This is a genomic window from Arthrobacter sp. 92, from assembly GCF_050260325.1.
Lineage (GTDB): Bacteria > Actinomycetota > Actinomycetes > Actinomycetales > Micrococcaceae > Arthrobacter.
This window is the reverse complement of sequence record NZ_CP189863.1, coordinates 2,621,696-2,677,529: the sequence shown is the minus strand read 5'-3', so window position 1 is coordinate 2,677,529 and position 55,834 is coordinate 2,621,696. Positions and strand designations below refer to the sequence as shown.

Below are 55,834 nucleotides of genomic sequence, written 5' to 3'. Positions count from 1 at the left end.
TTATCCCGTTCACCGTACGCGCCACTGTCCGCGAAGACCACAAGCGCTCCTTTCGCATGGACATAGAACGCCTCACCTCCAGCCATCGGGCCTGGGCTCCGCTGGACGTGGTCAAGTCGACCAACACGCAAGCTCTGCTGCGCGGAGCGGTCGCTCATGGCGTTCACACCGCCACTGACGCGAGCCTGGCCCGCTACCTCCAGGGCCGTTTCGTTTGCGACAATGACATTCACCTGGATCTCACTGTCAGCATCGAGCGATAACAGGCGCCCACTCAAGCCCCGGTCCATTCTGGTCCGGGGCTTTTCCGTGCGATTGCCGCCCGGGGGACGAAGAAATGCGACTACAACATTTCCTAACGGGATGATCCCGCCGGGGATATCCCTGGCAGGCCATCCCTCGCGGCGTGCACCTCGGACGCATGCCGGTAGAACCATTCGATGTGTTCGCGCAACCGGTTGGCGGCGAGCTCTCCGTCGTGCGCCTGGAAGGCCTCAAAGATGCCGTGGTGCTGGGTCCGCAACACGGACACGACCTCTGGCCAGGACGTCATGGCTTCGACGGCCTCCGAGACATAGCCGACGATGGAGCCACTCAAGGATTCCATGATCGTGGCCACCACCGTGTTCCCGGCGAGCGAGCTCAGGGCAACGTGGAACCGGGCGTCCAGCTCGTGGAAGGCCGCGCGCTCCAGTCGGGGGTCGTCCATCGCGTGCAGCAACTGGGCCGCCTGCTCCAGCTCGTCGTCTCCTCCTGGGCGCCCCGCTCCCGTCAGGGCCGTCCAGGTTTCGAGCAGGATCCGGGTCTGGACAATGTCCGCGACCGGCAGCCGGCTGCTGGCCACGTGCAGGCGCAGCGCCGACGACAGTCCCGCGGAGGGTTCGGAAATGACAATCGCACCCGAGGTGGGACCGGATCCCACCGAACTGCGCAGCACCCCCATGGCGTCAAGGATCCGAATGGCCTCCCGCACTGACGCCCTAGAGATACCGTAGGTCTCTGCCAGGGCGCGTTCCCCTGGAAGCCGGTCCCCGACTTTGATCTTGCCTGAGCGAAGATCCGCCTCGATGTCCTGCAGCAGCGCGTCATGAGTGCGACGGCGTGGTGTTGCTCCTGCTGCAGCGGTTGTCACGGGTGTTCTTCCTTCGGGGCGGGGGAGTGCGGGCCGGGACGCAGCCCGATACTCCTTGGTGCGGGAGGTCCGGAGGCTAAGGCAGCATCCAGCCCAGCATGGGAGTGGATTGCAGGTACACCAAGGTGCAAAGCACCAGCAGCAAGGCCACGCTCCACCCGACTACCTTACGCAAGAGAACCGATTCCTGCCCGTCAAGGTTGACGGCGGTGGCTGCGATTGCGAGGTTTTGTGGGCTGATGAGCTTGCCGACGACGCCGCCCGCCGTATTGCCTGCAACCAGCAGGTTGGGGTCGATGCCGGCCTTCAGTCCAGCCGTCTGCTGCAGCTTGGCAAAGAGGGCGTTCGCCGACGTATCTGAGCCAGTCACGGCTGTGCCGAGCCAGCCGAGCACCGGGGAGAGGAACGCGAAGAAGGTGCCGGTGCCGGCCAGCCACGTACCGATCGATACCGTCTGTCCCGAGTTGTTCATGACATAGGCAAGGGACAGCACCGTGATAATGGTCAGTCCCGCCCGGCGCATCTTGAAGATGGTGCGACCGATCTCGACGACGGCGTCACCCACAGTGATGGGGAAGCGGCCGCCGTCGTCGTACTTGGAGTAAACACACGCAACGATCAGGCCCGTGATCAGCAGTAGGGTGCCGGGGCTGGAGAGCCACTGGAAAACATAAACCGTGGAGGAAACCGGCTTGCCATCCGCCGCGACCAGGGCATCATGGAGGATGGGCCACGGGATCTTGATGTCCGTGGCGGCCAGGAGCGTCGGCACGTCAGCGCCGAGCTTCCACAGTTTGGCAATGCCGAAGACCACAATCACCAGGAAATAGGGGAAAAGTGCGAGCCACGCGCGCGACGGCGTGAGCGCACCCGCCGTTGACGGCACTGCGGTGATCACGGAACCCGCATCCCCGGTCCCGGAATCCACGTCCGTGGAGCCGCTGCCGATTGTTGCCGTGGAAGCCAGTCGCCGCGTGGTCCGTGTCTCAGCGGCTGCCTTTGGTGCCCAGACGCGCAGAAACAGGACCGCCGCGCCCAAGCCGGCCAATGAAGCCACGATGTCCGTCAGCTCGTACGAGAAGAAGTTTGAGCACAGGAACTGCGCTGTCGCGAAAGAGAAGCCGATCACGAGGGCGGCGGGCCAGCACTCCTTCAGGCCTTTGCGCCCGTCGAGGATGAAGAGCAGGATCAACGGCACGAAGGTGGCCAGTAGCGGAGCCTGGCGGCCTACCAGTGCACCGATTTCCGTGGCGTGCAGACCAGTCAGGCCCGCAGCGGTGGTGATCGGAATGGCCATGGCGCCAAAGGCGACGGGGGCCGTGTTAGCCACCAGCACCGCTGCGGCGGCGCGAAGTGGCGGCAGTCCCAGGGCCAGGAGCATGGTGGCGGTGATGGCCACGGGCGCTCCGAAGCCGGCAAGAGCCTCGAGGAGTCCACCGAAGCAGAAGGCGATTAGAACGCCCTGAAGGCGCACATCGCCGCCCCCGATGACATCAAAAACGCGGCGGAGGTCCTCGAAGCGCCCGCTGAGTACCGTCACCTGGTAGAGCCAGACCGCCATGATGACGATCCACAGCACGGGGAAGGCCCCGAAGATGCCGCCCTGGGTGGCAGAGAGAACTGCCAGGGCCGGCGGCATGTGGAAGGCGGCGATGCCCACGATGAGGGCCACGAGGAGCGCGAACGCCCCGGCGATGTAGGCCTTGGTCTTAACAACGGCGAGCAGGATGAAAAAGGTGAGCAGGGGCAGCAGGCCGACGATGGCCGACCAGGCCACGCTATTGAGCACCGGGTCAGTGCTGGGGGTGAAGTGGTCCACGGAGTTCCTCCACGTTGAGGGTCAACAAATTCTATGGTCTGACCACTGTGGTCGGACCATGAGAGTGTAGCGCACATCTCAGCACGGATGTGAGCGGCTTCACGTCAACAAAAACATTTGGAGGCTTCGTTAAGGGCTGAGCGGTTCCACGTCTCGCTCCACGAGGCTGGCATCACCAGGCCAGTACCCCATGGCGGGAGCATTCCGCTGACCAGCCCAGCGGGGTGACCTGGACTTTCATGCGGCGCCGGCAGACGCCGCAGTAGCGAGGCGGCTCCAGCGCCAGTTGCTTGCGGCAGCGGCGGTGAAAGTCCGACGCCGGGTTGCCACCGCCGTCGGACGGCTCGCCGCAGTGCCCGCAAAACGCAGCGGTGGTTGAGTCATTGGAAACCCCGTTCATAGGGTTTTCTGGAGTTCCTTGATGGGCATGTTCAGTTCGACCAGGAGGTTCAGGTCGGCGGTTGCGGGCCGGCCCAGGGTGGTGAGGTAGTTCCCGACGATGACGGCGTTGATGCCGCCGAGGAGGCCTTCGCGGGTGCCGAGGTCCCCGAGGGTCAGTTCCCGGCCGCCGGCGTAGCGCAGCACGGTGCGGGGCATGGCGAGGCGGAACGCTGCGATGGCGCGCAGGGCGTCTTTGCCGTCCATGATGCCCTGGTTCTCCAGCGGCGTGCCGGGGCGCGGGTTCAGGAAGTTGAGGGGAACCTCGTGGGGTTCGAGGGCTGCGAGCTGGGCGGCGAGTTCGGCGCGCTGTTCGAGGGTTTCGCCCATGCCGATCAGTGCTCCGCAGCACAGTTCCATGCCGGCGGCCTTGACCATGTTGCAGGTCTCGAGGCGTTCCTCATAGCTGTGGCTGGTGACGACCTCGGGAAAGTAGCTGCGGGCGGTTTCGAGGTTGTGGTTGTAGCGGTGCACGCCCCAGCCTTTGAGCTGGTCCACCTGATGCTGGGTGAGCATGCCCAGGGAGCAGGCGATGTTGATCTCGACCGCTTCGTTGATCCGGTCGATCGCGAACTTGATCTGGTTCATGAGTTTGATGTCGGGGCCCCGGACCGCGGCGACGATGCAGAACTCCGTGGCTCCGGTGGCGGCGGTTTCCTTGGCTGCCTTGACCAGTTCCGGGATATCGAGCCAGACGCCGCGGACGGGGGAGTCGAACAGGCCGGACTGGCTGCAGAAGTGGCAGTCCTCGGGGCAGCCTCCCGTCTTGATCGAAATAATGCCCTCCACCTCCACGTCCTCGCCGCAGTGTTTCAGCCGGACTTCGTGGGCGAGTTCGAGTGCCGCGGGAAGGGCTTCGTCCGGGAGGCGGAGGACGTCCTCGAGCTGCGCCCGGGTCAGGCCGATGCCGTCCTCGAGGACCTGCCGACGGGCCGTTTCCAGGATTCCATAGCTGTTGGCGGCGCTGGGCGCGTCGCCTGCTTCGCCGTTCGTGTCGACGTGTGCCTGAATCGTCATCGCTGGGGTCCTTTGCGCTTGCCGGCTGTGGATGTTCCTCCACCTCAGACGCTAGTTCCCCGTTGGCGACGAGATTTTGTGGGGTCTCGACAAACAGGCGGACACGACATTGGACGCCGTTGCTTCCCGGACGGGCATGCCCGAGGCCGAACCTTGGGACACCTACACCAGCGGCCACGGGTAACGCATTCCTGTGGGGTCAGCAGGCAGCACGCCCGTGTGCAGCAAACGCCGTACCCGGCGCTGCAGGGCGGTGACCTCGGCGTCGTCGAGGAGTTCGGCCACGCTGGGAGGCACGGCGTCTGTGAGCGGGGTGATGTCCTCAAGCAGCGAAGCGGGGATAGCAACCCCGGCGAAGTCCCAAATCACGGTGCGCAGTTTGAAAGCCGCCGAGAAGCACAGCCCATGGTCGATGCCCCATACATGGCCGTCGCGGCCGCGCAACACGTGCCCGCTCTTGCGGTCAGTGTTGTTCGCGATGCAATCGAACAGGGCGATCTGCGATAGGACGCGATGGGTCTCGGGTGCGTCTGCGTAAAGCGTGAAGTAGTGCTCACCCCAGTCGCACTCAATGAACCACTGCAGCGACCCGATCCCCAAGGGGGAATCCTCGCGGATCACCGTCGCCGGCACGATGCCCCACTCCAGGTACTCGCTGAGAAGGAAAGCTGCACGTTCCCGCCGGTACAGTCCGGGCTCGAAATCGGACAGCGGGCGTTCCCCGGCTTGCGGCTTGTAGACCGCGTAAGCCGCCTCTTCCCCGGTGGAGACCCGGACCAGGAACGTCGCGTTGCTGCTGCGCGGGAGGCGTCCGAGCAGCTCGACGCGGCCCTCAAGGAGTAGTGTCAGCTCCCGTCCGGACACCGGCTGTCCCTCTTCACGGTGCCCCCAGCTTCACGGTGCCCCCAGCTTCACGGTGCCCCCAGCCTCATGATGCCCTCAGTCCATTCAAGGGTTCCAGGGTCGAATTCACCATGAGTACGGCAGGCGCCTGCCCCTCCACGTAGGAGACGACCGAGACCGAGCCCGGGCTGATGACGATCCGCTGGAAGAGGTCCAGATGCGTGCCCAGGGCGTGGGCGACGGCGGCCTTGATCGGATCTGCATGGGAGAAGCACACCACGACGCCCCCGGGGTGGGCGGTCCGCAGCACCTCAAGGGTTCGCACCATCCGCGCTTGCATCTGCGTGAAGCTCTCGCCGTTCGGGAAGCGGAAGGTTGATGGGGTGTGCTGTACGGACTGCCACTGCGGTAAGGCAGCCAGATCGGGGAGCGCGGCCCCGGTCCACTCGCCGAAGTCACACTCGATCAGGCCGGCGTCCTCGTTCACCTCAAGTCCGGTGCGGGCTGCCGCGGGCTCCGCAGTTTCGCAGGTGCGTTCCAGCGGCGAGGAGTAAAGACCGTCGACCCGAAGGCCGGCCAGCCGTTCCGAGACGCGCTCGGCCTGCTCCCGGCCTCTGTCGGAGAGGTGCAACCCGGGGGCGCGCCCGGGCAGCACCAAGCCCGTGGTGGGTGTCTCCCCGTGGCGGACCAGGAGAAGAAGGGTGCCCTCTGTTCGCGGCGGCATCGATGGTGCCGACGGTGTTGCTGCAGTCATCAGCATCCAGCCTATGCCGGTCCACGTGCGAACGTGCCGATAGTCGTGGGAAATTCCCTCGATTATCCGCACGTTCGGGGATTACCGTAGAGGTGTGAGTGATCGCCCCGATATCTTCACCATTGGTGAACTGCGTGCCTCCGGCCACGTCCACAAGGACCTGCGCAGGGAGATCCGCGAGAACCTGCTGGCCGCTCTGGCCGGCGGCCGCGATCCGTGGCCCGGAATGTACGGTTTCAGCCGGACTGTCCTTCCCCAGCTCGAGCGTGCCTTGATTGCCGGCCATGACGTCGTCCTGCTCGGCGAACGGGGACAGGGCAAGACCCGGCTCCTCCGCACCCTGGTCGGGCTGCTCGACGAGTGGTCACCGGTGATCGAAGGATCGGAACTGAACGAACACCCGTATCAGCCGATCACGGAGCACTCGCGCGCGCTGGCGCTTGCCGAAGGGGACCGCCTGCGCGTGGCGTGGCGCCACCGCTCGGAACGGTACGTCGAGAAGCTCGCCACCCCGGACACCTCCGTCGCCGACCTCATCGGCGACGTCGACCCGATGCGGGTGGCCGAGGGCCGCCGCCTCGGCGACCCGGAAACCATCCATTACGGTCTCGTCCCGCGCTCAAACCGCGGCATCATCGCCATAAACGAACTCCCCGACCTCGCCGAGCGCATCCAGGTCTCCATGCTCAACGTGATGGAGGAGCGCGACATCCAGATCCGCGGCTACGTGCTGCGGCTTCCGCTCGACGTGCTGGTCGTCGCGTCCGCCAACCCGGAGGACTACACCAACCGCGGCCGGATCATCACGCCCCTGAAGGACCGCTTCGGCGCCGAGATCCGCACCCACTACCCGATAGAGCTCGACGACGAGGTCGCCGTCATCCGGCAAGAGGGGCGGCTGGTCGCCGACGTCCCGCCCGTCATCCTCGAGATCCTGGCCCGCTACACCCGCGCCCTGCGGCAGTCCCCGGCGATCAACCAGAGCTCCGGCGTCTCGGCGCGGTTCGCCATCGCGGGCGCCGAAACGGTTGCCGCGGCCGCCCTGCGCCGGGCCAGCGTGCGCGGGGAGGATGAGGCAGTGGCGCGGATCGTCGACCTGGAGGCTGCGGTTGACGTGCTCACGGGCAAGATCGAGTTCGAATCGGGTGAGGAGGGGCGTGAACAAACCGTCCTCGATCATCTCCTGCGCACGGCCACTGCCGAAGCGGTGCGGGCGCACTACCACGGCCTCGACCTGGGTCCGCTCGTGGCGGCGCTCGACGGCCACCGGACCGTGACCACCGGGGAACAGGTCACCGCGCGCGAGTTCCTCGAAAACCTGCCGGCTCTTGACGGATCCGGCCTCTACGATGAGATCAGCCGGCGCCTGCACGCGAAAAACGACGGGCAGCGCGCCGCCGCGATCGAACTTGCATTGGAAGGCCTCTTCCTCGCCCGTCGGATTTCCAAGGAGTTCGACGACGAGGAGACGATCTACGGCTAGGACGATCGACCGTTAGGGATAGGCATCATCATGGGCGTTCACCACCAGTCCTCCCGGTACGGCCGGTACGCGGGCGGACCCGATCCGCTCGCTCCGCCGGTCGACCTGGCAGAGGCACTCGACGCGATTGCCGAGGACGTCATGGCCGGATACTCTCCCAGGCATGCCCTGCAGGAGTTCCTGCGGCGCGGCGGCCGGAGCCGGGAGGGCCTCGACGACCTCGCCGGCCGCGTTCAACAGCGCCGGAGTGAACTGCTGGGCCGCCACCGGCTGGACGGCACCCTTAGCGAGGTCCGGAAGCTGCTCGACACCGCCGTGCTGGAGGAACGCAAGCAACTCGCCCGCGATGCCATGATGGACAACACCGACCGGGCATTCCGGGAGATGCAGCTGCAGAACCTGCCCTCTTCCACCGCTGCCGCCGTCAACGAACTGGCGTCATATGACTGGCAATCGAGCACCGCCCGGGAAGCCTACGAGCGGATCAAGGACCTGCTGGGCCGTGAGGTCCTTGACCAGCGCTTCGCGGGCATGAAACAAGCGCTCGAGAACGCAACTGATGAGGATCGCGCGGCCGTGACCGAAATGCTGCGCGACCTCAACGAATTGCTCGACAAGCACCGGCGCGGCGAGGACACCGACGCGGACTTCCAGGAGTTCATGTCCCGGCACGGCGGCTTTTTTCCGGAGAATCCGCAATCCGTCGAGGAACTGATCGACGCCCTCGCCCAGCGCGCAGCCGCGGCCCAACGGCTCCTGCAGTCCATGTCCAGGGAGCAGCGCGATGAGTTGATGCGTCTGTCGGCCCATGCATTCGGTTCGCCCGAGCTCATGGCCCAGCTCGATCAACTCGACTCGAGCCTGCGCGCGCTGCGCCCCGGCGAGGACTGGACCGGCGCCGAACGCTTCGAGGGTGAGGAGGGGCTCGGGCTTGGTGACGGCACGGGAGTGCTCCAGGACATCGCCGAACTCGACGAGCTGGCCGAACAGCTCTCCCAGTCCTACAGCGGCTCTCGCCTTGACGACCTGGATCTGGATGCCCTGGCCCGCCAGCTTGGGCAGAATGCCGCCGTGACAGCCCGCACCTTGGCGGAGATCGAGCGGGCAATGCAGGACGGCGGATACCTGCGGCGTGGAGCCGACGGGGACCTCCGTTTGTCCCCCCAGGCGATGCGGCGGCTTGGGAAGTCACTTTTGCGGGACACCGCCAAGCAATTGTCCGGCCGGCAGGGGCGCCGGGACACGCGCGTCGCGGGCTCGGCCGGCGAGCAGACGGGCTCCAGCCGTGAGTGGGAGTTCGGGGACGCCGAGCCGTGGGACGTCACCCGCACCATAACAAACGCGATCCGGCGCACGATCGCCGGCGGCGGCGACCCGAGCCGCGGACTGCGCCTCGGCGTGGGCGATATCGAGGTGACCGAGACGGAGGCGCGCACCCAGGCCGCCGTCGCCCTGCTCGTCGACGTGTCGTTCTCGATGGCCGCCGAGGGACGGTGGGTGCCGATGAAACGCACCGCACTGGCACTGCACCATCTCGTCTCAACCCGGTTCCGCGGCGACCGACTGCAGCTGATCACCTTCGGCCGGTTCGCGCAGACCATGGACATCAGCGAACTCACGGCCCTGGCATCACGGCGGGAGCAGGGAACCAACCTGCATCACGGCCTGCTGTTGGCTAACCGCTTCTTCCGCCAGCACCCTTCAATGCAGCACGTCCTTCTGGTGGTAACAGATGGTGAGCCTACCGCGCACCTGTTGCCCGAGGGCGACTCGTGGTTCGACTATCCGCCCGACCCCGAGACCATCCGTGTTACGGTCGCCGAACTCGATCGTCTTGGGCGCGCCGGCACGCAGGCCACGTTCTTCCGGCTGGGCGACGATCCGGGCCTTGAGCGGTTCGTCCAGCGTATGGCCCGCCGGATCGACGGCAGGGTCGTTGCCCCCGAGCCCGGGGATCTCGGGGCTGCCGTCGTGGGGGAGTACCTCCGTGCCCATTTCCGCGGCCGTCCCTACGACGACGCCGACTGGGCCTCATAGCCGTTCGGCGGGCTCATCCTGGCCGTGGGCGATTCCGTCGATGTCCACCCAGAGGTGGGAAGGGCCGCGCAGGAACGGGCTCGGCCGGTACGGCGGCGGATCCGCGACCAGCCGAGGGTTCTCCAGCCTGCGGGCGAATTCGGTGAGGGCGATCTGCGCTTCCAACCGGGCCAGGGGCGCCCCGAAGCAGAGATGTACCCCGCCGCCAAAGCCCAGGTGTTGATTGTTGGGCCGGTCCGGAATGAAGAGGTGGGGGTCGGTGACGTGGGCGGGGTCGCGGTTGCCGGCGGCCAGGACCAGCGTGAGGGAGGCTCCCGCGGGGATGGTTGTTCCGGCGATGTGGATGTCGTCAAGGGCCGTGCGAAAGGGAACGAAATGCACCGGCGGCTCGAAGCGCAACAGCTCCTCTACCATTGGGATGGCGAAGTCGGGGTCGTTGCGCAGCCTCTGGAGCTCGGCCGGGTGGCGGAGCAACGTCAGTGCGCCGTTGGCGATGAGGTTCACGGTGGTTTCATGTCCGGCGATGAGTAAAAGGAGCCCTGTGCTCACCAGCTGCTCGTTGGGGAGGCGCCCTTCCGGACCGTCGTCGGTGACCAGCGCGGAGAGCAGGTCATTGCCCGGTGCCTGCCGGTGGGTCTCCACCAGCTCTTCCATGAACGCGCGCAGCTCCTTGCCGGCTTCAATCCGCTTCTTTTGCTGTGTTTCCGGGTCGAGACCGGGATCCGTGGACTGCAGGGCCACGTCCACCCAGACCCGGAAGCGCTGTTCGTCGCCCGGCGGTACACCAAGAAGTTCGCAGATCACCGTGACGGGCAGCGGATAGGCGAGGCCGTCGACGACGTCGATCCGTCTGTGGCCGGCCATGTCGTCGACCAGGCCGGCCACAATCTCGGCCATCCTCGCCTCCATCCCCGCTACCCTCTCCGGCGTCGTGGGCGGCCCGAAGTGCCTCATGGTGATCCGTCGAAACTTGTCGTGATCAGGAGGATCCATGCTGAGGAACGTCGCACGCAGGCCCACGTCTTCGCCGTCGTCGCCTTCGTTGCCGCCCACGCCTGCCGCGGCGGCAGCCGGGTTGCGGCTGATGTCCGAACTCACCCGCGGGTCGTGCAACAGGGCGGCGATCTCCGCATAGGTGCTCACGAGGTAGCTGCCGTCCGGGAGCCGTGTCACGGGGGTCTTGCGGAGATCCTCGTAAAACGGGTAGGGATTAGCCCGGTTGGCGTAGTCCAGAATCTGTTCCCACGAGCTGGGGTCGGTCATCGTGAGGGCTCCTTGGCTTCAGGGGAGGCTGCGATCGGTCAATCTGGCACGGCGCTCATTGGGATAGTGCCCGGTCACGACGACGGTCGCATCCTGGGTGGGGCTGGCCGTGGGCTGGAACCGGGCAGGCACAGGCTGAGCATCGGCCGGTTCGTCAACGTGGTGGAAGACCGGCGGGAAAGATGCTGCTTGCTCGATCAGCGGTTCGTAGAATTCAAGCCACTTATTGTGGTTGAAGGCGACAGCGGCCACGATGCGGCCCTTGTAGCCATAGGCGGCCAGGAACCGCCGCTGTGCCACCGATCCCTGGACGATGGCGACCTCGTCGGCGGTCGAAGGCACGCCCACGCTCTTGATCTCGGTGCCGAACTGGACGGACCAGAATTTCGGCACCTCCAAGTGTGGCCAACGCTCGGTCTCGGGGCTGACCATGTTGTGCGCGGCAATCTCGGCCTGGGAGATCGCATTGCCCCAGTGCTCAATGGCAAGGAACTGGTAGCCGAACATCGGCTGCGGTGCGCGCGACACGTCACCGGCGACGAAGACGTCGTCGGTGACCAGGCCGTTCGCGTCGAAAGCGCGGCAACCGGCGTCGCACGCGACGCCCCATCTGCCGCTGGCCAGTCCGGAACCGGCGAGCCATTCGACGTTCCGGACGGCGCCCAGCGCGGCGACTGCCACGTCCACGTCAAGCGTGGTGCCATCGGACAGGCGGGCGCGGCACAGGCGGCCGGTGGCATCGCCGTCGAGCGAAACGACCCTGACATCGCAACGCAGGTCCACTCCGTTCTCGATCTGCAGCTCTCCGGCGATCGCGCCGATTACCCCGCCGAGGGCAGCGCCGAGCGGAGCCGGACCGGCTTCTGCGACAGTGACCGGCAGCCCGAGTTCGCGGCATACGGAAGCGACCTCCGAACCGATGAACCCGGCGCCGATGACCAAAACGCGACGGGGGCGCTCAGCAAGGAGCTGTCGAAGCGCTGCCGCATCTTCACGGGTGCGCAAGGTCAGGACGCCGGCCAGCGCCGCCTCCGCCGCGTTCGGCCAGGTGCGGGCCCGCACGCCGGTGGCGATTAACAACTTGTCGAATCCGATCCGGCTGCCGTCGGCAAGATGCACCTGCTTCGAGGCCAGATCCAGGCTGGTGGCCGCCACACCCAGGCGCCACGTGGCACCCAGCTCACGGCGCCGCGGCAGCGAGGTGACTTCCGACGGCACCGATCCGGCAACAACCTGTTTCGACAGCGGCGGGCGGTCATAGGGCTCGTGCCTTTCGTCACCGATGAGGGTCAGTGAGCCGGTGAACCCTTCCTTGCGCAGCCGTTCTGCGGCGCGCAGCCCGGTCAGTGACGCGCCGACGACGACGATCCGTCCGGACTCTTTAAAGGAGTCCGGGGTGGCTTGCGTGGAGGATGCCGCCAACGGAATCTCGTCCGGATGCGCGGTCCGGTACGGCGCGTCCGGGTCGTCCAGCTGGATGGCCTGGAGAGGACATGCAGCAGCGGCCCGCCGAACCCTCTTGCGCTGCGCCTCGTCGGGGTTCGGATCGTAGGTCAGGGCTTCGTCGCCCTGGATGGTGAAGACATCAGGGGCGAGAAAGGCGCATTGGGCATAGCCCTGGCATTTTGTGAGATCAACCGCTAACCTCATGCCGGAGTTCTCCCTTTTCAAGGGTCCCTTTGCGGGCTTCCGCAGAGGGTTGGGCATTCCGTTTCCGGAGGAAGTGAACCGATTCTAGGCCTCGTGTGCGGGCCGCGGTAGGGGCTTGTGGCCCGGCCTCCGGTGTCCGTGTCCGCGCCTGGGGCGGACGAAAAAGTCAGGGTCTGCGCAGGAACTCGCGCACGGTATCGACGTACTCCGCGGTCCGCGTTGCCATCACCCCGTGGCCGGCGCCGGCGAACAGCCGGATTTCCGCTGCAGGGTAGAGAGCTCGGAGCGCCGCACGTGCCGGGGGCGGAAACGCCGCGTCCTGTTCCGATTCGATCAGCAGCACCGGTACCGGCGGCGCCCCTGGACCCCCGGGTTTTCCCGTGGCAGGCGCATGCGCGAATTCCCTCATCTCCCGTAGTGCGGACAGCAGATCCTCCTTGCCCAGTTTTCCGAGGATCTCCGAAAGCAGTGTGTTCCAGAAAATAGCGTCTTCCTGCGTGCCTGGGACAAACCAGCGTCGCCAATTCCAGCCGGTCAATAAACGCACGGCATCTTCCGGAAGAATCGTGAGGAAGTGGATGAGGAACGGGAGCAGAGGAAGCGGGGCTGCGGAAGGGCCCCCGGTGTTCGCCAGCACGAGGCGCCGGACGCGTTCGGGATGCCGGCGGAAGAACGTCTGTGCCACAAAACCGCCGAAGGAGGAGCCCATCACATCCGCCTTTTCGACTCCCTCCGCGTCGAGGATGGCAGCCAGCCCGTCGGCGAGCCCGGCGATTCCGGCGCCGGCGGGGTAAGCCGGCGCGAGGACGCGGAAGTCCTGCTCCAGCGCTTCAATGAGCGGCAAGTACATGTCCGGCATCCTTGTCCCTCCGGAAGCCAACATCACGGTCTGCGCGCCCGAGCCGCCGGCAACGTAGCGCCAGCGCAGCCCGTCGACGTCGAGCGACCGGTACCGATGGCTGGCACGGAAACCGGCAAGCCTTGCGTCCAGGGCCTCGGGCGGTCCGGTATCCCGTTCTTCCCGGCCACATCCCGGCGCGGGCGCGGCGGCGGGGCCTTCGCGCCGCCTCATGAGCGGAGTGCGGCCTTCGAGGAAGCGTGAGAGGACGTCGGTGTATTGGGCCGGGTGGGTGACCGCCGTCCAATGGCCGCCGTGCCCGAACATACAGGCCCGGGCGCCTGGATAAGCGGCCAGCAGGGCTTCGCGTTCGCGCGATGTGAAGCCGCGGTCGTCGGATGCAGCGATCAGCAGCACGTCCTCCGGGCGCTCGAAGGCCGACGTGGCGGCGTAACGGTCCGGATGCGTCGCCAGGTCCAGCAGCACTTCAAGGCGCGCCAAGGCCGATTCCTTGGTATGTGCCGTGAAGAGGTCTTCCATATAAGCGCTGAGAAAGGCACGCTCGTTTTCTTCTGCGGCCGCTGCCAGGCGCGCGATCCTCGGACGGTAGAAGGCGGCGAGGGCAGCTTTGGGCAGGAGTGAGAAAAGACGGACGAATGCGCTTACCAAGCGCGCGTGGCCACGGGTGTAGAGGCCGAACCCGGAAAGGATAAGCTTGTCCACCCGCTGCGGATAGCGGCGTGAAAAGGCATGGGCCACACCGGCGCCGAGCGAGTGGCCAAAAATACTCGCGGACCGGATTCCCTCGGCGTCGAGTATGGCCGCAATGCCGGCCAGGAGTTCGGCCATTGTCCGGACCGGGGGGTAGGAGGGCGAGAGGACCCGGAAACGGGGTTCCAAAGTGGTGATTGTGCGGAACGCGGAATCGCCGAATGAGAAGCCACCGCCGAGGACGAGAAGTGGCGGTCTGTCTTCTTCAGGCGTCGCGCCGATTTCCACAGCGAGGTCCGTGGGGCTTTCCGCTTCCGTCGGGGCGGCCGGATTGGCGGGTCCCGCGATGTATTTCCATTCGACGCGGCCGACGGTCAGCGAGCGGTACGGGTGTGTGGCGCGGAACGCCCGCAACTCGGCATAGCCGCCCGTGGATCCTCCCGCCGGATGCCTTGATAGGAGGGAGACTACGCCGTTGCTTCTGAGCATGGCAACCGATCCGGTGCCTGCAGCGGGGAACTCATTCGGATGCAGGCGGTTATTCTTCAGGGCCATTCCTGCATGCCCGCATGGTTACGCCGCGGGCGCTTGCGCAATCCGGACTGTGTTCCCCGAGGGGTCGCGGAACGCGCAATCGCGCGGGCCCCAAGGCTGGTCGATGGGTTCCTGAAGGACCTCCGCGCCGGATGCGCGCACCTTCTCGAACGTGGCGTCGACGTCGTCGGATTCGAACACCAACATCGGCAGGACGCCCTTGGTGAGGAGTTCCTGCAGCGCATCACCATCGGCCTGCGAACGGCCGGCATGAGGGGCGGAAAGCACGATCTCGAGTCCTGGCTGCGCGTCGCTACCTAGCGTGACCCAGCGGAATTCGCCCGAGGGCACGTCGCTGCGCACCTGGAGGCCGAGTGCGTCGCGGTAGAAGGAGATGGACTCGTCGACGTCGTTAACAGTGATGTTGCAGTATTTGAGTGCGATTGTCATAGCCGTGACTCTATCCGGCGCTCTCCCGGTGCGCTTCTCCAATCCTGCTCGATGCGTTCCGGACGGGGCGCGACTGCACCTTTGCCACACAGGCGGGCATGGCATTGACCGCGTCATGTTCGCGGCTCCGGTAGACGCTCGGGGGCTCCCCGGCCACCTCGGCGAAGCGTGAACTGAATGAGCCGAGGGAGGTACATCCCACCGCCATGCATGCGTCCGTGACGCTCACGCCCGCCCGCAGTAATGCCATCGCTCGCTCAATCCTGCGAGTCATCAAGTAGCTGTACGGCGTCTCGCCGTAGGCCGCCCGGAAACGGCGCGAGAAGTGCGCGGGCGACATGAGCGCCCTGCGGGCCATAGTTGGGACGTCGAGCGGTTTCGCGTATTCACGGTCGATCAGATCACGGGCACGTCGGAGGTGAGCGAGGTTCTCGAGCTCCTGCGGGGTCATGACCCGACGGTAGCATTCGGCGCGCCGGGCGGAAATACATCCGACTGTGGCACCGGAAGGAAACAGATGGCGCGCTGGGGCATCCAATTCCCGTGCGGCTCCGAATCACAGACGGAACCAGAATATCGCTGGGTCCGGACGCGCATAGAGCAGCGGAGAAGTGCCTCAGCGGGCACACCGCATCGCTGGGACTTAGGTCAGTAACCACGGGGTCACTCATCAAGGGAACGGTATGATGGCAATCGACGATAAGGCCAGGTACACGGTCATCCACCACATCGGTGCAGCCAAGGAAGGCGCTGGCACATTGACTGGCAATGGAGGGCCGGAGAGTCCGGGGGAGCATCACCAGGCCCCGGCCATGGTGCGGGGGGCAGGCGAGCAGGTCAAAGACGCGGCGGCGGATGTGGGCGAGGACCTCTAGAACACTGCATCCATTCGGCTGCGGTGGCTATCGAACGGGCTCCATGATGCGCAGCACGGGGTGTCCGTCGATGTTTTCCAGCGGGAAGTAGACCCGGTGGGTGCCCTGGTCCACGGCGACGGTGTGGGCGTTGTCGGCAAGTTTGCCCGAGGCCTTGGAGACCAGGGTGCGGTTTTGTTCGTCGAAGACACTCACGACCCCGGACTCCGAGGCGAGGTAGAGCCGGTGCAGCCCCGTATCGAAGGCCAGCACGTCCGGGCCCTCGCCGGTGTCGAACCGTGCGGTGACCTGCTTGGTGTCCAGATCCAGGACCAGGAGCTTCGCGCTGCCCTCGCAGGCGATGAACGCGAGCTTGTTTGCCCCGTCGAGGTAGAGGCCGTGGTTGCTGGCGCAGTCCGGGACCGGGATCCTGCCGGTGACCGTGTCGGTCGCCGGGTCGATGGTGACCAGTTCGTTGCGGTCCTGGACATTGACCATCACGGTTCCGCTGGCGGGGTCGTAGACGCTGTTGCCGGCCTCCCCGCCGATCTCGATCGGGGCTTTGGCCGTGTTCGTGGCGAGGTCGATCACCGTTTCGGCGTGGTCGTGTTCGTTCGAGACGTAGGCCTTGCCGTGGACGGGGTCGTAGGCGATCCCGTCCGGGGTGTTCCCGGCCGGGACCCGGGCGGTCACCGTCAGGGTGCTGGTGTCGATGATCGCCACCTGGTTCGTTCCCGAGACCGCGGCCAGGAGGAGATGCCGGTCCGGTGCGAGGGTGACCCCGTGCACCGAGGGTGTTCCCTGCACGGTGCCGGCCACCGTGCCCGTGGCCAGGTCGAGAACGTGGATGGTGCCGTCGCCGAGGTGGGCGATGTACAGCCGCTTCGCTCCCGCGTCGATGGCCTGGTAGTCGAGCCTGCTCGCCGCCCCGGGCAGGGCGATGTCCTGGACCTGGGTCAGGGGCAGCGACGACGCCGGCACCGGACGCGAGCAGCCGGTCACGGACGCCGACAACAGGGCCAGCAGCCCTGCGGCGATCAACGCGGCCTTCACCGGTCTGTCCCGCTGTGCATGCGTATATGCTGGCGGCCCAAAATACATTCCGCAAGGTGATGCGTGAGGTTGAGTCCTGTCCACAGGCTCAGGCGGAATTCTTCGGGCCGAAGGGCGTCCGACGTCGTCTGGCTTTAGTGGCGGGAGCGGTGGCGTTGGTGCCGATATGGTCGTAGCGGTGGGGCGCATTATGGCTGAGAACGATATCCAGGGCCGCCTGCTCGAGCGTTGCGGACATGCTCCGGGCGGTTAGCCGAAGGTAGTGCAACGCTGCCTCGTGGCTGAGCCCAAATTCATCGATCAGAATCGTCACGGCCGAATCAACGAGGGTAGGTGACCCTGCCGGGACCGGTACCGGGTAGCTCACCTGCTTCTGGAAAAGCTGGATCGCCAGGCGCAGCCCCAGGCTGAGTTGTCCGGCATAATTGAGTGCCGTAATGATGGACTCACTGGTGTAAGCGTGGGGCAGTGGCCAGTACAGATTGACCGAGGCGTCCAGCACTCCTTCCGGATCCAAGGGGAGAGACAACAGCGATAGCACCCCGTAGCCGACCACCACACTCGCGTACCCCGGCCAGCGGCGGTCGAGAGCGGTGTTGCTGACATGGACAAATTCCCCGGACCGTATCGCAGTCAATGCGGGGCTGTCATCAAAGGAATGCTGCAGCCTGTCAATGGTGGCAGCGCGCGCGTCGGCGGCCTCCCAGGTAACGGTATGACCTCCTCGCAGAACACTGAAAGCCCAGCCCATTTCCGGCGAGGCGGGGAGGTCGGCCATCATCCCGGCCATGACACTCCGGAGGAAGGCGGCGGTTTCGGCGCTGTTCCAGAGGAACTCCAGGAAGGCGCTCGGCGCGTCGGCGGACGGGTTCTCAGCAGGTCGGTCGGCCATTCTCCACGCCCCAGGTTCGAGACACGGCGGCTTGCTGCTAAACCCGGTTAACTGAAGAATACGTCCGTCATCTCTTGGTCCGCCACTCCTCCGAATTATTTCAAAACACCTTCCGTTGATCAGTTCCGGGCGCCCGGGTTGTGCCGTAGGGTGGCGCACATGGAACTTCGACTTGAGGTCGTGCAGGTCCCCGTTTCGGATGTGGACCGGGCCAAAGCCTTCTACACCGACAACCTCGGCTTCGTGCTCGATCACGACGTCGAACACATCCCGGGCATGCGGGTCGTCCAACTCACTCCGCCCGGCTCGTCCGCCTCGATCGTTATCGGAACCGGCATGAACAGCATGATCCCGGGCAGTCTCGAAGGCCTCCAACTCGTGGTGCCGGACATGGAGCCGGCGCGCAGGGAGCTACTCGGACGGGGAGCCCCCGTGAGTGAAGTCCAGGACATGGGAGGATTCGCCTTTGCCTATTTCAGCGATCCGGACGGCAATCGCTGGGTCATTCAGGAAATCCCGCGCCAAGGACCGCAGGCGTAGCTTAGGAAAGGGGTCCACATGAGCTATAAATATCGCACGGTCCGGGTTCGCGGCACTGACCTGGTTGGAACTATTGCCCGCAGACATGGGGGTGCGCCCGAGATCTACGAAACCTCCAAGGACCCAAGCACGTCAGTGGTTCCCGTGTTCTTCCAAGCAACCGGCGAGATCCGATTCTTCGACAGGTCGATGCTCGAGGACGTCGTACCCCCGGCCGGTTAACGCCGTAAAGTACCCTCCGAACATGACCAATCGCCGGAACCAACCCATCGAAGACCGTGGGGCAAGGATGGTTGCTGCCCCAGCCTATCCACAGCTGCGGCTCAACACCGTTGCCCTGGACAACAATATCCGAGTCATGGCGGCGTGGTGCCGGGAGCGCGGTGTGGATCTCGCCCCACATATCAAGACAACCATGTCGGCGCCGATCATCGAGCGGCAGCTGGCCGCCGGCGCCGCCGGCGTCACTGTCGCCACCGTGGATCAAGTGGCTTCAGCACTGAATTGGGGCCATCAGCGCGTTCTGGTCGCCAACGAGATTGTCGACCGCCTCGGCCTTGTGCGCGTCCGCAACTGGCTGGAGGAGGATCCCGAACGGGAAATCCGTTGTTTCGTCGATTCGGCAGTCGGGGTCAAGGCGGCATCGGAGGTATTCGACGGCGGGGCGGTCGTCCTCGAGGTGTTGATTGACGTCGGGACCCCAGGCGGACGCACAGGAGTCCGCAGCCTCGAAGACAGCCTGGGCATTGCCGAGCTGGTCCGTGCCGCGCCCGGCCTCAGGCTCGTCGGCGTGGCCGGTTACGAAGGCGTGGTGCCCAATGACAGGGCGCAGTCAACGATCGCATCCGTTGACCAGCACTGCCGGCTGGTGCGGGACGCCTACCTGGAGGCCGCCAGGTTCTTTGAGACCGCCACTCCGATTTACTCCATGGGCGGTTCCGCTTTCCCGGACCGCGTCGTTGAGTTCCTTCCCGACGACAGTGAGGTGCCTGGAACCAGGACCATCCTCCGATCAGGCTGCTACGTCACGCACGATCACGGGACCTACGCCGCCGTCAGTCCCGTCCCGGGTCTTGTTCCGGCGATTTCCGTTCGCGCCGTCGTCCTGTCCACGCCCGAAGAGGGGATGGCGGTTGTCGCTGCCGGCAAACGGGATCTGCCATACGACGCCGGACTTCCGGTTTTCCTGTCGGCCCACACCGCGGAGGGTGCCCCAAAGGAGCAGTCAACGGCCACCGTGCGCAATCTCTTCGACCACCACACCGTGCTCACCGGCGTGAGCGGAGTGGAGGTCACCGACACGGTCGATTTTGGGATATCCCACCCCTGCTCCGCCTTCGATCGCTGGCCCGAATACCTCGTTACCGACGGACGCGGCCGGGGCATTGACGTGTGGCGCACAGACTTCCGCCGATCGTCCCTGGCCGCGGCCCAGGGGTAGCCCGAAGGAATTTTCCAGCCCACCGGAACGGCTCTAGTGCTGCGGCCGCCCAGGGTGCTTATCTGATCACATGACAGTTCCGATGAGTCCCCATCCGCAGGAACCGCACAGCGCGAACTTCGCGGCGCGTTTGAATTGGCTGCGGGCCGGGGTGCTGGGCGCCAACGACGGCATCGTCTCGGTAGCGGCGACCGTTGTCGGTGTTGCGGGCGTCACGAACGAGCCGGCACCGATTCTTGTTGCCGGCATGGCCGCGGTAGTGGGCGGCGCCATCTCGATGGCCCTGGGCGAGTACGTATCGGTCAGCAGCCAGCGCGATAGCCAACGTGCCCTGATCGTGAAGGAACGCAGGGAACTCGCCGAAGACCCCGAGGCTGAGCTGGCCGAGCTGACCGGGATCTACCAGTCCAAAGGTTTGAGCAAAGACACTGCGGAACGGGTGGCAGCGGAGCTGACGGAGCATGATGCCCTGGCCGCCCACCTCTCGGCCGAGCTGAACATTGACGAGAGCGATGTGGTCAGCCCCTGGCACGCCGCCTACGCTTCGGCTGCCGCGTTTGCCGTGGGCGCGGTATTGCCCATGTTCGCGATCCTGCTGCCGCCCGCGGGGCTGCGCGTGCCGGTCACGTTCGCTGCCGTGCTGATCGCGCTGGCCCTCACCGGAACGCTGAGCGCGTACATCGGCGGGAGTTCCAAACGCGTCGCAGCCTTCCGACTGGTGGTCGGCGGGGCCCTGGCACTTCTGGCGACCTACCTCGTGGGCGGCTTGCTGGGGGCCACCGGGGTGGTCTGACCCGGCGCCGGCGGGGCTGGAGGCGAGCCGGTTCAGGGTGTGAGCGGACCTTGAAGGACGCGAAGTGCGAGGTCGGCGTCCCCTTGGACGGCCGCGGTGGCTGCGAGGTTGGAGCGGCCCCAGAGACCGAGATACATCCCGTGCGCCGTGGCCGAGACGGATGCCCCGGCGGCGCCCTGGCCCAGGGTCCAGCGGGCGGCTCCAGGGACATCGAATGTCACCGCCCGTGCCGGATGCCGCATCCGTTCGAGCCGCAGCTGGCGCGGGGCGAACATCGTCAGGACTTCGTCGATGCCGTCGAGCATGAAGTCCTCCTCCAGGGCGGGGCCCTCTATATCCAGGGTCTGGCAGGCGTCGACGAGATGGATGGCGTGTTCGTGTGCCTGGCGCCGAAGCCAGAAACCGGCTGTGCGCGGGGGAGGGCCAAAGTTCCAGCACGGTGCCTCGGGATCCAGCGCCGCCATGGTGCCAAGGAAGGCGTTGGCGCCCTCGAGGAACCACGCCGCGCCACCCTTGGCCGGCGGCGCCGGTTCCTCGACGAATTTGCCTTCGCGGACCACCTGGGCCGCCCACCGTTCGATTGAGCCAAGATGCCCGAAAAGCGTATCCAATGCCCAGCCAGGACACGCCGGAACAGGACGGCTCAGGGTCTCGTCAGCCTGGCGCGCAAGGGCGCGCAGACGCTCCAGGCTGCTAACCAACTCGGCGAGATAGCGATAGGGCGGCATGGATTGAGCATAACGGGCTAGCGGCCGGCTGGGGCCGGGCCAGGGGGTCCGGCAGCGGATTGGTGCCCCTGCCGGGGACAGCCGGAGCCTGACGTCTTATTTCGACAAGTTGTTTCCGGACGGCGTCGTACGGTGCGTAACATTGGAGAAAATACGTGCTTCAGCTTGCCATGCACCGCGTAAAGGACTAATGAAGTGACACTCGAAACATTGCCCGTCCTCGACTTCTCCCGACTAACTGCGGGGCCGGAAGAAGCCTCTTTGTTCCGCGATGAACTGCGTGACGCGATGCATGAAGTCGGTTTTATCTACCTGTCCGGCCACGGAATCCCGCAGGAGTTGACGGACGCCGTGCTCGATGTGTCCCGCCGCTTCTTCGCGTTGCCCGACGAGCAGAAGCTCGCTGTCGAAAATGTCCACAGCCCGCAGTTCCGCGGCTACACCCGGGTCGGTGGCGAACTCACCGACGGAGCCGTCGACTGGCGGGAGCAGATCGACATCGGTGTCGACCGCGAGACCGTGGACCAGGGGCCGGGGGTTGCTGACTATTGGCGCCTCGAGGGCCCCAACCTGTGGCCGGATGCATTGCCGGAAATGCGGGGAATTGTTTCAGACTGGACCCAGCGGCTGAGCACCATCTCACTCACCCTCCTGCGGGCCGTGGCGGTTTCACTCGGCGCACCGGAGAACACTTTCGACACCGCATTCGCCGCAAGGGCTTTTCCCCTGCTCAAGATTGTGCGGTACCCGGGGGAGTCCAACCCGGAGCCCAAACAGGGAGTCGGCTCCCACCGCGACGGCGGGGTGCTGACGCTCCTTCTCGTGGAACCCGGCAAGGGCGGGCTTCAAGTCGAGTACCAAGGTAAATGGATCGACGCACCCCAAGTACCTGGAACCTTTGTGGTAAACATCGGCGAAATGCTTGAGCTGGCCACCAACGGCTACCTTAAGGCCACGCTTCACCGTGTGATCTCGCCACTTCGCGGCACTGACAGGATTTCCCTGCCTTTCTTCTACAATCCGGCCCTCGACGCAACAATGCCGCAGCTTGCGGCAGCTCCGGAGTTTCAGGCGAAGGCCCGCGGACTCTCGCTTGACCCGACGAACAGCGCCATTCTTGAAACTTACGGTGATAACGCCCTTCGCTACCGGATGCGGGCTCACCCGAACGTCGTCGCGGCGCACCACGCGGACCTGCTGAAAGGCTCACGGCCCTAATTGCCTAACCCATCTGCCCTGCCGCAGGACGCCGGCAAGGGCCAAATCGGCATCAACAATCACGACGTCGGCCCGCATGCCCTTCTGGAGGTCTCCCACCTGCCGGGACAGGCCCAGAACGGATGCCGGGACGGCGCTGGCCGAACGGACAGCGTCCTGTAGCGGCACGCCGGATGCAACAGCAGCTCTGACGACGTCCAGGAGGGTTGCCGTGCCGCCGGCGATTACGCCGGTGCGCTCAAGCCTCGCAACGCCCTGATGCACTGTCACGGTCAGGCTGCCGAGGGTGTACCGTCCGTCCCCGAGGCCCGTGGCCGCCATCGAATCTGTGACGAGGGCGATGTTGTCAGCCCCGACCAGATCGAACACCATCCGGACCGTGTCGGCGGCAAGGTGGACGCCATCGGCGATAAGTTCCACCACCGCCCTTCCGGCCCGTGCTTGGGTGAGGCTGGCCGCGACGGGACCGGGCGAACGGTGGTGCAAAGGTTAAACAGGTGCGTCACGGTCGGTCGCACGGCCGGACCCGTAGCACTGTTTGTTCCGCGGCTAAGTCCGAGGGCGGCACGTTGGAGGAAGTCCGCTGCCGTGGCAGCGTCCGCCTCGGTATGGCCCAGGGAGGGCACCACACCCCTGGCCGTCAGCTGGTCCACCAGCTCCAGCATGCCCGGAAGCTCAGCCGCGCAGGTCATCGACGCGAGAGTGCTTCCAGCCGCCGCCAGGAGTTCACTGAGCAGGACTGGATCGGGCTCACGGAGCAAAGCGGGATCGTGGGCCCCGTGCTGGTGTGGTGAGAGGAACGGACCCTCCAGATGCGCCCCCGCGATGAGGCCCTCCTCCACCACGGAACGTATGGCGTGGAGGTTCCGGAGCATGGCACCGGAGGACGCCGTCACGAGGCTGGCCAGCAACGTTGTGGTTCCCGTCCCGTGGAGGAAGCGGGCTGCCGAGCGCGCCGCCTGGGCCGAGCCCTCCGAAAAATCGGACCCGCCACCGCCGTGGCAATGCAGGTCCACCAGTCCCGGCAGGAGAATGAATTCACCAGCCCGCGCCAGGCCGCTTTGCTCCGGTTCTCCAGCTCCTGGGAATCCGGAAGCCGGCCCCACGTAAGCGATGTGTTCACCGTCCACGGCGATCACGCCGTCGTCGATGGCCGTGCTCCCGGTGACGATACGGCCCCGCAGCATCAAGATCTCACCCATTACGTTCCCTGGTGTCGGATGTGCAGCAGGGCGTGGGTGCCGCCGGCCCGCTTATCGGCGTCGGCCGAAAATCAGCGAAGCAATTCCGGTGGCGGCTGTGACGGTGTACACCGAGGGCCATGCGCCGATCTTTTTGGCCAGCGGGTGAGAGAGTCCAAACGCGGCCAGGTAGACACCAGTCAGGGCGGCGGCGGTGCCGGTGCCGGCGTCGCGCTTCCACAGGCCGAACGCAACCGCCCCGGCGGTGGCCAGCACAGCTCCTCCGAGCATCCGGTTTCCGGTGGCGCGGGCCGACTTGAAACCGCCGATCAGGCCCGCACTGGTGACGAGCGGGGTCAGAAGCGAACTCATGGCATCTCCTAGGGTTGGTTAGTGTCCCAGCTTAGCGAGCAACGCTGGGAGGTCCCCATGATTTTGCCGCTACCCGCCCCCCGTGCACAGCCCGTCTAAGGTGAAGGCGGGACTGGAGGTGGCGCGGGCGGCTGCAGAGAGGCCGGGCGGCCCCACCGAGGCCGGGCTCGGCCTCGGTGTCCTCCCTGGCAAAGACGACGTCCGTGGGGGTAGCGGACAGCCGCGAGGGATCCTACGGCAGGCGTGCCATGCGCGTCGCCAGATGCAGGGCGGCAAGCCGGCCCGTGCCGCGCGGATCTCCGCCACACAATTCGAAAACGCGCTGCAGCCTGTGATGCATCGACTGCCGTTCGAGGTGAAGTGCGCGGGCCGACTGGGCGGTGTTGCACCCCGAGTCCAGCCAAACCGCCAGGGTGGCCAGGAGCTGGGACTGGCGCTGGGAGTCGTGGTCCATGACAGCGCCGAGTTGGCGGCCAACGAACGCCACGCGGGCTGCGGCGTCAACACTTTCCACCGTGAAGCGTTCCACGGCAAGTTCTTCCGCGTCGATGACCACCCCGGCGTGGTTGGCCTGCGGTGCACATTGCGCCGGCGTCCGGGCCTGGTGCCCGGTGTTGAACCGGCCGGTTGAAAAGAGTTCGAGGGACCTTCTGGCCTCGGCCAGCGACCACGATGCCTGGGCAATGCCTGAAGCCACCGGACCCATGGCGATCAGAGTTTCCGCCGGAACCGGGAGCCCCGTCAGATCCGCGAGAAGCGACGAGCGCGCAACCCTGGGTGAATCACCGGACAGGCCGGCCAAGGCAACCAGCTCGGTGCTGTCCACGTAGCTGGCGTTCTTGATCCCTCGCCGGTTCAGAAGCTTGTCGACCACCGCGCGCAGCTGCTGGGGTGCGCCGGAACGGATCACGATCGTCACCGCGGGGGAGTCGGTGGCAAACCCTGCAGCTGGCGCAAGCTGCTGCAGGCGCCAGGCCTGGCCGCCGGCGATGATGGCGCGCATCAATTCCGTCCCGGCTACTTCGTGCAGCCCTGGCGGCATGCGCTGCAAGAGCGCCAGGCCCAGAATGTCCACAGCGCGCGAGCCCGCTACCCGCGCAAGGTTCGCATCGGCGCCGTCGGCCACTTCCAGCTCAAGGCGGGCCATGAGCACGCCCCGCACCGGAATATCAACGCTGACGATCGACCGGTGAAGGCGTTCCGGAGCAGCGCCGGACGTGGCCGCAGCCCCTGCCTCGCCCTCCTCTGGCTCCCAGCCTGCTGGCGTGGCGCCGCCCAGGGTGGCTCCCGACGGTGCAACCAGCGTGACCGCTGAGTGGATGAAGCCTGCCAGCACGGCCAGCATCTGGTCCAGGGTGGCACCGTGGGCGAGTTCGGCGGCCATCGCGTGTGTGGCGGCGTCGGCTTCCTGGAGCTGCGCCACCGATTCGCTGACCAGAATCGAGTTGATCGCCTGCATGACGCCGACGAACGGCACCACCTTGCGGAGTTCAATAATCGGCAGGCCCTGTTCCTCCGCTGACTCCAACATGGCACGTGGAATCTCCGGAAACACCCCGCCCGTCTCCACCGCGAGGGCAGCGACGCCCCGCTCGGCGAGGTCCCGGACATACGCGGAACGCATTTCGGCTGACGCGGTGGCGAGGGCGATTCCGCCGCACAGCAGCAACTCGCCGCCGCGCAGGAGGGGGGCGATGTCCAGGACTTCACTTGAATGGACCCACCGCACGGCGCGGGCGGCAGCAGTTCGCGCCGACGTCCGGATCACGGGCTCAGCCGGGCTGAAAGTGGGATGCAGAAGAATTTCACCGAGCAAAAGTGGCATGACACTCCGTAACACAAATTGATGTTCGTTTAGACACATCGTATCTTGTTGCCTGTGACTGCGGACACATAGCCTGTGGTTATCCCATTCACACACGGAGGCTCTCCCATGCAAGAACAGCTCTCTCCACCCACAGAAATGGCGTCAGCCGTGGCGGCGGCCCCCGCCGACGGCGACCACGAAGCCTGGCTCCAGCCCATTCCCGAGTCCGCGCGGACCAGAAAGGTCTCCGGCCAGTTCTGGATCTGGGCCGGCGCCAACCTTGCTCCCATCAACTGGGTGCTGGGTGCCCTCGGAATCCAGCTCGGCCTGGGCTTTGCCGACACTGTCACCGTTCTGGTCCTGGGGAACCTGATCGGCATGCTGTTGTTCGGCTGCTTCGTACTGCTCGGGCAAAAGACCGGCGCCACAGGCATGGTCCTGGCCAGGGCGGCGTTCGGCCGCCGGGGCAATTACCTGCCGGCAACAATCCAGGCCGCACTGGTTATCGGATGGTGCGCGGTCAATACCTGGATCATCCTGGACCTGGTCATGGCCCTGTTCGGCACCCTCGGCTGGGTGGACCCGGAGGCCCACAATTACGCATGGAAGATCGGCATCGCCAGCGTCATCATGGCGGCGCAGGTTGCCATCGCCTGGTTCGGCTACAAGGCAATCGCCGCGTTCGAACGCTGGACCGTGCCCCCCACCATCGTCATCCTGGCCGTCATGTCCGCCGTCGCATGGTTTGGCATGAAGATCGACTGGGGCTACGCCGGGCCCGCCGGCCACATCCTGGAGGGCTCTGAACGCATCGCCGCCATGAGCGCGGTGATGACGGCCATCGGCATCGGCTGGGGCATTACCTGGTTTACCTACGCAGCCGACTACTCCCGCTTCGTCAGCACCTCCGTGCCCAAGCGCAAGGTCTACCTCGCCTCGGTGCTGGGCCAGTTCATTCCCGTCGTCTGGCTGGGCGTCCTGGGGGCCAGCCTGGCCACCAACACCGGTGAAATCGATCCCGGAAAACTCATCGTCCTGAACTTTGGCGCCCTGGCGCTGCCGGTGCTGCTGATGGTGCTCCACGGCCCCATCGCCACCAACATCCTGAACATCTACACGTTTTCGGTGGCCACTCAGGCCCTGGACATTTCCATCAGCCGGCGCAAATTGAACCTGTTCGTGGGCGTCTTTTCGCTCGGCGCGGTGGTGTTCTTCATCTTCCAGGAGGACTTCGCCTCGGTGCTGGACGCGTGGCTGATTGGACTTGTTGCCTGGGTGGCGGCCTGGGGCGGCGTGATGCTGGTGCACTTCTTCTGGCTGGAGAAGCGCTGGCCCGGTAACGTGGACCGGCTGTTTGACGGCGTCGGCACCCGCCGCCTTGCCGTTGTCAACTGGGCCGGCATCACCTCCCTGCTGATCGGCATCTTTTCCACCTGGCTGTTTATGTACGGACTCATCCCGATCATGCAGGGCCCCGCGGCCGTGGCCCTGGGCGGTTGGGACCTTTCCTGGCTCGCCGGAGGCCTCACCAGCGCGGCCGCCTACGCCATCCTCGGGCCGCGGGTTCACCGCCGCTACGTGGGGGTGGCCCTGGCCTCCGGGGACGCCCGGCCGGCCGATCCGATGGCCGGGCCGCTCGCCGCCGTAGACCTCTAGACCCCCCAGTCCGGCAAGGGTTCGCTCCGGCAAAAGCCGAACGCTTTCCAACTTCCAGGCAGGCGCCGTATGGCGCCTGCCGAAAGGAGACACCATGCACCAGCCCGCCGTTGCGGATACGCTGCATCCCATCACCTGGCCCCAAGGCTTCACGGCCGCCGCATCCTTCACCTTCGACGTCGACGCGGAGTCCTGCACCATCGCCCATGATCCCGCGAGCACCCGGCGTATGTCACTGATGAGCCACCAGTCCTACGGGCCCAGGATCGCCGTTCCAAGGCTGCTGACGATCCTCCAGCGCCAGGACGTCCAAGCCACGTTCTTCATCCCGGGTTTCACTGCCGAGTCCTATCCCGATGTGGTGCGCCAGATCGTGGACGGCGGACACGAGGTGGCCCACCACGGCTACCTCCACGAACCGATGCAGGGCATCGACGCGGCCACCGAGGCCCGCTACATTGACCGCGGTCTGGAGGCATTGTTCAATGTTGCCGGGGTGCGGCCGGTCGGATACCGGGCGCCGTGGTGGGAACTCAACTGGCATTCACCCCAGCTACTTGCGGACCGGGGCTTCCTCTACGATTCGAGCCTTCTCGACGGCGACGCCCCGTACCGCTTCGAGGTGGCGGCCGGTGATTCGCGCGATCTGGTCGAGATCCCTGTGGACTGGGCCCTTGATGACTGGGAACAGTACGCGTTCTACCCGGGGGTGACCGGCAGCGGCGTCATTGAGAGCCCGGCCAAGGTGCTCGAAATGTGGTGGCTCGAGGCCCAGGCCCACCATTCGCAGGGAAGCTGCTTTGTCCTCACCAACCACCCGTTCATTTCTGGACGGCCATCCAAGGCCGTGGCCCTGGAGCAGCTGATCGAACGCGTCAAGGGGTTGGACGGCATGTGGGTCACCACCATGCAGCGGATTGCGGAGCATACCAAGGTGAGCGTCACCGAGGTCCACTCCCACGCCCGCATCGCGGTTCCGGCCTTCCCTGATGCCGGCGCCACGTTTGTCCCGGCCCGGGTGCGTCAACCGGCCCCGCTCTAACTGGTACTGAGTATCTTGACATGACACTTAGTGTCAGTCATTCTGGAGGTCATGTGGTCCGCGCCACACTCAAGGAACCGGGCGCGGACAGGACCAAAGGATTGCCAGATGACGAAGATGTCCCTGCACCCGGAACCCCGGGGCCTGGAAACCCCGGATCCGGAGACCCCGGCCCGGTTTCCGGCCGGCACCGTTGAGCCGGATTACTACCTGAACGCTGCCCTGGGTTCGGACCCGGCGTCGGTATTTGCGGCCGTCAACGCGGAGGACCGCTCCTACTGGGACCGTGCGCGGGCTTTCGTCCAGGACGAGGTCCTGCCGGTGATCAATGGCTACTGGGAGCGGGCAGACTACCCGCTGCATTTGGTCAGGCGGCTCGGCGAACTGGATCTGCTTCGCGACGGCGTGGACGTTGACGGCTTCGCGCCCATGACCAAGATGGCGGCCGGCCTGGTGAACATGGAGATCAGCCGCGGGGACGGCTCGGTGGGCACAATGATCGCGGTGCAGGGAGGCCTGGCCCTGCGCTCGATCGCCGAATGCGGCTCCGAGGAGCAGAAGCAGCGATGGCTCCCGGCGGTGGCGCGCGGTGAGGAATTCGCCGCTTTCGCCCTCACGGAGCCCACCCACGGCTCGGACTCGGTGGGCCTCGAAACCACCGCGACCTCGGTTGATGGCGGGTTCATCCTCAATGGTGAAAAGAAATGGATCGGCAACGGCTCGGTCGGTGGCCTCAGCGTTGTCTGGGCCCGCGGCGAGGATGGCCAAGTCCGCGGGTTCCTGGTGCCACAGGATTCGCCCGGTTACTCTGCCCGGACGATCGAGGGAAAGATCGCTCTCCGCGCCATCTGGCAGGCGCATCTTCGGCTTGAGGACGTGTACGTCCCCAACCGCCATGTGCTTCCCGGTGCCCGCAGCTTCAAGGACACGGCCCGGGTTCTGCTCGCAACGCGGCTGAGCGTGGCGTGGTCCGCGGTGGGGCATGCCGCCGCCTGTTACGAGACCGCTGTGCAGTACGCACTCCAGCGCCAGCAGTTCGGCCGCCCTCTCGCAGCCTCCCAGATCATCCAGGAACGGCTGGCCAGGATGCAGAGCGAGCTGAGCACCATGCAGCTGATGGTCGTGCAGATGACCCGACTGGACGAAGCAGGGACGCTCAGGCCGGAGCAGGCGTCGTTGGCGAAATACACCTGTACCCGCACGGCACGGTCGGTCGCCGCAAACGCGCGCGACCTCCTGGGCGGCAACGGCATCCTGCTTGCCAACCGGGTGGCGCGTCACTTTGCTGACATCGAAGCCCTTCACACCTATGAAGGCACCGAAACCATGCAGGCCCTGATCATCGGTCGCGCCATCACCGGCGTCTCCGCGTTCGCCTGAACCGCATTCCCGCGTGATCCCAACATTGACCCCAGATCCTGCAGTCACCTGCCAAACCCGAAGGGCCAAATTCGTGAGCCAGAATTCCAACATCCCCGTCATCCTCGGCGGGGCCCGCACCCCCTTCGGCCGCTTCCGCGGCGGCCTTTCCGCCTTTTCTGCCAGCGACCTCGGCGCCCACGCAATCAAAGCAGCCCTGGAACGCAGCGGTCTCGCCGCCGACAAGGTCGACGCCGTCATCGTGGGCCAGGTGGTGCAGGCGGGATCCGGGCAGGGACCCGCGCGCCAGGCCAGCCTGGCCGCGGGCATCGGCTGGGACGTTCCCACAGTCACAATCAACAAGCTCTGCCTTTCCGGCCTGACCGCTGTGATCGACGCCGCGCGCATGATCCGCGCCGGGGAAGCGGAGTTTGTGGTGGCCGCCGGGCAGGAATCGATGACCAACGCCCCGCACCTGGTTCCCGGCCTGCGGGCCGGCGTAGCGATCGGCGACGGGCCGATGCTGGACTCCCTGAACAAAGATGGGCTGCAGGACCCGGTCAGCGGGGAGCTGATGGGTGCCGCCACAGACGCGGGGAATGCGAACCGGGGGATTGGCCGTGCCGAACAAGACGCGGTGGCGGCCCGCTCACACCAGCGGGCCGCAGCCGCCCGCACGGCCGGTTTGTTCGCCAACGAGATCGCCGCGATCGATGTTCCGCAACGGAAGGGCCCGTCCGTCACACTGGACAGTGATGAGGGCATCCGGCCCGAGACCACCGCGGAGTCGCTGGCCCAGCTTCGGCCCGCGTTCTCGAAGGAGCCCACCGCCACGATCACGGCCGGCTCGTCCTCTCCGCTCTCCGACGGCGCCGCCGCCCTCGTGATTGCCAGCAAAGCTGCGGCGGAAGCCGCCGGACTGTCCTGGATTGCCGAGATCGGCGCACATGGGCAGACTGCTGGGCCGGATGGTTCACTGCACTCGCAGCCTTCGCGCGCCATCGGAAAAGCCCTCTCGCGGGAAGGCCTCTCCGTGGCCGACCTCGATCTGATCGAAATCAACGAGGCGTTCGCCGCGGTCCTCATCCAGTCCGCCAACGACCTCGGCATCGACGCCGCCGCGGTCAACGCCGAAGGCGGTGCAATCGCCCTCGGCCACCCGGTCGGGGCGTCCGGCGCCCGGCTGGTGCTGCATCAGGCGCTGGCGCTTCAGCGCCGCGGAGGCGGGACCGGCGTCGTCGCTCTCTGCGGGGGCGGCGGCCAAGGCGATGCCCTGATCCTCAAGGCGTAACTGCCCACCTTCGAAAGCCACAAGGACCGGAGAACACCAATGACACAGCACCACCCGGGGCAAGGCTTCGGCACGATCTCGGTCGCGGCCATCCTGGCCGAGTCCGCGCGCCGAACGCCCGACGCCACCGCCCTGATAGTCGAGAACGAAGAAGTCAGCTACAAGCAGCTGTGGGATCAGACCAGGGCCTACGCGGGCGCTTTGCTGGCACAGGGCATAGGCCCCGGGGAGCCGGTGGCCGTCCTGATTCCCAACGTTCCGGACTTCGCGCGTGTCTACTTCGCGGTCCTGGCCGTGGGCGGGATCGTCGTTCCGGTCCACGCCCTGCTTAAGGGGCGTGAAATCGAGTACGTGCTTCAGGACAGCGGCGCGAAACTGCTCATCTGCGCAGCTGCCCTTCTTGGCGAGGGCGCCAAGGGAGCGGCAGCCGCCGGCGTCGAGGTCCTCACCGTCATGGCCGGCCCCGATGCCCCAGACTTCCCGCGGCTGGAGGACTCAGCGGCAGCCGCGGAGCCGATCGACAGCTACCTGCCCCGCCGGCCCGAAGACACGGCCACCATCCTGTACACCTCCGGGACCACTGGCAAGCCCAAGGGTGCGCTGGGAACGCATTTCGCCCTCGTGGAGCAAACCAATGTCCTTCTGACCAGTACCTTTGATTTCCAGCGCGGCGATGTGCTCTTCGGCGGACTTCCGTTGTTCCACACTTTCGGGCAGACCGTGGTGTTGAATACCGGCCTGCGGGCCGGGGCCACCATCGTGATGCTGCCGCGATTCACGGGAGCCGCAGCTCTGGAGTTGTTGGTACAACACCGGGTGAGCGTATTCATCGGGGTCCCCACAATGTACGTGGCGCTGCTCGAGGCCGCCAAGACCGGCGCGGCGCTGCCGGAGGCTTTGCGATACGGCATCTCCGGAGGCGCGTCACTGCCGCTGGCCGTGCTGACCAAGTTCCGAGACGTTTTTGGCGCGGAAATCCACGAGGGCTACGGCCTCACCGAGACCTCGCCGGTGGCGACCTTCAACGAGGTGGGCGTGCCCCCGCGACCCGGGACCATCGGCGTGCCCGTATGGGGCGTGGACGTGGAGGTGGCCCGGGCCGAAATCCCCGACAGGATCGAGCTGCTGCCCCGCGGCGAGCTGGGCGAGCTCGTGCTCCGGGGACATAACCTGATGAAGGGGTATCTGAACCGGCCCGAAGCCACGGCGGAGGCGGTCGTCGATGGCTGGTTCCGCACCGGAGACCTTGGCACCAAGGACGAGGACGGGTACCTGCGCGTTGTGGACCGGATGAAGGACATGATCATCCGGAACGGTTACAACGTGTACCCGCGCGAGGTGGAGGAGATCCTCCTGACGCATCCCGACGTCGTCAGCGCCGCGGTGTACGGCGTCCCGCATGAGGTTCACGGCCAGGAAGTCGCCGCCGCGATCGTTCTTTGCGACGGTTCCCAGGTCGACGCCGAAGGCCTGATCGAATTCGCCGCCTCACAGCTCGCCGCCTACAAGTATCCCCGCATCATCAGGTTGCTTAGCGAGCTGCCCATGGGCCCTAGCGGCAAGATCCTCAAGCGGGAGCTGGTCACCGGCCACGCGTAAGTATCTGACCGGTCGTGCTAGATTCACCCCAATGGAAAACCGTGCCCCCGCCCAGCACTCAACGGACGCCATTGTGTCGCTGTCGATTGAACTGATGGTCGCCCAGGGGTACGAGTCCACCACCGTGGACACCCTTGCCGATGCCGCCGGAATCAGCCGCAGCACCTTCTTCCGAAAGTTTGGGGCGAAGGACGATGTTGTCTTTGCCGACCACAACCTCATCCTGGAAGGAGCCCGTGACTTCCTTGCCAATTCCGCGGGTGATCCCCTGACCATCCTGCGGGACTCGACCCTGAGAATTTTCGGCCACTTTGTGCGTAACCCACGTACGTCCATTACACGCCAGCAACTACTTCAGCAGGTTCCCGCCCTTCGGGACCGTGAACTCGTCACCTCACACCGGTACGAGCGGATCTTCACCGAGTACCTCCAGTCCGCGCTCCCCGAGAGCGGCCACCGCGAGCTGGGTTCCGTTGCCCTGTCCGCCGCCACCGTGGCCATTCACAACGCTTTCCTTCGCCGCTGGCTGCGCTCGCCGGAGACGGACCTGGCAGGTGAGTTGGCGGCTGAGCTGCGGAACCTCTCGGAGACCTTTCGGCCGGCGCTATTCCCCAAGGCCACCGGCCGGATCCCGCCAAAGGTGGTGGTGGCGGTGATGGGAGCAAATGCCACCGAAGAGGACGTTCTTGCCGCTGTACGGAATGCGCTCGAGTCTTAGGCCGGCTCCCGGCCCCTGAAGGCACGTGCCAACCACCACGACAGCTGATTGGGGAGCGTTGACACGGCGAGACTGCGACTGTTTAGCTTGCTTCCGCCCGGCGGTGACCTCTACAGCTCTATGGATTCCTGGCTTTCCGGCCGGTTATCAACCCATTGGATGAGCTGGCGGACATCTTCGGGCAAGGTCTCGTCGGTGTAATTCAGCCTGATCTGATTGTCCGCGTCTTCCAGCACGGTCTCGTACAGCTGCGCATCAGGGAGATGATGGGGAATATCCGGCTTCTCAAGTTCGCGCATACGCGCACGGTCCACCTCGCGGGCAAAGGCGTCCGCGTCTTCCGAGGACAAATCTTTGTCGTCAAGCTCCGTCCGTCTGACAATGCCGGCGATGCCGCCCCCACGGCGGATTGTCAACTTCATTGAAGGACTCCCACCGCCTTCCAGGCATCCAGTACGGCCGCCTGTTCATCGTTGCCGAATTGCGAGCCGGCCACATCCACTGTGGCCTGAGCAGCCTCGCGGAATTGGGTGTGCGGCCGGATTAGCTTGGTTAAGGCTGTGTACCACACTTTCCCGGCCACCTCCCATGCATGTCCACCCAGAGTTGTGGCAGCCAGGTAGAAGGCATGGTTCGGGATACCCGAGTTGACGTGGACGCCTCCGTTATCGTTGCGGGGGTCGTTGTCGTCGGGGAGATTTACGTAGTGGTCCATATGCATTGGCTGCCTGTCGCCGCTGAACGCGGTACCAGGTTGGCTCATGGAACGCAGAGCCCGCCCGAGCTGGGGGACGAGGGTGCCCTCGCCAATTAGCCAGTCCGCCTGATCCGCAGTCTGATTAAGGCTGTACTGCTTGACCAGCGAACCGAAGACGTCGGACATGGATTCGTTCAACGCACCGGATTGCTTGCTGTATATCAGTCCCGCCGTGAATTCCGTGACGCCGTGCGTCAGCTCGTGGGCGATCACGTCCAAGCTGCGTGTCAGGGCCCCTACTTGGAATATGTGTCCGCTGCCATCGCCGTAGATCATCTGGGCGCCGTCCCAGAGTGCGTTGTCGAAACCCACTCCGTAATGGACGGTGGAAACGAGCTCCATACCCGCGCCGTCGACGGAGTCCCGGCCGAGTACGTCACTGTAGAAATCGTAGGTGGCTGCGCTGCCGTCGTAGGCCTGGTTTACGGCTGCGTCCTGAACGGGAGGGTCGCCCCAACCCCGGGACCTGACGCCGGGAAGGAAAACCCTGCCATTGTTTTGGTTGTCGTAGACCGTCTGACGGCGGCGTTCCGTGGTGACACCAAACCCCATGACTTGGCCAGCTGTCAGATTAAGCTCGCGATAGAGGCGGCCGACCATGGCCCGTCGCGTCCTCATAGACGCAGATGAGGCCAGCGTGCGCAGCGCTGCATCGCGCTGTTCCTGAGCGCTCCCGCCCTCGCTGGCAAGTCGGGCAAGCAAATCAGGAGGGGCGATACTGCACTTGCATGTGTGAGCAGACCGGGACATGGCTGATCCTTTCCGAGTCGAAAACTGAGGCGTGCATGGATGTCCACCCAGGTATCGCCGTCATGAGTGTGCCGCCGCCGGCGTTACTTCATCGTTACAGCCACGGCGGACGCCAAGAGAAACGGGTGATGGGTGGTTCGCATGAGCCCGGAAGACACCTCCTGTTAGGCCATCGTTCGCCGAAAAACCGCCAGATGACGACGGCCATTGACATCGCGAACCAAACTGCGCATCGTCGTTGCAGGATCTATTCCAGCTCTTTAGACCACGCTGGATTTGGGGGTACCCATGGGCAATGATGACTATGGCCGTTTTCAACTGAGCCTGCTCCAGTCGTGGCAACTCCGTGGGGAAGCTGGCACCGTGCACGTTGCGGCACGCCAGCAGCGGCTCATCAGCGCCCTGGCCATCAACGGTCCGCGACCCCGACGGTATCTGGTCGGGCTGTTGTGGCCGGAGAGCTTCGAGACCAGGGCGCTGGAAAGCCTGCGCGTCTGCGTTCATCTTGTCTCACGGCAGGTACCGGGGCTCCTTGTCAACGGAGGCGCTGTGCTGTCCCTGAGCGAATTGGTGGATGTGGACCTGCACCGGGTGCGGGCTCACATCCGCGAGCTGAGCGAGCTGGGACTCAACGGGAACGCGGCGTCATGTCTGAACGAGTTGCGTGATGCCGACCTGCTCCCGGGCTGGTACGACGACTGGGTCCTTTTTGAACAGGCCCGATTGCGGCAGGACCGACTGCACGCCTTCCAGATCATTGCGCGCGAGTCACTGGCCCGCAGCGACTACGAGACAGCCTTGGAGGCCTCGGAGGCAGCGCTGGGACTTGAACCACTCTATGAAAGCGCGGTCGGACTGCTTATTCAGGCTGAAAGGCAGCAAGGCAACAACGCTTCCGCAATTCGGGCCTTTGAGCGGTACGAGGCGAAGCTGAAGGATGAAATGGGCATTCCGCCGTCGACAGCATTGCGCCGGCTCATCGCCGACATCCACTGAAGCCTCACACGTCGTGGGTAGCGCCGGGCTGGGTAGAGAGCCATTGACGAACGATGGCCAGGACCTCGCTCGGATCAGCAGTGGATACCGTGGTTGGCGCGTCGTCCGGCCGCTGGCTAAAAGTCAGCCTCGCACGGAATCCCGGCGCCTCATCCGACTCGGACCAGGTGCGGATGACGAGTGTGCTCATGGACCTCTTCGCCGGGAAGGGCAGATCCTGATCGGAGCGTCCCGAGGGCCGATCGTCCTCTGTCATGGCTAGTCACCTTACTCTTTGTCTGCAATCACCGCGGTGGAGGATCACGATAATCACCGCGGTGGAGGATCACGATCTTCCACCGGTTGACGCTGGCCACAGACAGGAGAGCACCGGGGGCTTCCCATGCAATGTCACTGGCCGGCTGCCTTGATCCTGACCCAGGACGATGAACCTTTTGCCGAACATTGGCATAAGGTTTGCTCAAGATTTGCGCTTTTGGATGAGCGAACTGCCGACGGCGGATGGCCCGCGCTGTTTACCTAACTTTTACGTGGGCGGTCTAGCTGGCGCTCAAGAACCTGGGCCAGACTCTAAAGACGCACTATCCACGCACCACCACACAGCCAAACCAGCGGGCAGCAACGAGGCGGGTTCCACACGCCCGGAGGCAGAGTCGCCGCGGGGCGGGGTACCCACGCAGGAAGGATTGCCATGGCAGGAAATTTCGAACTGTTCGTTGACGCCGACTCTTGTTTCAGGTTCCGGCTCACGGCTCCGGATGGAGCCGTGATGGCCGTTTCCACGGCGTTTAGCGACAAGGCGGCTGCTGTCGCGGGCATTGCCGCCGTGCGCGAGTATGCCGGCATGGGCCTCATCATCGATCTGTGTCCCGCAAGGGGACAGTCAGCTCCAGCGGCGGAGGCACGTCCAGCCGTGATCGCCCACGGTCGCGAAGGCCGGCGCCTATCCGCGGGCGACCTCCACGCCCGCGCCAGGGTCCTCCGGCGGCCCGCACACAGTGGGAAGTGGACCGGCGCGGCGTGAGGCCAGCCTGAGCTGAGGCCTTGTCCTGCGAACTTCGGCAGCCTGCAGCAGCGGCACGGCGCCAAAAGTGCCCTGACGTAAGGACCGTCAGGCCCCGAGCAGCCGTTCGCCGTTGAACCAGCAGACGGCGCGCAACCAGTCGTCGTCGAGCCGGGGCTCCTTGTCGCGCAGGCGTTCGAGTGATTCGAGCTGATGCGCGTAGGGGTACGGGATATTCGGGAAGTCGCTGCCAAGCACGATCCGATCCGCCAGCTCTGCAAGCCGCGGCAGGAGATTGCCTGGGAAGGGCGCGGCAGCCTCGAAAAAGTCGGTGAAGACCATGGTGGTGTCCAGATGGAGGCGCGGGTAAGCCTCGGCCAGGTCAAGGAATTCGGCGTACTCCGGGCTGCCAAGGTGCGCCACCACGGCGGTCAGATGGGGATGGCGGCGCATGACGCCGTCGAGCTTGTCAGGGCCGGTGAAACCGTTCCGTGGAACCGGGCCGCTGCCCACATGGATCACAACTGGAATCCCGGCCTCCGCCAGCAGCCCCCACACCGCGTCAAGGGTCTGTTCGCGGAGATCGAAGCCGCCCACTTGGGCGTGGATCTTGAACACCCGCGCGCCACGATCGATGGCCTCCCGGACCTGGCCAAGGACACCTTGCTCGGGAAAGAACGTTGCGCTCGGAACGCAGTCGGGTTCCGCCGCGGCGAGGTTCAAGGCGAAGTCAGTGAGGTCTGACGCCATCCCGGGCCGGTGAGCATAGGTCAAGGCAGTGTAGCGGCGCACCCCCAGCCGCCGCAGATGGGCCACGCGGCTCTCCTGGTCCCAGCGATAGGTGATGGGCCACGGCCGCCCGATCAGAGGCCCCGCCTCATCAAAGTGCGCCCAAACGCGCCGCAACATCCGCTCTGGCAGGAAATGCGTATGGATATCGATCAGCCCCGGGAGGCCCAGACGGTCCCACCAGTTGGGCACGCCATCATCGGTCAGCTCCAATGAAACCCCCTCCGTGTGTTCCAGCCCAGTCTGCCAGACGAGCCCCAACACGTCTCGGAACCGGATGATTAGAGGGGTGCTGGTGGACCAAACCCGGCGAGGCCTGGCTTTATGACAACGGCTTCGGAGGGCGTGGAAGCTGTGTCCTCACCTTCGGCTCACCCTGTGGTGCCGGGGAAATGCACGAAGGTTTCGCCGCGGTCTTTCATGGCGGCCAGGGCCCGGACCAGCCCGGGCGTCGTCCCGCCGCCCGGATGGTTGCCATGGCAGATCACAACGTCCCCGGCCCGGGCACGGGACACTTCACGGGTGACCGTAGCCGCCGGAAAGGTCGCTCCGCCGTCGCCGTTGACGCTGAAGCCGACCGGGATAATGCCCAGCGCCCGGACTATCTCGACGGCGACGTCGTCCATGAACGCGGTGCCTGGCCGGAAAAAGCGGGGGCGCCTCCCGGTCAGATCCGCCAGCCGGGCATCACTGATCATGATCTCGTCGTAGACTTCGCCGGTGTTCCTGGTCCCCGGGATTCCGTAGGCGCTCTTGCCGGTGACGGACAGCGGCTTGTGCGAGGTACCGTGATTGGCGATCTCGAACAGGGGGTCCAGCGCGAGGTCTCTGGTCAGCGACTGATTGGCGTTCACCCAACGTGAATTCAGGAAGAGGGTGGCCGGGACCCGCTGCTGCTGCAACGCACTCAGCAGGGCCAGGTCTGCGCCGCTCCCGCCGTTTCCGCCGCAAAAATCAAGGGTCAACGCCACACTCCCGGCTGTCGCCGGCAGCCGTGACAGGACTCCCGGCGCCTCCAGCCCCCAGTACCCGGGGGCGCGGGCGGAGAATTTCTGTTCGACGTCGGCCCGCGTCAACACCGGAGGCCGGGCCGTGTCCCGGGCTCCGGTCCCCGGAGCGGGGCTGCCCGTCTCGGCACCGCCAAGGGACACCTCGGCCTGTGGCGGGGATCCCGCCACCCCGGAGCTTCTAGCGGTTCCGGCCTGGTCCGGGGTCAAAGCGGCAAGAGCTATGGCCGCGGCTCCCAGCAAAATAGAGCGCCGGTCAGGTCTGGCTACCACAGGAAATTCCGATCGTTCAAGGCTAACGGCCACCCCGGACAGGAGCAGCCGACGCGCGGCAAGAGCGTCGCCGTCAGGAGTGCATGCTGAGCCAAAGGTAGCGAGCCACGACGGCCTAGCCATCTTACGTCCACTGGACGCTGCATCCCGGCAATAAACCCGGGAATGCACCAATCCGAGAGTTCACCGCCCGGACTGACAACCTATTGCCCGGTCATCAGGAGGAGCACGAAATAGACGCAGCCGCCAGCCAGGCAGTAGATCGCGAACGGCCTCAGGGTCCGCGTTTCAAAGAATCTAAGCAGGAACGTCGTGGCGAACCATGCCGCGGCTCCGGAGCACAGCGCGCCGACCAGGAACACGCCGCGGTCATCGGCCATGGCGGGACTGAAGAGTTCGGGTAGCTTCAGGACGGCGGCCGCGCCAATGATGGGCGTAGCGAGCAGAAAGCTGAACCGGGCCGCGAGTTCGTTATCCAGGCCTGAGAGGAGGCCGCCGACCATGGATGAGCCCGAGCGTGAGATCCCCGGCACCAGGGCACCGGCCTGTGCCGCTCCGATGCCCAGGGCCTGTTTCCATGACAGCCTGGCAATGCCGGCATCCGAGGTGGCGGTGCGCGTCTCGGGTTCCGCAATCGCCGTGGCCGTGGCCCCCGCGGGGGTGTGCTTGGCCGCCGCGGTTGAGGACAGCAGCGGCGTTCCCTGACGGCTCCGGAGCCTCTCAGCCACGAACAGAATGAGGCCGTTGACGATCAGGAACCCCGCGGCGAGCAGCGGCGACGCGAAAAGGCTGCGGATCGGCTTTTCCAGAACCAGGCCAAGGATGCCAGCGGGAATTGTGCCCACGATCAGGAGCCATGCGAGTTTGGCGTATGTGTCGGTCGGGCTGACTGCACGGTCCCGGATGGAGCGTCCCAGGCCTTTGAAAATCTCCACCCAGTCCCTGAGGAAGAAGAGAAACAGGACAACGGCCGTTGCCAGATGGGTTGCGATCAGGAAGCTCACGAACGACGGCGCGTTCTGGTCAAGGCTCCAGCCGAAGAGCCGGGGAAGGATCACGCTGTGGCCAAGGCTGGAGATGGGAAACAGCTCCGTTAGGCCTTGGATAAGGCCGAGAACGACGGCCTGAAGAGTGGTTATCATGCCCGAAGATTACCCAGTGCCGGTTACCGGAACGTGAACAGCGTGGCATTGGGTTAGGGGTCTTCGTCTGATTCCGTTGGACATAGGATGAATTCGAGCGGAAAACGTTAAGTCCACATGGCAGGAGAAATGGGCCAAAAATCCAATCCCGAGGGCCGGATGCCCCTGTTGGATCATCTTAAGGAACTGAGGAACAGGCTGATCAAGTCAGCCATCGGTGTGGTGATCGGCGGGGTTGGCGGCTGGATCCTTTACGACCCCGTGTTGCACGCGCTCAAGGAACCTGTGGACCGGATCGCCGAACACACCGGAGGGGTGTCGTCGGTCAATTTCTCCAGCATCGCCTCACCCTTTGATTTCAAGCTTCAGCTTTCACTCCTGATCGGCGCCGTGATTTCCAGCCCGGTCTGGATCTACCAGTTGTGGGCCTTCATCACACCGGGCCTGACGAAGAAAGAGCGGCGATATACCCTGGGTTACATGGCGGCCGCGGTGCCGCTCTTCCTCGCGGGGGTCTGGGCCGGGTGGCTCGTGGTCCCGCAAGTGGTGAGAGCGCTGACGCAGTTCACGCCGTCCGGGTTCTCCAACATGGTGGATGCCAGGGACTACGTGGATTTCGTGACCCGCATGGTGCTGTTCATGGGCCTGGCGTTCCTGGTGCCGGTGGTGCTGGTCGGTGTGAACATGGCCGGCATCATCAGAGGCCGCACTATCCTGAAAGCGTGGCGGATTACAGTCTTTATGGTGTTCGTCTTCGCGGCAATAGCGGCCCCCGGCGCCGACGCCTTCTCGATGTTCCTGTTGGCCGGTCCGCTGCTGGTGCTGTTCTTTGCGGCTATCGGACTATGTATTCTGAACGACCGCCGCCGCGACAACCGCGAGGGCAAACGGGCCGCCGAAACCGAAGCGACTGCGGACACGGCAACTCCGGGCCCCGAGCTGGACAACCTCTAGGCTTGGCAACCAGGTCCGCCACGGCAGTGTCTGCCTACTTGTAGGCGATCGCCGTGCCGGCCGTGCCTGACCAGGTGATGCGGCCGCCTTGATAGTCCTGGGCGACTCCGCCGCCGGAAGCGTACTCGTTGGTGGTCGGATAGCCAAGAAGCCCGTTTTCCCAGCCCTGCGATGCATAGGCTGTGCGGATGGCACCCGCGTTGCTATGTGCCCCTGAGCCCGCGGACCAGTAGATGACGCCGCCCTGGAAGCTCTGGTAGACGCCGCCGTCTTTGAGGCCGCCGATCTCATTGCTGGTGGGATACCCGAGGAAACCATTCTCCCAGTCCAGCCCTGCCCACGCCGCGTCGATGGCGGCCCTGGTGATGTGTGCGCCGGTGGCCGGGGACCAGTGGATCACGCCGCCCTGGAAGTTCTGGTAGACGCCGCCGTCCTTGAGCCCGCCGATCTCATTGCTGGTGGGATAGCCCAGGCCGCCGTTTTCCCAGCCCTGGGCCGCCCAGGCCGTGTTGATGGCGCCGTCGGTGATGTGTGCGCCGGTGGCCGGGGACCAGTGGATCACGCCGCCCTGGAAGTTCTGGTAAACGCCGCCGTCCTTGAGCCCGCCGATCTCATTGCTGGTGGGATACCCCAGGCCGCCGTTTTCCCAGCCCTGGGCCGCCCAGGCCGTGTTGATGGCGCCGTCGGTGATGTGCGCGCCGGTGGCCGGGGACCAGTGGATCACGCCGCCCTCAAAGATCTGGTAGCACCCGCCACCGGCCAGCCCACAAATAATGGGCGACGTGGCTGACCCCAGTCCGGGATCGGCGGTCACCGCCGCCTGGATTTGCTCCGCGGCGGCTGCCGGAACGTCGTTGGTTGCGAAGGACGCCAGGTCAGAGCTGGAACCGTTGAACGCGTCGGAGTCCCCGACGAAGGGTCCCGCGCTGCTGTATTGCCACACATTGTACGAGTTCCATCCATTGGGCATCGGGCCCACCGAGGTGGAATAGGAGGCAATGTGCAACGGGTCGGCTCCGAAGGCCGCGCTGTTTCCGGTGCACTGCGACCACCAGTCTGTTGTGGTGTAGATGGCAGGCAACCTGCCGGTCAGGGCCACCATGGTGTTGACGAAGTCCTGGATCCAGCCCACCATCTGACCGGCACTCATGTTATAGCAGGTGTCGCCCAAGGAGCTGTAGGGGTTGTACTCGATGTCGAGCAGCGGCGGCAGCGTCACACCATCCGGGGACCAGCCGCCTCCGTTGCTGACAAAGAACCTGGCTTGGTCCGCCCCGGATGACTCGGATGGAAGCGCAAAGTGGTAAGCCCCACGGATCATGCCGACGTCGGCGGCACCCGTGTACTGGGACCCGAAAGCGGAGCTGATGTAAGTGGTGCCTTCCGTGGCCTTGGTGTAGGCGAACCGTGCTCCCTGGTTCCACTGGGACTGCCAGTCAACGCTTCCCTGCCACCCGCTGACATCGAGACCTTGGACTCCCGGCGCCATCCAGGCGGTCGGGGCTGCGCTGACGGCAGGAAGAACTGCTGTTGCCCTGGTCATCAACACCGGATTGGAAACGGGGGAGCCCGTCCCGGTGGGAGCGGAAACCGTGGCCGACAGGCCTTCCTTGAGCCGCTTGAGGCCCTGGCCCAGATGCGCCCCGAACGGTCCTTGGGCATTCTTGAGCTTCCGTAGCGTGTCGGCCGGCAGGGTGCTGCCCAACGGTTTCCCCGGCGGTGCAGGCACGGCTGGAGCGCTGGGCACGGGACTGGAGAAGGCCGCCGGCGTACCGGTTGTGCTGGCCGCAGCCAGGTTCGCAGCTACCGCTGAGGAACGGTTTGGCAGCGAAGCGGAGGGAACAGTTGCAGGCCCGGCCACAGTGGACGAGAGCGCCAGGGCAGCTGCGGCGGCGCACGCCGCTTTCGCCAACGATACGAACGGAGTCCCGCGGTAAGTGTTCTTGAACGGGAATCCGGACGGACGTTGTCTCATATGGTCGCTCCTACCGGCACCAGCCGAGATTCAGGGGTGGAAGTCAAAGGCGTGGAAGGCCCACATGTGCATCATCGTTGAAGACCCTGAAAAAGTTACGTGAAGTCCCGCAAGATTCCGGCGATTCCAGCAGGCTATGCTGAGGTCCTATGTCCGGGATCACGTTTCAGTGGCGACTTCTCGCCACATCAGCCTTGCTGGTGGGATCGCTGGCGTGTTCCACAGCGGTTCCAGTGACCGCCGCCGCTGACGACGACACGCCACCGGGCGGATTTCCGTCCTGGCAGGACGTCCAGGACGCGCAAAAGAACGAGGCCAGTAAGGCTGACGAGGTGGCCAAGATTAACGGATTGCTCGGCGGCCTCAGGAGCAGGGGCGAGGAGCTGGGAACCGCCGCCGTCAAGTCCGCGGCTGAATACGCCGTTGCGGCTGCGGCGTTGGACGCGGCCAGCGGCAAAGTGGATGTGCTGGCCGCCCAATCGGCACGGGCTCAAGCCGTAGTTGCGCGGTACAAGAAAGAAATCGGTTCCCTGGCTGCGCAGGCCTATAAATCGGGCGGCGCCAATCTGGGCGTCTTTGCCGCCATGGATGCGGTCGAATCCAAGGACAGCCTGCAGCGACTGGACGTCATGCGGGTGGTGATGGACAAGTCGACCACGCTGTTTCGTGAGTCGGCCGCCGCTGAGAGCTCGGCCAAGGCCCTGACGGACCAGGAACAGGCAGCCAGAGCCGAAAGGGAGCGCCTCGCGGCAGAAGCCAGGGCAAAGCTGGACGCAGCCCAGGCGGCGCAGAAGGCCATGGCGAGCCAGATAGCGGAACAGGAGCAGCACGATCAGGACTTAACCGCTCAACTGGCTTCCCTCAAGGGCACAACGGCAGCTGTTGAGGACCAGCATCAGCAAGGGCAGGCTGCCCTGGCCGCATACCAGGCCGCCCAGGAGGCCAAACGTGCCGCTGCAGAGGAGCGGGCCCGCCAACAGGCGGCAGCGGCCGCCCAGGCCGCGGCTCAGGCTCAGGCTCAGGCGGCGGCTCAGGCTGGGGCGCCGGCAAAGCCGCAGCCGCGCCCCGACGCCGGCTCCGCTCCCGTGCCGGCGGCGGAGCCGGGCCCCAGCGTCGTTTTCCCCGCAGTTGCCGCTGGCGCAGTCAATGATCCTGGCGGAGCGCAGGCCTACGCCGCCGGCCGGCTTGGTGCTTTTGGCTGGGGTCCGGACCAATATCAATGCCTGGTGCAACTGTGGAACAAAGAATCAAGCTGGCTGACCAACGCGACCAACCCGGACTCGGGCGCCTACGGCATTGCCCAGGCACTGCCGGCGGGGAAGTACTCGAGCGCCGGCAGCGACTGGTTGACCGATTACCGCACCCAAATAGATTGGGGCCTGGGCTACATCAGTGACCGCTACGGCTCGCCCTGCAACGCTTGGGGCCACGAAACATCCAGCAACTGGTACTGACCGTCAGTTCCACTGGTCGAGGCTTATGGGCGGCTTTTCGTAACGGACGTCCGATACCATGGCCCCGGACCTGCTTGAAGGGGAACCCGCCGCCGGCGGATCCAGCAGGACCCGGTCATAAAGGAACAAGGTCTCATGTTCAAGCACTCTTTGAGGGCTGTGGTGTCGGCTGTTTTTGTCGCCGCCCTTGCCCTCTCAACGTTTTCGGCGCCGGCCGTTCAAGCCTCAACGTACTCCGACGGGTACGCGCGGCAGGTCTTCGACCTGATGAATGCCCGCCGTGCCGCCGCCGGCATTGCCCCCTTGCGCTGGAACCAGGCGATCGCCGGTGTTTCGCAGGAATGGGCCGGCAACCTTGGGGTCGCCACCATGGACTCATCATTCAGCTTTGCCAACCTCCACCGATCCGACGCGGGCGGCAGCGAGATTCCGCCGGGCGCGGCCTGGTACCGGGAAATCATCGGCTTCAATTTCTCCCCGGCCGACGTGGTCAACTGGTGGATGGCCTCACCGGCGCATCACGATGCCATGCTGTCAGCCAGCGCCACCGATGCCGGCATCGGTTATGTCGTGCCGGTCAGCGGCCCCTATGCCGGCTTCCACCTTGTGGTCTCCAACCTGGCCGGGTATTCCCCGCCGGCGGCTTCGCCGTTGATTGCCGGGCCCATTCGCGATGCCTGGATCCAGGCGGGATCCGGTGCTGGCATACTCGGTTATCCGACCGGTCCGCAGGTGTGCGGCATCAGGAACGGTGGCTGCTACCAGAGCTTCCAGGGCGGCCAGATTCATTGGTCCCCGGCCACCGGGGCCCACATCACCCGCGCGGGAATCGGCGCGCTCTGGGCCGCCCAGGGCTGGGAGAACGGCTCGCTGGGGTATCCCACCAGTAACGAGATACAGGGGCTCGCCAACGGTGGCTCATTCCAGAGCTTCCAAGGCGGCAGGATCCACTGGTCCCCGGCCACCGGCGCCCATGTCACCCGCGGGGCCATCGGCGCCGCATGGGCGGCCCAGGGCTGGGAGAACGGCCGGATGGGCTACCCCCTCGGAGAGGAGTACCCTCTCCGGAGCGGGGGCGTCGCCCAGGACTACCAGGGCGGCAGGATTACGTGGCTGCCAGCCGCGGGAGCTCATGCGACCGCCGGGCCTGTTGGCGCCGCCTGGTCCTCGCAGGGCGGGGAAGACGGCCCGCTGGGGTTCCCGACCAGCGACGAGGCCGGGGGACCCGCTAAGGGCGGCTCGTCCCAACGTTTCCAAGGCGGCAGGATCACGTGGTCGGCCGCCACCGGAGCGCGCACCACCACCGGCGTCATCGGTGCGTTGTGGGACAGCCAGGGCCGGGAGTCCGGCTGGTTGGGGTTCCCGACCAGCGACGAAGTGGCAGGTCTCGCCGACGGCGGTACCTACCAGGCGTTCCAGGGCGGACAGATTCACTGGTCCCCGGCCACCGGGGCGCACATCACGGGCGGCGCGATCGATTCCGCCTGGGCGGCCCAGGGATGGGAGAACGGTCCACTCGGGTATCCCATTAGCGATGAAGTTAAACCGCTCGCCAACGGCGGAGCGTATCAAGGCTTCCATGGCGGTCAGATCTATTGGTCGCGGACCACTGGCGCCCACATCACCCGTGGCGCTATTGGCGCCGCATGGGCGGCCCAGGGATGGGAGAACGGACCCCTGGGCTATCCGATCGGTGAGGAATACCAGACTGGTAACGGCGCAGTCGCCCAAAATTACCAAGGCGGCCGTATCGGCTGGTCCCCGGCAGCCGGGAGCAAAGTCGTTGTGGGCATGACGCCGTAGGCGCAGTTCGCACGGAGGCGATGGTAAGCAGGGACAATGGATAGGTGACTTCTCCGCTGGACCCTTTTGACCACCCTTCCGCCCAGCGGCGCTTCGACCTGGGTGCCATCGGTGCCGGGCTGGTTTTTTCGGAATCGCTGGGGGAGTTGGCCGCCGTCCTCCTGAGGGGCGGCCAGGCAGGAACCGCCGTGGTGCAGGCGCCGCCGGGGACGGGCAAGACCACGCTCGTACCGCCGTTGCTCGCCAACATCGCTGACGCCAACATTTCACACGCCAGCGCTGAGGGCGCAGCGGCGGCCGACGGCGGCGCCCCCCGCGTCGTTGTGACCCAGCCACGCCGCGTGGCGGCGAGGTCCGCGGCGCGGCGCCTCGCCGCCCTGGACGGCAGCCGGCTCGGCGACCGCGTCGGGTACACCGTCCGCGGAGAGCGCCAGACGGGCCCGGGTACCTTGGTTGAGTTCGTCACTCCTGGCATCCTGCTGCGACGTCTGCTTGCCGATCCAGGGCTGGGCTCCACAACGGCGGTCATCCTGGACGAGGTTCACGAACGCGGGCTCGAGACGGACCTGCTCCTTGGCATGCTCGCCGAGGTCCGCCAGCTCCGCGGTGACCTCACCCTTGTTGCGATGTCCGCCACCCTGGACGCGCCGCGGTTCGCGGCCCTGATCGGGAACCACGACGGCGGCGGCCCGGCTACCGTCGTCGACTGCCCCTCCGCGCTGTACCCCATGGAAACATCCTGGGCACCCGCGGCGGTGCCGCGGCTCGATGAGAAGGGGGTGACCCGCGCCTTCCTGGACCATGTGGCGGACACGGCCGCGGCAGCGCACGCCGGGTCACTAGCGGCGGGGCAGGACGTCGACGCGCTCGTGTTCCTCCCGGGAGCGGGGGAAGTGTCCTATGTGGCGGGCCGCCTGCGCGGCCGGGTGCACGCCGAGGTGCTGGAGCTTCACGGCCAGGCGGGTCCGGCCGAGCAGGACCGGGCCGTCTCGGGGCGCGAAGGCGGAGGGCGCGCGCGGATTATCGTGTCCACGGGCATCGCCGAATCCTCCCTGACCGTTCCGGGAGTCCGGCTGGTGATCGACTCGGGGCTGTCCCGCGAGCCCCGTCGGGACTCAACCCGCGGAATGTCCGGACTGGTGACGGTGTCGTGTTCCAGGGCGTCCGCCGAACAACGCGCCGGACGGGCCGCCCGCCAGGGTCCGGGACGGGTGGTCCGGTGCTACGACCAGAAGACCTTTGGCGCCGCGCCGGCCCATCAAACTCCGGAAATTGCCGTGGCGGACCTCACCGGAGCCGCCCTCCTGCTGGCGTGTTGGGGATCGCCCGGCGGCCGCGGACTGGGCCTTCCGGACGCGCCGCCCCAGGCGGCCATGGGCGAGGCCGAAGAGGTGCTGCGGGAACTGGGCGCGGTGTCAGCGGACGGCCACGCCACGGCTCTGGGCAAGATCCTCGCCGGCATCCCCGCCGACCCCAGGCTGGCCCGCGCCCTTCTCGACGGCGCGGCTGCGGCGGGCCACCGTTCTGCAGCAGAGGCTGTCGCCCTTGTGTCCGGCGACCACCGGGCTCCCGGGGCCGACCTCACGCGGTTGCTGGCCACTTTGCGGACAGGAAAGGAACCCGCCGCCCGGCGCTGGGCGGAGGACGTCCGGCGTATGGAAACGATCGCACGGCGGCAGCGGTCGGCTGTCAGGGGCCCGTCGCCCGACCCAACGGTGCCCACGGCCGAGGTCGTTGGATTCGTCGTCGCCCTTGCCTACCCGGACCGGGTGGCGCGCCGCGTCCCGGGTGACGGTCCGGAGCGTTACCTCCTGTCCTCGGGCACCCGGGCGGGGCTGCCGGCCGGAAGCACCCTGGCCGGGAACGAATGGCTTGCCGTCGCGGAGGTGGCGCGCGGGCAGGGCCGCGACACGGCGGGGACAGGTGCGGTCATCCGTTCCGCCGCGCCGTTGACGGCTGATGCGGCGGAGGCCGCCGCCCACCATCTGCTCGCTGAAACGGTGGAGGCCCGGTTCAGCAACGGCCGGGTCGCCGCCCGGCGGGAACGCCGGCTGGGCAAGATCGTGTTGTCCTCCACGCCGGTGCGGCCCTCAGCCCACGAGGGCCGCGCAGCGGTGGCGGCTGCCCTGGCGAAGGAGGGCCTGGGCCCGATTGGTTGGTCGAGGGCGGCGGATGCCCTGCGCCGACGGCTCGCCCTGCTCCACCGCGAGCTTGGGGATCCGTGGCCGGATGTTTCCGAGCCGGCCCTGCTGGCCCGGCTCGACCAGTGGCTGGCCCCCGAACTCGAGGCCCTGGCCACGGGTGCGTCCACCAGCGGGATCGACTTGGCCGACCCTTTGCGGCGGCTGCTGCCGTGGCCGGATGCTGCCCGCCTGGGTGAGTTGGCGCCCGAGTTACTTCAGGTGCCGAGCGGATCGAGGGTGCGTATCGACTACCCGGGCATGGAGGACGGTGACGGCCGGCCGGTGGTGGCGGTTAAACTCCAGGAATGCTTTGGATGGGCCACGACACCGCGGCTGGTCAACGGGCGGGTGCCGGTCTTGTTCCACCTGCTCTCACCAGCCAGGCGGCCGCTGGCCGTCACCGATGATCTGGCCTCGTTTTGGTCCGGACCCTACGCCCAGGTGCGTGCTGAGATGCGGGGCCGGTATCCGAGGCACCCCTGGCCGGAGGATCCGTGGACGGCGCCGGCTACGGCGCGGACCAAGAACAGGATGTGAGCCAGCTGCGGGTCCATCGGCCCCGCGGGTTACGGCACCGGTGAGGCGCCCTAACCCGCGGACCGGGGGATTCTGATGCGGCCTGTCAGCCCTGCCGGGTGGATTGGGCGATCTTGAAGATGGACCCTGTCGGGTCCGCGAGGGTGGCCATTCTGCCGAACGGGGTGTCTTCGGCCGGCTGAATCAGTTTTCCGCCCTGGGAAACCGCGGTTTCGACGGCGGCGTCCGCATCCTCGACGGCAAAGTAGACCAACCAGTTGGCGGGGACACCTTCGGGCAGGAAGGCTGACGCGTCCATGATTCCTGCTTTGGAGGCGTCGCCGGATCCCAGGGTGGTGTAGCGGAACTCGGGGGTGTCGCTCATGACACTGGTCTCCCAGCCGAACACGTCCCGGTAGAAGTTCACGCTTGACTCATAGTCCCGGGTGAGCAGCTCGAACCAGGCCGGCGACCCGGGTTCGGCGGCGATCTGGAAGCCGGTGTGCCCGCCGAACTGCCAGGCGCCGATCGCGGCGCCGCCGACGTCACCGAGCATGGCCATCTGACCCTGTTCCGGGACTTCCATCGGACCCATGAAGATGCTGCCCCCGTGCCTGGTTGCAGCATCCGCGGCGGCCTTGATGTCCTCCACGCGCAGGTAGGTGGTCCAGACGTCCGGGTAGCCGGACTGGCCGTCATTCTTCATGATGCCGGCGACCGGCGCACCGTTCTTGAAGGCCATAATGTAGCCTCCGTACTTCTCTGCGTCGCCGGTTTCGTAGGTCCAGCCGAAGAGCCGCGTGTAGAAGTCCTTGGCCTTCTCCGGGTCCGCGGTCATCAGGTCGATCCAGCACGGTGCGCCGGGCGTAATGTCTGGCTTGGGCATGTGGTGCTCCTGTCTTCACGATGGATGGTGTTACCAGCCCAGACTCTATGCCCCAGCCATCGCCGCATCAACCGCCTGGGCCGGGTTTCCCGGGTTTCAGCGGGGCGGCCCGTGATGTTGAGTCGTCGGGGCGTGGGCAGCGGCCTACTCGTAGCGGAGGGAGTCGATGGGGTTTTGCCGCGCTGCCCGCCATGCCGGGAGGGTGCCGGCCACGAAGGCGATGGCCATGACGAGGAGGATGACTCCGGCGACCGGCCCCGGAGCGAAGCTGAGGATCTTCAGTCCGGCCAGATCGCTAAGGGGGCCCCGGGCAAGGGCCCCGCTCACGGCGCTGCCAAGGCCGATGGCGGCCGCCGAGCCGATAACGCTTCCGAGAAGTCCGATGAACGCGGCCTCGGTGCTGAACAGTGCGAAGACGGATCCACTGCCCATGCCCATGGCTTTCATAAGGCCGATTTCGCGGGTGCGTTCCTGAACCGACATCAGCAGGGTGTTTACGATCCCGAACCCCGCAGCAACCAGCGCGATGATCGCGAAGGCGTTCAGCACTCCGATGATCCCGGCGATGACTGTCTTGACGGTACCGATCCGGTCGTCCAGGGTCTGGGCGGTGTAGCCGGCGTCGCTAAGCCGGGCTTTCATGTCGTTGACCTGGCTTGACGATGACGGGGCAAAGGTCGCAGTCGCGGCGGCCCAGGCGTCCTTCGCCGCGGGCGGGGCCCCGGTGCCCTGGGCGTCGGCCAGCGCGGTGGAGAGTGCTTTGTTGGCGAACGCGCCGCCGCCCCCCAGAAGTGCGCTTTGTTCGACCCCGGTGATTCGGGCCGTGACGGTGTGCATGGCGCCGGCGGCATCGGTGATGCCGATGACGGCGTCCTGGCCGATCGCCTGCTTGTCGTCGGTGAACCCGAGCGGACCGATGTAACCGACCGGCAGGATGATCTGTGGCTGGCTCGCGGCGTCGTCCAGGCCTGCGCCGGCCGTGAGTTGTGGTTGCGCTCCGGCCAGGGGGCTGACGGTGAGCTGGTACTTATCCTGGTTATTCCACTGAATGTACGCCGGATTCAGCCGGGTGACCGGGGTGACGGCTGTTACCCCGGGAATGGCAGCCACCTTGTCCAGATCGGCCTGGCTCAGCGCCACCTCCGTGGCCCCGGGGCGGCCGCCGGCGGCAAGCAGCCGGCTGTTTGGGTCGTACTTCTTCGGGCCCGAACCGGGATTGCCGCCGGTGTCGGTTTTGGTGACGGTGAAGGCGTTGCTGGGGCCGACGGCGGCCACCTGGCTGTCGATGTACTCCGAGATGCCGGTTCCGAGTCCGTTGGTGATGGTGAGGGTGAAGGCACCAACGAAAATGGCCAGGATGGTCAGGGTGGTGCGAAGCTTACTGCGAAAGCTGTTGCTGATGGCTGTTTTCAGGGTCTCGAGCGGTTTCATGCCGCGTGCTCCTCGTCGGTGGTGATCAACTGTCCATCCCGGATGAAGATGCGGCGGTTGAACCGGGCAGCCAGGTCGTGGTCGTGAGTGACGGTGATCAGGGTGATGCCGTGATTTTGGTTCAGGTCGAAGAGGATGTCCTCCACGATGCGTCCGGTGGCGGTGTCAAGGTTGCCCGTGGGCTCGTCGGCGAAAAGGATCTTCGGGTTGTTCGCAAGCGCGCGCGCAATCACCACACGCTGTTTCTGCCCGCCGGAAAGGTTCCCGGCCTTATTCCGGGCTTTATCGGCCAGTTCGAGCTGCTCCAGCACGGCCATGCCGCGGTTTCGCCGCTCCCGGACGCCCACACCGGCAATTTTGAGAGGCAGGACCACGTTCTCCAGGACGGAAGAGGACGAGTTGAGGAAGAACTGCTGGAACACGAAACCGAACATCTGGTTCCTTAGGGCGTTGAGCTTACGGCCGTTCAGGGTCTTCGCGTCTGTTCCGTCAATGTGGACCGTCCCCTCACCGGGGGTGTCCAGCAGGGCGAGCAAGTGCATCAGGGTGGACTTGCCGGAGCCGCTCTTGCCGACGATGGCAACCGAGTCGCCACGGTCAATCTCCAAGGAAACGCCCTTGAGGGCATCGAAGCGGTCAGGGCCACGACCATAGGTCTTGGTTAGGTCGCGGGTAGCCAAAATGGGCACAGACATCAGAATTTCCGATCGGAAGACGTGGCGGGGGTCTGGGAGGAAGCGTACGGCGGGAGTCTGGGAATATGCCTGACCCCGTGGTGCAGGTCCGCGGCCCGGGGGCCGCATCCACGGCGAGCGCAGGAACCGGGGTCAGGCTCGGACGTAGGCCGCGAGGTGCTTGCCGGTGAGGGTGGAACGGGCGGCGACAAGACTGGCCGGGGTGCCCTCGAAAACGATCCGGCCGCCGTCGTGACCGGCCCCGGGCCCGAGGTCGATGATCCAGTCGGCATGGGCCATGACCGCCTGGTGATGCTCGATGACGATGACCGACTTGCCCGAGTCGACGAGCCGGTCGAGCAGGCCCAGCAGTTGCTCGACGTCGGCAAGGTGCAGGCCGGTGGTCGGCTCGTCGAGCACGTAAACGGCGCCCTTTTCGGCCATTTGGGTGGCCAGCTTGAGCCGCTGCCGTTCGCCGCCGGAAAGCGTGGTGAGCGGCTGGCCCAAACGGAGGTAGCCCAGCCCGACATCGGCCAGCCGGGCGAGGATGGTGTGCGCGGCTGGCAAGCGGACCTCTCCGGCGCCGAAGAACTCCTCGGCCTCGGCCACCGACATTGCGAGCACCTCGCTGATGTCGCGGCCTCCGAGGCGGTACTCCAGTACCGACGCCTGGAACCGTTTGCCCTCGCACTCCTCACATGGATTGGCGACGCCGGCCATCATTCCGAGGTCGGTGTAGATGACACCGGCGCCGTTGCAGGTGGGGCAGGCGCCCTCCGAGTTGGCGCTGAACAGTGCCGGTTTTACGGCGTTTGCCTTGGCGAACGCCTTGCGGATCGGTTCGAGCAGTCCGGTGTACGTCGCCGGGTTACTCCGCCGGGATCCCCTAATCGCAGTCTGGTCGACGGACACCACCCCTTCCTGCTTGGACACGGACCCGTCGATCAGCGAGCTCTTGCCCGAGCCGGCCACGCCGGTGATGACGGTCAGGACACCAAGCGGAATGTCGACGTCGACGTCCCGGAGATTGTTGGTGCTGGCCCCGCGAACCTCCAGCACTCCGGAGGCCGTCCGGATCTCTGGCTTCAGGGAGGCGCGGTCATCCAGATGCCGACCCGTCAGCGTGCCACTGGTCCGCAGCCCGTCGACGGACCCCTCGAACACCACCTCGCCACCTTCGGTACCGGCGCGCGGACCGAGGTCGACGACGTGGTCGCCGATCGCGATCATCTCCGGCTTGTGCTCCACCACGAGCACTGTGTTGCCCTTGTCGCGCAGCCGCAGCAGCAGATCGTTCATCCGCGCGATGTCGTGGGGGTGCAGTCCGATCGACGGCTCATCGAAAACGTAGGTGACGTCGGTGAGCGAGGAACCGAGGTGGCGGATCATTTTGGTCCGCTGCGCCTCACCGCCGGAGAGGGTGCCAGACGGGCGGTCGAGGCTGAGGTAACCGAGTCCGATCTCGGCGAACGAATCGAGGGTCTCCCCGAGAGCTTCGAGCAGCGGGGCCACCGACGGCTCGTGCAGATCGCGCACCCATCCGGCGAGGTCGCTGATTTGCATGGCGCAGGCATCGGCGATGTTGATCCCCTTGATCTTCGAGGACCGGGCCGGTGCGGCCAGGCGGGTCCCTTCGCACTCGGGGCAGGTGCTGAACGTGATGGCACGCTCCACAAAGGCCCGGATGTGGGGCTGCATCGACTCCGGGTCCTTGGAGAGCATGGACTTCTGGATCTTCGGGATCAGGCCTTCATAGGTCAGGTTGATACCTTCGACCTTGATCTTGGTGGGCTCCTTGTAGAGGAGGTCGTTCAGTTCCTTCTTGGTGTACTTGCCGAGCTTCTTGTCCATGTTGAAGTAGCCGGAGCCGCTGAAAATGCGTCCGAACCAGCCATCCATGCTGTAGCCGGGAATGGTGAGCGCGCCCTCGGACAGCGACTTGCTGTCGTCGTAAAGTGCCGCCAGATCGAAATCGGTGACCGAGCCGCGTCCCTCGCAGCGTGGACACATGCCGCCGGTGATCGCGAAGGTACGCCGCTCTTTTACCGTCCGGCCGGCGCGCTCGATAGTGACCGCCCCCGCTCCACTCACCGAAGGGACGTTGAAGGAGTAGGCGTTGGGCGAGCCGATATGCGGCTGGCCCAGCCGGCTGAAGACGATGCGCAGCATGGCGTTGGCGTCGGTGACAGTGCCAACGGTGGAACGTGGGTTGGCGCCCAGCCGCTCCTGGTCAACCAGGATGGCGGTGGTCAGACCCTCCAGCAGGTCAACATCGGGACGTGCCAGCGTCGGCATGAAGCCCTGCACGAAGGCGCTGTAGGTCTCGTTGATCATCCGCTGCGACTCCGCGGCGATCGTCCCGAACACCAGCGAGCTCTTGCCCGAGCCGGAGACACCCGTGAACACGGTGAGCCGGCGCTTCGGGATCTCCACGCTGACGTCTTTGAGGTTGTTCACGCGCGCGCCCTGCACACGAATCAGGTCGTGACTGTCCGCCACGTGCCGCACAGGTCCCTGCGTGTCCGTACTCGTGGCCATGCTCATCGTGTCTCCATCTGTTGGGCCGGCGCCGAGATCCGGGTCGGCGTCACCTGGGGCGATGCAACCAGCTTAGGACAGCGTGTTTGGTTCTCCTTCGCGGCGCGACGACGGTCACGGGAGTGCGGTGTCTTGACGGGCCTGCCAGAATGAGCGGATGAGCGGCGTATCGATGTTGATCCCCCCGGTGGTCGAGCGCAACCTGGGCTTGAACCATGCGCTGCATGCTGACCGCACATGGATCCGCGCGGCCCGTGGCGGCGGCCCTTGCTGTGGCTCGGCCACCGGGTTGAGTTTCACGTCTTCTCATGGGTTCGTGGCGCCATTGGCGGCTGGTACGTCCACGCCTTCCTCGGCCCCACGCTCGACGGCGGGTGGCCGGCTGTGCTGACGGCGACTGGAGTTCGAATGCGCTGAAAGTTGGAGCGCTGGAAAGGAAAGGTGAGGTCATGGCTGACGAACTGACCGTAAGTGTCCTGGGCACCGGCATCATGGGAGCCGCGATGGCCCGGAACCTCGCTCGAGCAGGACACGCCGTCCGGGTGTGGAACCGCAGCCGGGATAAGGCCGACGCGCTGGGCGGTGAGGGCGTCTTCGTTGCCGATTCGCCGGCCGCGGCCGTGGCAGACGCCGACGTGGTCCTCACCATGCTTTACGACGGCGGGGCCGTCCTCGATGTCATGCGGCAGGCAGCCCCCGGCCTGCGGGCCGGCGCCGCATGGGTGCAATCCACGACGGCGGGGATCGACTCCTGCCGCGAACTGGCCGCCCTCGCCCATGAGTGGGGCATGGTCTTCTTCGACGCACCGGTGCTCGGGACGCGTGAACCTGCCGAAGCCGGACAGCTGCTGGTGCTGGCGGCGGGCCCTGCCGGCAGCCGCGGGGCCGTAACTCCTGTCCTGGACGCGGTGGGGGCCCGGACCGTATGGACCGGCAAGGACGGCGCGGAGGCGAGCGCCACCCGGCTCAAGCTAGTGGCCAATAGTTGGGTGATCGCGGCCGCGAACGCCACGGGCGAGACGCTGGCCCTCGCCCAGGCACTGGGCGTGGATCCGCAGAACTTCCTGGATGCCATAGCCGGCGGCCCGCTGGATATGGGCTACCTGCGGACCAAAGCTTCCTTGATCCTGGAGGAGCGCCTCTCGCCCGCCAGCTTCGCGGTCAGCACCGCGGTCAAGGATGCCGCCCTG

51 protein-coding genes (2 of these 51 cut by a window edge) are annotated in these 55,834 nt (G+C 65.9%); 23 read left to right on the top strand and 28 right to left on the bottom strand.

Annotated features, from left to right (window positions below; translation table 11 throughout):
• On the top strand, window positions 1–263 hold the 3' portion of the coding sequence (locus ACP4XC_RS12305) for a hypothetical protein (RefSeq protein WP_427169976.1). Its footprint begins 13 nt before the window's first position; 263 of the gene's 276 nt are visible here — the last part of the coding sequence; its start codon lies beyond the left edge, outside the window; its stop codon occupies window positions 261–263.
• A 92-nt stretch (window positions 264–355) separates the two neighbouring features.
• On the opposite strand, the gene ACP4XC_RS12300 is transcribed toward ACP4XC_RS12305, so the two are convergent.
• The 5 genes from ACP4XC_RS12300 to ACP4XC_RS12280 form a co-directional block, all read right to left on the bottom strand.
• Window positions 356–1,132 (bottom strand): FadR/GntR family transcriptional regulator, encoded by a 777-nt coding sequence (locus tag ACP4XC_RS12300; RefSeq protein ID WP_427169974.1) that lies wholly within the window; start codon window positions 1,130–1,132, stop codon window positions 356–358.
• 76 nt (window positions 1,133–1,208) lie between these two features.
• Window positions 1,209–2,951 carry an L-lactate permease gene (locus ACP4XC_RS12295; protein ID WP_427169972.1) on the bottom strand — a complete coding sequence of 581 codons (1,743 nt, stop codon included), beginning with the start codon at window positions 2,949–2,951 and terminating at the stop codon, window positions 1,209–1,211.
• Between the two features lie 396 nt (window positions 2,952–3,347).
• Window positions 3,348–4,406, bottom strand: coding sequence for a biotin synthase BioB (gene bioB, locus ACP4XC_RS12290; protein ID WP_427169970.1), 1,059 nt, complete (start codon window positions 4,404–4,406; stop codon window positions 3,348–3,350).
• 162 nt (window positions 4,407–4,568) lie between these two features.
• Window positions 4,569–5,270 (bottom strand): SCO1664 family protein, encoded by a 702-nt coding sequence (locus tag ACP4XC_RS12285; RefSeq protein WP_427169968.1) that lies wholly within the window; start codon window positions 5,268–5,270, stop codon window positions 4,569–4,571.
• A gap of 64 nt (window positions 5,271–5,334) precedes the next feature.
• On the bottom strand, window positions 5,335–6,009 hold the full coding sequence (locus ACP4XC_RS12280; RefSeq protein ID WP_427175101.1) for an MSMEG_4193 family putative phosphomutase: 675 nt from the start codon (window positions 6,007–6,009) through the stop codon (window positions 5,335–5,337).
• Window positions 6,010–6,097: 88 nt separating this feature from the next.
• Between ACP4XC_RS12280 and ACP4XC_RS12275 the strand changes: the two genes are divergently transcribed.
• Entirely contained in the window at window positions 6,098–7,486 is a 1,389-nt protein-coding gene (locus tag ACP4XC_RS12275; RefSeq protein ID WP_427169966.1) for a sigma 54-interacting transcriptional regulator, read from the top strand.
• Between the two features lie 30 nt (window positions 7,487–7,516).
• Entirely contained in the window at window positions 7,517–9,523 is a 2,007-nt protein-coding gene (locus ACP4XC_RS12270; protein ID WP_427169964.1) for a vWA domain-containing protein, read from the top strand.
• On the opposite strand, the gene ACP4XC_RS12265 is transcribed toward ACP4XC_RS12270, so the two are convergent.
• The 5 genes from ACP4XC_RS12265 to ACP4XC_RS12245 all read right to left on the bottom strand — a co-directional run bounded on the left by ACP4XC_RS12265 (window position 9,518) and on the right by ACP4XC_RS12245 (window position 15,420).
• A complete protein-coding gene (locus ACP4XC_RS12265) occupies window positions 9,518–10,786 on the bottom strand; it encodes a cytochrome P450 (protein WP_427169962.1) in 1,269 nt (422 codons plus the stop codon). The genes ACP4XC_RS12270 and ACP4XC_RS12265 overlap by 6 nt on opposite strands.
• Before the next feature lie 18 nt (window positions 10,787–10,804).
• Window positions 10,805–12,436: an FAD-dependent oxidoreductase gene (locus tag ACP4XC_RS12260; RefSeq protein ID WP_427169960.1), complete on the bottom strand. Its 1,632-nt coding sequence runs from the start codon at window positions 12,434–12,436 to the stop codon at window positions 10,805–10,807.
• Window positions 12,437–12,602: 166 nt separating this feature from the next.
• Window positions 12,603–14,540, bottom strand: coding sequence for an alpha/beta fold hydrolase (locus ACP4XC_RS12255; protein WP_427169958.1), 1,938 nt, complete (start codon window positions 14,538–14,540; stop codon window positions 12,603–12,605).
• An 18-nt stretch (window positions 14,541–14,558) separates the two neighbouring features.
• A complete protein-coding gene (locus ACP4XC_RS12250; protein WP_427169956.1) occupies window positions 14,559–14,969 on the bottom strand; it encodes a VOC family protein in 411 nt (136 codons plus the stop codon).
• 10 nt (window positions 14,970–14,979) lie between these two features.
• Entirely contained in the window at window positions 14,980–15,420 is a 441-nt protein-coding gene (locus tag ACP4XC_RS12245) for a helix-turn-helix transcriptional regulator (protein ID WP_427169953.1), read from the bottom strand.
• 232 nt (window positions 15,421–15,652) lie between these two features.
• On the opposite strand from ACP4XC_RS12245, the gene ACP4XC_RS12240 reads away from it, so the two are divergent.
• Window positions 15,653–15,844: a CsbD family protein gene (locus tag ACP4XC_RS12240; RefSeq protein WP_427169951.1), complete on the top strand. Its 192-nt coding sequence runs from the start codon at window positions 15,653–15,655 to the stop codon at window positions 15,842–15,844.
• 27 nt (window positions 15,845–15,871) lie between these two features.
• Here ACP4XC_RS12240 and ACP4XC_RS12235 read toward each other — a convergent pair whose 3' ends face one another.
• On the bottom strand, window positions 15,872–16,876 hold the full coding sequence (locus ACP4XC_RS12235; protein ID WP_427169949.1) for a YncE family protein: 1,005 nt from the start codon (window positions 16,874–16,876) through the stop codon (window positions 15,872–15,874).
• Window positions 16,877–16,964: 88 nt separating this feature from the next.
• Window positions 16,965–17,768: a hypothetical protein gene (locus ACP4XC_RS12230; RefSeq protein WP_427169947.1), complete on the bottom strand. Its 804-nt coding sequence runs from the start codon at window positions 17,766–17,768 to the stop codon at window positions 16,965–16,967.
• A 159-nt stretch (window positions 17,769–17,927) separates the two neighbouring features.
• Between ACP4XC_RS12230 and ACP4XC_RS12225 the strand changes: the two genes are divergently transcribed.
• The 4 genes from ACP4XC_RS12225 (at window position 17,928) to ACP4XC_RS12210 (ending at window position 20,542) form a co-directional block, all read left to right on the top strand.
• Window positions 17,928–18,308, top strand: a complete 381-nt coding sequence (locus ACP4XC_RS12225) for a VOC family protein (protein ID WP_427169945.1) — start codon at window positions 17,928–17,930, stop codon at window positions 18,306–18,308.
• An 18-nt stretch (window positions 18,309–18,326) separates the two neighbouring features.
• Complete coding sequence (locus ACP4XC_RS12220) at window positions 18,327–18,530, top strand: hypothetical protein (RefSeq protein WP_427169943.1); 204 nt, start codon at window positions 18,327–18,329, stop codon at window positions 18,528–18,530.
• A gap of 22 nt (window positions 18,531–18,552) precedes the next feature.
• A complete protein-coding gene (locus tag ACP4XC_RS12215; protein WP_427169941.1) occupies window positions 18,553–19,749 on the top strand; it encodes an alanine racemase in 1,197 nt (398 codons plus the stop codon).
• Between the two features lie 70 nt (window positions 19,750–19,819).
• Window positions 19,820–20,542, top strand: a complete 723-nt coding sequence (locus tag ACP4XC_RS12210) for a VIT1/CCC1 transporter family protein (RefSeq protein WP_427169939.1) — start codon at window positions 19,820–19,822, stop codon at window positions 20,540–20,542.
• A gap of 32 nt (window positions 20,543–20,574) precedes the next feature.
• On the opposite strand, the gene ACP4XC_RS12205 is transcribed toward ACP4XC_RS12210, so the two are convergent.
• Window positions 20,575–21,270, bottom strand: coding sequence for a maleylpyruvate isomerase family mycothiol-dependent enzyme (locus ACP4XC_RS12205; protein ID WP_427169937.1), 696 nt, complete (start codon window positions 21,268–21,270; stop codon window positions 20,575–20,577).
• A 195-nt stretch (window positions 21,271–21,465) separates the two neighbouring features.
• Between ACP4XC_RS12205 and ACP4XC_RS12200 the strand changes: the two genes are divergently transcribed.
• Window positions 21,466–22,488, top strand: a complete 1,023-nt coding sequence (locus ACP4XC_RS12200; protein ID WP_427169935.1) for an isopenicillin N synthase family dioxygenase — start codon at window positions 21,466–21,468, stop codon at window positions 22,486–22,488.
• Here the strand turns inward: ACP4XC_RS12200 and ACP4XC_RS12195 are convergent.
• The 4 genes from ACP4XC_RS12195 to ACP4XC_RS12180 form a co-directional block, all read right to left on the bottom strand.
• The gene (locus ACP4XC_RS12195) at window positions 22,477–22,860 is read right to left on the bottom strand and encodes an amidohydrolase family protein (protein WP_427169933.1); all 384 of its coding nucleotides are present in this window, start codon (window positions 22,858–22,860) and stop codon (window positions 22,477–22,479) included. The two genes, ACP4XC_RS12200 and ACP4XC_RS12195, sit on opposite strands and share 12 nt — an antisense overlap.
• Window positions 22,761–23,690, bottom strand: coding sequence for an amidohydrolase family protein (locus ACP4XC_RS12190; protein WP_427169931.1), 930 nt, complete (start codon window positions 23,688–23,690; stop codon window positions 22,761–22,763). The genes ACP4XC_RS12195 and ACP4XC_RS12190 overlap by 100 nt, the downstream gene beginning before the upstream one ends.
• A gap of 51 nt (window positions 23,691–23,741) precedes the next feature.
• On the bottom strand, window positions 23,742–24,041 hold the full coding sequence (locus ACP4XC_RS12185; RefSeq protein ID WP_427169929.1) for a hypothetical protein: 300 nt from the start codon (window positions 24,039–24,041) through the stop codon (window positions 23,742–23,744).
• A 232-nt stretch (window positions 24,042–24,273) separates the two neighbouring features.
• Complete coding sequence (locus ACP4XC_RS12180; protein ID WP_427169927.1) at window positions 24,274–25,866, bottom strand: PucR family transcriptional regulator; 1,593 nt, start codon at window positions 25,864–25,866, stop codon at window positions 24,274–24,276.
• Between the two features lie 108 nt (window positions 25,867–25,974).
• On the opposite strand from ACP4XC_RS12180, the gene ACP4XC_RS12175 reads away from it, so the two are divergent.
• The 6 genes from ACP4XC_RS12175 to ACP4XC_RS12150 all read left to right on the top strand — a co-directional run bounded on the left by ACP4XC_RS12175 (window position 25,975) and on the right by ACP4XC_RS12150 (window position 33,513).
• Window positions 25,975–27,504 carry a purine-cytosine permease family protein gene (locus tag ACP4XC_RS12175; protein WP_427169925.1) on the top strand — a complete coding sequence of 510 codons (1,530 nt, stop codon included), beginning with the start codon at window positions 25,975–25,977 and terminating at the stop codon, window positions 27,502–27,504.
• 94 nt (window positions 27,505–27,598) lie between these two features.
• Window positions 27,599–28,546, top strand: a complete 948-nt coding sequence (locus ACP4XC_RS12170; RefSeq protein ID WP_427169923.1) for a polysaccharide deacetylase family protein — start codon at window positions 27,599–27,601, stop codon at window positions 28,544–28,546.
• Window positions 28,547–28,663: 117 nt separating this feature from the next.
• Window positions 28,664–29,926 (top strand): acyl-CoA dehydrogenase family protein, encoded by a 1,263-nt coding sequence (locus ACP4XC_RS12165; RefSeq protein ID WP_427175100.1) that lies wholly within the window; start codon window positions 28,664–28,666, stop codon window positions 29,924–29,926.
• A gap of 73 nt (window positions 29,927–29,999) precedes the next feature.
• Complete coding sequence (locus ACP4XC_RS12160) at window positions 30,000–31,196, top strand: acetyl-CoA C-acetyltransferase (RefSeq protein ID WP_427169921.1); 1,197 nt, start codon at window positions 30,000–30,002, stop codon at window positions 31,194–31,196.
• A gap of 39 nt (window positions 31,197–31,235) precedes the next feature.
• Window positions 31,236–32,795 carry a long-chain-fatty-acid--CoA ligase gene (locus tag ACP4XC_RS12155; protein WP_427169919.1) on the top strand — a complete coding sequence of 520 codons (1,560 nt, stop codon included), beginning with the start codon at window positions 31,236–31,238 and terminating at the stop codon, window positions 32,793–32,795.
• Between the two features lie 31 nt (window positions 32,796–32,826).
• Entirely contained in the window at window positions 32,827–33,513 is a 687-nt protein-coding gene (locus ACP4XC_RS12150; protein ID WP_427169917.1) for a TetR/AcrR family transcriptional regulator, read from the top strand.
• Between the two features lie 110 nt (window positions 33,514–33,623).
• On the opposite strand, the gene ACP4XC_RS12145 is transcribed toward ACP4XC_RS12150, so the two are convergent.
• Together ACP4XC_RS12145 and ACP4XC_RS12140 are read right to left on the bottom strand one after the other, a co-directional pair.
• A complete protein-coding gene (locus tag ACP4XC_RS12145) occupies window positions 33,624–33,935 on the bottom strand; it encodes a protealysin inhibitor emfourin (protein WP_427169914.1) in 312 nt (103 codons plus the stop codon).
• Window positions 33,932–34,888, bottom strand: a complete 957-nt coding sequence (locus ACP4XC_RS12140) for a M4 family metallopeptidase (protein WP_427169912.1) — start codon at window positions 34,886–34,888, stop codon at window positions 33,932–33,934. Before ACP4XC_RS12140 ends, ACP4XC_RS12145 begins: the two co-directional genes overlap by 4 nt.
• 420 nt (window positions 34,889–35,308) lie before the next feature.
• On the opposite strand from ACP4XC_RS12140, the gene ACP4XC_RS12135 reads away from it, so the two are divergent.
• Window positions 35,309–36,016, top strand: a complete 708-nt coding sequence (locus tag ACP4XC_RS12135) for an AfsR/SARP family transcriptional regulator (RefSeq protein ID WP_427169910.1) — start codon at window positions 35,309–35,311, stop codon at window positions 36,014–36,016.
• A gap of 4 nt (window positions 36,017–36,020) precedes the next feature.
• On the opposite strand, the gene ACP4XC_RS12130 is transcribed toward ACP4XC_RS12135, so the two are convergent.
• Window positions 36,021–36,272 carry a hypothetical protein gene (locus ACP4XC_RS12130; protein WP_427169908.1) on the bottom strand — a complete coding sequence of 84 codons (252 nt, stop codon included), beginning with the start codon at window positions 36,270–36,272 and terminating at the stop codon, window positions 36,021–36,023.
• Between the two features lie 435 nt (window positions 36,273–36,707).
• Between ACP4XC_RS12130 and ACP4XC_RS12125 the strand changes: the two genes are divergently transcribed.
• Complete coding sequence (locus ACP4XC_RS12125; protein ID WP_427169906.1) at window positions 36,708–37,040, top strand: DUF1508 domain-containing protein; 333 nt, start codon at window positions 36,708–36,710, stop codon at window positions 37,038–37,040.
• Between the two features lie 87 nt (window positions 37,041–37,127).
• On the opposite strand, the gene ACP4XC_RS12120 is transcribed toward ACP4XC_RS12125, so the two are convergent.
• From ACP4XC_RS12120 to ACP4XC_RS12110, 3 genes are all read right to left on the bottom strand, one after another.
• A complete protein-coding gene (locus ACP4XC_RS12120; RefSeq protein WP_427169904.1) occupies window positions 37,128–38,021 on the bottom strand; it encodes an amidohydrolase family protein in 894 nt (297 codons plus the stop codon).
• Window positions 38,022–38,179: 158 nt separating this feature from the next.
• Complete coding sequence (locus ACP4XC_RS12115; RefSeq protein WP_427169901.1) at window positions 38,180–39,088, bottom strand: polysaccharide deacetylase family protein; 909 nt, start codon at window positions 39,086–39,088, stop codon at window positions 38,180–38,182.
• A gap of 203 nt (window positions 39,089–39,291) precedes the next feature.
• Window positions 39,292–40,230, bottom strand: coding sequence for an undecaprenyl-diphosphate phosphatase (locus tag ACP4XC_RS12110; RefSeq protein WP_427169899.1), 939 nt, complete (start codon window positions 40,228–40,230; stop codon window positions 39,292–39,294).
• 159 nt (window positions 40,231–40,389) lie between these two features.
• Here ACP4XC_RS12110 and tatC point away from each other — a divergent pair, with 159 nt between their 5' ends.
• Window positions 40,390–41,184 carry a twin-arginine translocase subunit TatC gene (gene tatC / locus ACP4XC_RS12105; RefSeq protein WP_427175099.1) on the top strand — a complete coding sequence of 265 codons (795 nt, stop codon included), beginning with the start codon at window positions 40,390–40,392 and terminating at the stop codon, window positions 41,182–41,184.
• Window positions 41,185–41,218: 34 nt separating this feature from the next.
• Here tatC and ACP4XC_RS12100 read toward each other — a convergent pair whose 3' ends face one another.
• Window positions 41,219–42,889, bottom strand: a complete 1,671-nt coding sequence (locus ACP4XC_RS12100; RefSeq protein WP_427169897.1) for a GH25 family lysozyme — start codon at window positions 42,887–42,889, stop codon at window positions 41,219–41,221.
• Here ACP4XC_RS12100 and ACP4XC_RS12095 point away from each other — a divergent pair.
• The 4 genes from ACP4XC_RS12095 to hrpB all read left to right on the top strand — a co-directional run bounded on the left by ACP4XC_RS12095 (window position 42,864) and on the right by hrpB (window position 49,136).
• The gene (locus ACP4XC_RS12095; protein ID WP_427169895.1) at window positions 42,864–43,121 is read left to right on the top strand and encodes a hypothetical protein; all 258 of its coding nucleotides are present in this window, start codon (window positions 42,864–42,866) and stop codon (window positions 43,119–43,121) included. The two genes, ACP4XC_RS12100 and ACP4XC_RS12095, sit on opposite strands and share 26 nt — an antisense overlap.
• A 187-nt stretch (window positions 43,122–43,308) precedes the next feature.
• On the top strand, window positions 43,309–44,613 hold the full coding sequence (locus tag ACP4XC_RS12090) for a coiled-coil domain-containing protein (RefSeq protein WP_427169893.1): 1,305 nt from the start codon (window positions 43,309–43,311) through the stop codon (window positions 44,611–44,613).
• 135 nt (window positions 44,614–44,748) lie between these two features.
• Window positions 44,749–46,416: a CAP domain-containing protein gene (locus ACP4XC_RS12085; protein WP_427169891.1), complete on the top strand. Its 1,668-nt coding sequence runs from the start codon at window positions 44,749–44,751 to the stop codon at window positions 46,414–46,416.
• 44 nt (window positions 46,417–46,460) lie between these two features.
• Complete coding sequence (gene hrpB, locus ACP4XC_RS12080) at window positions 46,461–49,136, top strand: ATP-dependent helicase HrpB (protein ID WP_427169889.1); 2,676 nt, start codon at window positions 46,461–46,463, stop codon at window positions 49,134–49,136.
• 85 nt (window positions 49,137–49,221) lie between these two features.
• On the opposite strand, the gene ACP4XC_RS12075 is transcribed toward hrpB, so the two are convergent.
• The 4 genes from ACP4XC_RS12075 to ACP4XC_RS12060 all read right to left on the bottom strand — a co-directional run bounded on the left by ACP4XC_RS12075 (window position 49,222) and on the right by ACP4XC_RS12060 (window position 54,650).
• Complete coding sequence (locus ACP4XC_RS12075) at window positions 49,222–50,001, bottom strand: VOC family protein (RefSeq protein WP_427169887.1); 780 nt, start codon at window positions 49,999–50,001, stop codon at window positions 49,222–49,224.
• A 144-nt stretch (window positions 50,002–50,145) separates the two neighbouring features.
• A complete protein-coding gene (locus tag ACP4XC_RS12070; protein ID WP_427169885.1) occupies window positions 50,146–51,432 on the bottom strand; it encodes an ABC transporter permease in 1,287 nt (428 codons plus the stop codon).
• Window positions 51,429–52,127 carry an ABC transporter ATP-binding protein gene (locus ACP4XC_RS12065; protein WP_427169883.1) on the bottom strand — a complete coding sequence of 233 codons (699 nt, stop codon included), beginning with the start codon at window positions 52,125–52,127 and terminating at the stop codon, window positions 51,429–51,431. The genes ACP4XC_RS12070 and ACP4XC_RS12065 overlap by 4 nt, the downstream gene beginning before the upstream one ends.
• Before the next feature lie 132 nt (window positions 52,128–52,259).
• On the bottom strand, window positions 52,260–54,650 hold the full coding sequence (locus ACP4XC_RS12060) for an ATP-binding cassette domain-containing protein (RefSeq protein ID WP_427169881.1): 2,391 nt from the start codon (window positions 54,648–54,650) through the stop codon (window positions 52,260–52,262).
• 443 nt (window positions 54,651–55,093) lie between these two features.
• Here ACP4XC_RS12060 and ACP4XC_RS12055 point away from each other — a divergent pair, with 443 nt between their 5' ends.
• A protein-coding gene (locus tag ACP4XC_RS12055; RefSeq protein ID WP_427169879.1) for an NAD(P)-dependent oxidoreductase crosses the window boundary here: on the top strand, window positions 55,094–55,834 show its 5' portion. Its footprint extends 177 nt past the window's final position; 741 of the gene's 918 nt are visible here — the first part of the coding sequence; its start codon is at window positions 55,094–55,096; its stop codon lies off the right edge, out of view.

What these genes read in the sequence shown, in the direction of transcription:
- ACP4XC_RS12070 (WP_427169885.1), bottom strand. Translation starts at nt 51,432, where the DNA reads ATGAAACCGCTCGAGACCCTGAAAACAGCCATCAGCAACAGCTTTCGC.
- ACP4XC_RS12240 (WP_427169951.1), top strand. Translation starts at nt 15,653, where the DNA reads ATGATGGCAATCGACGATAAGGCCAGGTACACGGTCATCCACCACATC.
- ACP4XC_RS12195 (WP_427169933.1), bottom strand. Translation starts at nt 22,860, where the DNA reads ATGGTGTTCGATCTGGTCGGGGCTGACAACATCGCCCTCGTCACAGAT.
- ACP4XC_RS12215 (WP_427169941.1), top strand. Translation starts at nt 18,553, where the DNA reads ATGACCAATCGCCGGAACCAACCCATCGAAGACCGTGGGGCAAGGATG.
- ACP4XC_RS12245 (WP_427169953.1), bottom strand. Translation starts at nt 15,420, where the DNA reads ATGACCCCGCAGGAGCTCGAGAACCTCGCTCACCTCCGACGTGCCCGT.
- ACP4XC_RS12125 (WP_427169906.1), top strand. Translation starts at nt 36,708, where the DNA reads ATGGCAGGAAATTTCGAACTGTTCGTTGACGCCGACTCTTGTTTCAGG.
- ACP4XC_RS12205 (WP_427169937.1), bottom strand. Translation starts at nt 21,270, where the DNA reads ATGCCGCCCTATCGCTATCTCGCCGAGTTGGTTAGCAGCCTGGAGCGT.
- ACP4XC_RS12190 (WP_427169931.1), bottom strand. Translation starts at nt 23,690, where the DNA reads ATGGGTGAGATCTTGATGCTGCGGGGCCGTATCGTCACCGGGAGCACG.
- ACP4XC_RS12220 (WP_427169943.1), top strand. Translation starts at nt 18,327, where the DNA reads ATGAGCTATAAATATCGCACGGTCCGGGTTCGCGGCACTGACCTGGTT.
- ACP4XC_RS12085 (WP_427169891.1), top strand. Translation starts at nt 44,749, where the DNA reads ATGTTCAAGCACTCTTTGAGGGCTGTGGTGTCGGCTGTTTTTGTCGCC.
- ACP4XC_RS12250 (WP_427169956.1), bottom strand. Translation starts at nt 14,969, where the DNA reads ATGACAATCGCACTCAAATACTGCAACATCACTGTTAACGACGTCGAC.
- ACP4XC_RS12155 (WP_427169919.1), top strand. Translation starts at nt 31,236, where the DNA reads ATGACACAGCACCACCCGGGGCAAGGCTTCGGCACGATCTCGGTCGCG.
- bioB (WP_427169970.1), bottom strand. Translation starts at nt 4,406, where the DNA reads ATGACGATTCAGGCACACGTCGACACGAACGGCGAAGCAGGCGACGCG.
- ACP4XC_RS12260 (WP_427169960.1), bottom strand. Translation starts at nt 12,436, where the DNA reads ATGAGGTTAGCGGTTGATCTCACAAAATGCCAGGGCTATGCCCAATGC.
- ACP4XC_RS12130 (WP_427169908.1), bottom strand. Translation starts at nt 36,272, where the DNA reads ATGACAGAGGACGATCGGCCCTCGGGACGCTCCGATCAGGATCTGCCC.
- ACP4XC_RS12060 (WP_427169881.1), bottom strand. Translation starts at nt 54,650, where the DNA reads ATGAGCATGGCCACGAGTACGGACACGCAGGGACCTGTGCGGCACGTG.
- ACP4XC_RS12150 (WP_427169917.1), top strand. Translation starts at nt 32,827, where the DNA reads ATGGAAAACCGTGCCCCCGCCCAGCACTCAACGGACGCCATTGTGTCG.
- ACP4XC_RS12140 (WP_427169912.1), bottom strand. Translation starts at nt 34,888, where the DNA reads ATGAGGACGCGACGGGCCATGGTCGGCCGCCTCTATCGCGAGCTTAAT.
- ACP4XC_RS12225 (WP_427169945.1), top strand. Translation starts at nt 17,928, where the DNA reads ATGGAACTTCGACTTGAGGTCGTGCAGGTCCCCGTTTCGGATGTGGAC.
- ACP4XC_RS12180 (WP_427169927.1), bottom strand. Translation starts at nt 25,866, where the DNA reads ATGCCACTTTTGCTCGGTGAAATTCTTCTGCATCCCACTTTCAGCCCG.
- ACP4XC_RS12170 (WP_427169923.1), top strand. Translation starts at nt 27,599, where the DNA reads ATGCACCAGCCCGCCGTTGCGGATACGCTGCATCCCATCACCTGGCCC.
- ACP4XC_RS12265 (WP_427169962.1), bottom strand. Translation starts at nt 10,786, where the DNA reads ATGACCGACCCCAGCTCGTGGGAACAGATTCTGGACTACGCCAACCGG.
- ACP4XC_RS12145 (WP_427169914.1), bottom strand. Translation starts at nt 33,935, where the DNA reads ATGAAGTTGACAATCCGCCGTGGGGGCGGCATCGCCGGCATTGTCAGA.
- ACP4XC_RS12210 (WP_427169939.1), top strand. Translation starts at nt 19,820, where the DNA reads ATGACAGTTCCGATGAGTCCCCATCCGCAGGAACCGCACAGCGCGAAC.
- ACP4XC_RS12165 (WP_427175100.1), top strand. Translation starts at nt 28,664, where the DNA reads ATGTCCCTGCACCCGGAACCCCGGGGCCTGGAAACCCCGGATCCGGAG.
- ACP4XC_RS12185 (WP_427169929.1), bottom strand. Translation starts at nt 24,041, where the DNA reads ATGAGTTCGCTTCTGACCCCGCTCGTCACCAGTGCGGGCCTGATCGGC.
- ACP4XC_RS12280 (WP_427175101.1), bottom strand. Translation starts at nt 6,009, where the DNA reads ATGCTGATGACTGCAGCAACACCGTCGGCACCATCGATGCCGCCGCGA.
- ACP4XC_RS12110 (WP_427169899.1), bottom strand. Translation starts at nt 40,230, where the DNA reads ATGATAACCACTCTTCAGGCCGTCGTTCTCGGCCTTATCCAAGGCCTA.
- ACP4XC_RS12270 (WP_427169964.1), top strand. Translation starts at nt 7,517, where the DNA reads ATGGGCGTTCACCACCAGTCCTCCCGGTACGGCCGGTACGCGGGCGGA.
- ACP4XC_RS12255 (WP_427169958.1), bottom strand. Translation starts at nt 14,540, where the DNA reads ATGGCCCTGAAGAATAACCGCCTGCATCCGAATGAGTTCCCCGCTGCA.
- ACP4XC_RS12175 (WP_427169925.1), top strand. Translation starts at nt 25,975, where the DNA reads ATGCAAGAACAGCTCTCTCCACCCACAGAAATGGCGTCAGCCGTGGCG.
- ACP4XC_RS12230 (WP_427169947.1), bottom strand. Translation starts at nt 17,768, where the DNA reads ATGGCCGACCGACCTGCTGAGAACCCGTCCGCCGACGCGCCGAGCGCC.
- tatC (WP_427175099.1), top strand. Translation starts at nt 40,390, where the DNA reads ATGCCCCTGTTGGATCATCTTAAGGAACTGAGGAACAGGCTGATCAAG.
- ACP4XC_RS12075 (WP_427169887.1), bottom strand. Translation starts at nt 50,001, where the DNA reads ATGCCCAAGCCAGACATTACGCCCGGCGCACCGTGCTGGATCGACCTG.
- ACP4XC_RS12090 (WP_427169893.1), top strand. Translation starts at nt 43,309, where the DNA reads ATGTCCGGGATCACGTTTCAGTGGCGACTTCTCGCCACATCAGCCTTG.
- ACP4XC_RS12135 (WP_427169910.1), top strand. Translation starts at nt 35,309, where the DNA reads ATGGGCAATGATGACTATGGCCGTTTTCAACTGAGCCTGCTCCAGTCG.
- ACP4XC_RS12065 (WP_427169883.1), bottom strand. Translation starts at nt 52,127, where the DNA reads ATGTCTGTGCCCATTTTGGCTACCCGCGACCTAACCAAGACCTATGGT.